Origin of the sequence: Streptomyces sp. NBC_01077, assembly GCF_045162855.1 — a bacterium.
Classification (GTDB): domain Bacteria; phylum Actinomycetota; class Actinomycetes; order Streptomycetales; family Streptomycetaceae; genus Streptomyces.
Genome location: NZ_CP108669.1, coordinates 634,387 through 692,057 on the forward strand (window position 1 = coordinate 634,387; position 57,671 = coordinate 692,057).

General features: G+C 67.5%; 43 protein-coding genes and 10 pseudogenes (1 of these 53 running past the window's edge). 20 read left to right on the top strand and 33 right to left on the bottom strand.

The window, feature by feature from the left end; translation table 11 throughout:
• Positions 1 to 155 precede the first annotated feature (155 nt).
• Entirely contained in the window at positions 156 to 3,089 is a 2,934-nt protein-coding gene (gene gcvP / locus OG462_RS02905) for an aminomethyl-transferring glycine dehydrogenase (RefSeq protein ID WP_406054130.1), read from the bottom strand.
• A gap of 1,126 nt (positions 3,090 to 4,215) precedes the next feature.
• Between gcvP and OG462_RS02910 the strand changes: the two are divergent.
• Positions 4,216 to 4,698 (top strand): annotated as a pseudogene (locus OG462_RS02910) (IS5/IS1182 family transposase); the annotation flags it as partial.
• Positions 4,699 to 5,943: 1,245 nt separating this feature from the next.
• Here OG462_RS02910 and OG462_RS02915 read toward each other — a convergent pair.
• Positions 5,944 to 7,281 (bottom strand): endonuclease domain-containing protein, encoded by a 1,338-nt coding sequence (locus OG462_RS02915; RefSeq protein WP_406054132.1) that lies wholly within the window; start codon positions 7,279 to 7,281, stop codon positions 5,944 to 5,946.
• 459 nt (positions 7,282 to 7,740) lie between these two features.
• On the opposite strand from OG462_RS02915, the gene OG462_RS02920 reads away from it, so the two are divergent.
• Entirely contained in the window at positions 7,741 to 8,220 is a 480-nt protein-coding gene (locus OG462_RS02920; protein WP_406054134.1) for a DUF6233 domain-containing protein, read from the top strand.
• Between the two features lie 265 nt (positions 8,221 to 8,485).
• Here OG462_RS02920 and OG462_RS02925 read toward each other — a convergent pair whose 3' ends face one another.
• The 3 genes and pseudogenes from OG462_RS02925 to OG462_RS02935 form a co-directional block, all read right to left on the bottom strand.
• Positions 8,486 to 8,620 carry a hypothetical protein gene (locus OG462_RS02925; protein ID WP_406054136.1) on the bottom strand — a complete coding sequence of 45 codons (135 nt, stop codon included), beginning with the start codon at positions 8,618 to 8,620 and terminating at the stop codon, positions 8,486 to 8,488.
• 118 nt (positions 8,621 to 8,738) lie between these two features.
• Positions 8,739 to 8,955: pseudogene (locus OG462_RS02930) on the bottom strand (M20 family peptidase); the annotation flags it as partial.
• A 246-nt stretch (positions 8,956 to 9,201) separates the two neighbouring features.
• On the bottom strand, positions 9,202 to 9,576 hold the full coding sequence (locus OG462_RS02935; RefSeq protein ID WP_406054138.1) for a hypothetical protein: 375 nt from the start codon (positions 9,574 to 9,576) through the stop codon (positions 9,202 to 9,204).
• Positions 9,577 to 10,727: 1,151 nt separating this feature from the next.
• Here OG462_RS02935 and OG462_RS02940 point away from each other — a divergent pair.
• Positions 10,728 to 11,498 (top strand): annotated as a pseudogene (locus OG462_RS02940) (transposase).
• A gap of 66 nt (positions 11,499 to 11,564) precedes the next feature.
• Here OG462_RS02940 and OG462_RS02945 read toward each other — a convergent pair.
• Positions 11,565 to 11,996 carry a VOC family protein gene (locus OG462_RS02945; RefSeq protein ID WP_406054140.1) on the bottom strand — a complete coding sequence of 144 codons (432 nt, stop codon included), beginning with the start codon at positions 11,994 to 11,996 and terminating at the stop codon, positions 11,565 to 11,567.
• 1,314 nt (positions 11,997 to 13,310) lie between these two features.
• Here OG462_RS02945 and OG462_RS02950 point away from each other — a divergent pair.
• The 4 genes from OG462_RS02950 (at position 13,311) to OG462_RS02965 (ending at position 15,742) form a co-directional block, all read left to right on the top strand.
• Positions 13,311 to 13,994 carry an HNH endonuclease family protein gene (locus tag OG462_RS02950; RefSeq protein ID WP_406054142.1) on the top strand — a complete coding sequence of 228 codons (684 nt, stop codon included), beginning with the start codon at positions 13,311 to 13,313 and terminating at the stop codon, positions 13,992 to 13,994.
• Between the two features lie 611 nt (positions 13,995 to 14,605).
• On the top strand, positions 14,606 to 14,815 hold the full coding sequence (locus OG462_RS02955) for a hypothetical protein (RefSeq protein WP_406054144.1): 210 nt from the start codon (positions 14,606 to 14,608) through the stop codon (positions 14,813 to 14,815).
• A 171-nt stretch (positions 14,816 to 14,986) separates the two neighbouring features.
• Positions 14,987 to 15,175, top strand: a complete 189-nt coding sequence (locus OG462_RS02960; protein ID WP_406066331.1) for a Ku protein — start codon at positions 14,987 to 14,989, stop codon at positions 15,173 to 15,175.
• A 375-nt stretch (positions 15,176 to 15,550) separates the two neighbouring features.
• On the top strand, positions 15,551 to 15,742 hold the full coding sequence (locus tag OG462_RS02965; protein ID WP_406054146.1) for a hypothetical protein: 192 nt from the start codon (positions 15,551 to 15,553) through the stop codon (positions 15,740 to 15,742).
• A gap of 19 nt (positions 15,743 to 15,761) precedes the next feature.
• On the opposite strand, the gene OG462_RS02970 is transcribed toward OG462_RS02965, so the two are convergent.
• Both OG462_RS02970 and OG462_RS02975 read right to left on the bottom strand, forming a co-directional pair.
• Positions 15,762 to 15,929, bottom strand: coding sequence for a DUF6233 domain-containing protein (locus OG462_RS02970; RefSeq protein WP_406054148.1), 168 nt, complete (start codon positions 15,927 to 15,929; stop codon positions 15,762 to 15,764).
• Positions 15,930 to 16,597: 668 nt separating this feature from the next.
• On the bottom strand, positions 16,598 to 16,840 hold the full coding sequence (locus OG462_RS02975) for a transposase (protein ID WP_406054150.1): 243 nt from the start codon (positions 16,838 to 16,840) through the stop codon (positions 16,598 to 16,600).
• A 79-nt stretch (positions 16,841 to 16,919) separates the two neighbouring features.
• On the opposite strand from OG462_RS02975, the gene OG462_RS02980 reads away from it, so the two are divergent.
• Positions 16,920 to 17,105, top strand: coding sequence for a hypothetical protein (locus OG462_RS02980; protein ID WP_406054152.1), 186 nt, complete (start codon positions 16,920 to 16,922; stop codon positions 17,103 to 17,105).
• Positions 17,106 to 17,216: 111 nt separating this feature from the next.
• On the opposite strand, the gene OG462_RS02985 is transcribed toward OG462_RS02980, so the two are convergent.
• Positions 17,217 to 18,362 (bottom strand): DUF5954 family protein, encoded by a 1,146-nt coding sequence (locus tag OG462_RS02985; protein ID WP_406054154.1) that lies wholly within the window; start codon positions 18,360 to 18,362, stop codon positions 17,217 to 17,219.
• A 352-nt stretch (positions 18,363 to 18,714) separates the two neighbouring features.
• Positions 18,715 to 19,053, bottom strand: a pseudogene (locus OG462_RS02990) (transposase); the annotation flags it as partial.
• A 384-nt stretch (positions 19,054 to 19,437) separates the two neighbouring features.
• Between OG462_RS02990 and OG462_RS02995 the strand changes: the two are divergent.
• A complete protein-coding gene (locus tag OG462_RS02995; RefSeq protein WP_406054156.1) occupies positions 19,438 to 20,067 on the top strand; it encodes a hypothetical protein in 630 nt (209 codons plus the stop codon).
• A gap of 912 nt (positions 20,068 to 20,979) precedes the next feature.
• Here OG462_RS02995 and istB read toward each other — a convergent pair.
• The 4 genes from istB to OG462_RS03015 form a co-directional block, all read right to left on the bottom strand.
• A complete protein-coding gene (gene istB / locus OG462_RS03000) occupies positions 20,980 to 21,666 on the bottom strand; it encodes an IS21-like element helper ATPase IstB (protein ID WP_406054158.1) in 687 nt (228 codons plus the stop codon).
• A complete protein-coding gene (istA, locus tag OG462_RS03005; protein ID WP_406066333.1) occupies positions 21,663 to 23,291 on the bottom strand; it encodes an IS21 family transposase in 1,629 nt (542 codons plus the stop codon). The genes istB and istA overlap by 4 nt, the downstream gene beginning before the upstream one ends.
• 135 nt (positions 23,292 to 23,426) lie before the next feature.
• Complete coding sequence (locus OG462_RS03010; RefSeq protein WP_406054160.1) at positions 23,427 to 23,732, bottom strand: DUF4157 domain-containing protein; 306 nt, start codon at positions 23,730 to 23,732, stop codon at positions 23,427 to 23,429.
• Positions 23,733 to 23,985: 253 nt separating this feature from the next.
• The gene (locus OG462_RS03015; protein ID WP_406054162.1) at positions 23,986 to 24,495 is read right to left on the bottom strand and encodes a MarR family winged helix-turn-helix transcriptional regulator; all 510 of its coding nucleotides are present in this window, start codon (positions 24,493 to 24,495) and stop codon (positions 23,986 to 23,988) included.
• An 11-nt stretch (positions 24,496 to 24,506) separates the two neighbouring features.
• On the opposite strand from OG462_RS03015, the pseudogene OG462_RS03020 reads away from it, so the two are divergent.
• Positions 24,507 to 25,329, top strand: a pseudogene (locus tag OG462_RS03020) (IS5 family transposase).
• Positions 25,296 to 25,936: pseudogene (locus OG462_RS03025) on the top strand (transposase family protein); the annotation flags it as partial. The pseudogenes OG462_RS03020 and OG462_RS03025, both read left to right, overlap by 34 nt.
• A 110-nt stretch (positions 25,937 to 26,046) precedes the next feature.
• Here OG462_RS03025 and OG462_RS03030 read toward each other — a convergent pair.
• Both OG462_RS03030 and OG462_RS03035 read right to left on the bottom strand, forming a co-directional pair.
• Complete coding sequence (locus tag OG462_RS03030; RefSeq protein ID WP_406066335.1) at positions 26,047 to 26,460, bottom strand: peptidase inhibitor family I36 protein; 414 nt, start codon at positions 26,458 to 26,460, stop codon at positions 26,047 to 26,049.
• 1,186 nt (positions 26,461 to 27,646) lie between these two features.
• On the bottom strand, positions 27,647 to 28,153 hold the full coding sequence (locus tag OG462_RS03035; protein ID WP_406054164.1) for a hypothetical protein: 507 nt from the start codon (positions 28,151 to 28,153) through the stop codon (positions 27,647 to 27,649).
• A gap of 1,308 nt (positions 28,154 to 29,461) precedes the next feature.
• Between OG462_RS03035 and OG462_RS03040 the strand changes: the two are divergent.
• Positions 29,462 to 30,990 (top strand): annotated as a pseudogene (locus OG462_RS03040) (ISL3 family transposase).
• A gap of 20 nt (positions 30,991 to 31,010) precedes the next feature.
• Here OG462_RS03040 and OG462_RS03045 read toward each other — a convergent pair.
• Together OG462_RS03045 and OG462_RS03050 are read right to left on the bottom strand one after the other, a co-directional pair.
• Positions 31,011 to 32,212, bottom strand: a protein-coding gene (locus OG462_RS03045) for an IS3 family transposase (RefSeq protein WP_406053589.1) whose coding sequence is annotated in 2 segments (ribosomal slippage) — positions 31,011 to 31,927 and positions 31,927 to 32,212 — 1,203 coding nt in all. Because the reading frame shifts where the segments join, the coding sequence is not laid out codon by codon here.
• A 139-nt stretch (positions 32,213 to 32,351) separates the two neighbouring features.
• A pseudogene (locus OG462_RS03050) lies at positions 32,352 to 32,863 on the bottom strand (integrase core domain-containing protein); the annotation flags it as partial.
• Positions 32,864 to 32,940: 77 nt separating this feature from the next.
• Here OG462_RS03050 and OG462_RS03055 point away from each other — a divergent pair.
• On the top strand, positions 32,941 to 35,634 hold the full coding sequence (locus OG462_RS03055) for a LuxR C-terminal-related transcriptional regulator (RefSeq protein WP_406054166.1): 2,694 nt from the start codon (positions 32,941 to 32,943) through the stop codon (positions 35,632 to 35,634).
• A gap of 61 nt (positions 35,635 to 35,695) precedes the next feature.
• Here OG462_RS03055 and OG462_RS03060 read toward each other — a convergent pair.
• The 7 genes from OG462_RS03060 to OG462_RS03090 all read right to left on the bottom strand — a co-directional run bounded on the left by OG462_RS03060 (position 35,696) and on the right by OG462_RS03090 (position 40,056).
• A protein-coding gene (locus OG462_RS03060) for an IS5 family transposase (protein ID WP_406054168.1) occupies positions 35,696 to 36,513 on the bottom strand; the annotation gives its coding sequence in 2 pieces (ribosomal slippage) (positions 35,696 to 36,165 and positions 36,165 to 36,513; 819 coding nt in all).
• A 61-nt stretch (positions 36,514 to 36,574) separates the two neighbouring features.
• A complete protein-coding gene (locus OG462_RS03065) occupies positions 36,575 to 37,519 on the bottom strand; it encodes a transposase (RefSeq protein ID WP_406054170.1) in 945 nt (314 codons plus the stop codon).
• Between the two features lie 175 nt (positions 37,520 to 37,694).
• Positions 37,695 to 38,897: a tyrosine-type recombinase/integrase gene (locus OG462_RS03070; RefSeq protein WP_406054172.1), complete on the bottom strand. Its 1,203-nt coding sequence runs from the start codon at positions 38,895 to 38,897 to the stop codon at positions 37,695 to 37,697.
• Positions 38,894 to 39,052 (bottom strand): DUF5999 family protein, encoded by a 159-nt coding sequence (locus tag OG462_RS03075; RefSeq protein ID WP_406054174.1) that lies wholly within the window; start codon positions 39,050 to 39,052, stop codon positions 38,894 to 38,896. The genes OG462_RS03070 and OG462_RS03075 overlap by 4 nt, the downstream gene beginning before the upstream one ends.
• A gap of 42 nt (positions 39,053 to 39,094) precedes the next feature.
• Positions 39,095 to 39,685 carry a class I SAM-dependent methyltransferase gene (locus tag OG462_RS03080; protein ID WP_406054176.1) on the bottom strand — a complete coding sequence of 197 codons (591 nt, stop codon included), beginning with the start codon at positions 39,683 to 39,685 and terminating at the stop codon, positions 39,095 to 39,097.
• Positions 39,682 to 39,876 carry a hypothetical protein gene (locus tag OG462_RS03085; RefSeq protein ID WP_406054178.1) on the bottom strand — a complete coding sequence of 65 codons (195 nt, stop codon included), beginning with the start codon at positions 39,874 to 39,876 and terminating at the stop codon, positions 39,682 to 39,684. The genes OG462_RS03080 and OG462_RS03085 overlap by 4 nt, the downstream gene beginning before the upstream one ends.
• Before the next feature lie 12 nt (positions 39,877 to 39,888).
• Entirely contained in the window at positions 39,889 to 40,056 is a 168-nt protein-coding gene (locus tag OG462_RS03090) for a hypothetical protein (protein WP_406054180.1), read from the bottom strand.
• Positions 40,057 to 40,186: 130 nt separating this feature from the next.
• Between OG462_RS03090 and OG462_RS03095 the strand changes: the two genes are divergently transcribed.
• Entirely contained in the window at positions 40,187 to 41,434 is a 1,248-nt protein-coding gene (locus OG462_RS03095; protein ID WP_406054182.1) for a helix-turn-helix transcriptional regulator, read from the top strand.
• A 58-nt stretch (positions 41,435 to 41,492) separates the two neighbouring features.
• On the opposite strand, the gene cutA is transcribed toward OG462_RS03095, so the two are convergent.
• The 6 genes from cutA to OG462_RS03125 form a co-directional block, all read right to left on the bottom strand.
• Positions 41,493 to 41,819, bottom strand: coding sequence for a divalent-cation tolerance protein CutA (gene cutA / locus OG462_RS03100; protein ID WP_406054184.1), 327 nt, complete (start codon positions 41,817 to 41,819; stop codon positions 41,493 to 41,495).
• Positions 41,820 to 42,035: 216 nt separating this feature from the next.
• Entirely contained in the window at positions 42,036 to 42,593 is a 558-nt protein-coding gene (tpg, locus tag OG462_RS03105) for a telomere-protecting terminal protein Tpg (RefSeq protein ID WP_406054186.1), read from the bottom strand.
• Between the two features lie 221 nt (positions 42,594 to 42,814).
• Entirely contained in the window at positions 42,815 to 44,956 is a 2,142-nt protein-coding gene (gene tap, locus OG462_RS03110) for a telomere-associated protein Tap (RefSeq protein ID WP_406054188.1), read from the bottom strand.
• Between the two features lie 355 nt (positions 44,957 to 45,311).
• Positions 45,312 to 48,332 carry an AAA family ATPase gene (locus tag OG462_RS03115; RefSeq protein WP_406054190.1) on the bottom strand — a complete coding sequence of 1,007 codons (3,021 nt, stop codon included), beginning with the start codon at positions 48,330 to 48,332 and terminating at the stop codon, positions 45,312 to 45,314.
• The gene (locus OG462_RS03120) at positions 48,332 to 49,483 is read right to left on the bottom strand and encodes an exonuclease SbcCD subunit D (RefSeq protein WP_406054192.1); all 1,152 of its coding nucleotides are present in this window, start codon (positions 49,481 to 49,483) and stop codon (positions 48,332 to 48,334) included. The genes OG462_RS03115 and OG462_RS03120 overlap by 1 nt, the downstream gene beginning before the upstream one ends.
• A 410-nt stretch (positions 49,484 to 49,893) precedes the next feature.
• Positions 49,894 to 50,394 (bottom strand): hypothetical protein, encoded by a 501-nt coding sequence (locus OG462_RS03125; protein ID WP_406054194.1) that lies wholly within the window; start codon positions 50,392 to 50,394, stop codon positions 49,894 to 49,896.
• A 232-nt stretch (positions 50,395 to 50,626) separates the two neighbouring features.
• On the opposite strand from OG462_RS03125, the gene OG462_RS03130 reads away from it, so the two are divergent.
• Positions 50,627 to 50,893, top strand: a complete 267-nt coding sequence (locus tag OG462_RS03130; RefSeq protein WP_406054196.1) for a hypothetical protein — start codon at positions 50,627 to 50,629, stop codon at positions 50,891 to 50,893.
• 18 nt (positions 50,894 to 50,911) lie between these two features.
• Positions 50,912 to 51,175: a hypothetical protein gene (locus OG462_RS03135; protein ID WP_406054198.1), complete on the top strand. Its 264-nt coding sequence runs from the start codon at positions 50,912 to 50,914 to the stop codon at positions 51,173 to 51,175.
• 74 nt (positions 51,176 to 51,249) lie between these two features.
• Here OG462_RS03135 and OG462_RS03140 read toward each other — a convergent pair.
• Both OG462_RS03140 and OG462_RS03145 read right to left on the bottom strand, forming a co-directional pair.
• Positions 51,250 to 52,157, bottom strand: a pseudogene (locus tag OG462_RS03140) (transposase family protein).
• A 43-nt stretch (positions 52,158 to 52,200) separates the two neighbouring features.
• Positions 52,201 to 52,569 (bottom strand): annotated as a pseudogene (locus tag OG462_RS03145) (IS5/IS1182 family transposase); the annotation flags it as partial.
• A 534-nt stretch (positions 52,570 to 53,103) separates the two neighbouring features.
• Between OG462_RS03145 and OG462_RS03150 the strand changes: the two are divergent.
• The 4 genes from OG462_RS03150 to OG462_RS03165 all read left to right on the top strand — a co-directional run.
• Positions 53,104 to 54,132 (top strand): ABC transporter permease, encoded by a 1,029-nt coding sequence (locus OG462_RS03150; RefSeq protein ID WP_406054200.1) that lies wholly within the window; start codon positions 53,104 to 53,106, stop codon positions 54,130 to 54,132.
• Between the two features lie 108 nt (positions 54,133 to 54,240).
• Complete coding sequence (locus tag OG462_RS03155) at positions 54,241 to 55,998, top strand: ABC transporter substrate-binding protein (RefSeq protein WP_406054202.1); 1,758 nt, start codon at positions 54,241 to 54,243, stop codon at positions 55,996 to 55,998.
• A gap of 114 nt (positions 55,999 to 56,112) precedes the next feature.
• Positions 56,113 to 57,111, top strand: coding sequence for an ABC transporter permease (locus OG462_RS03160; protein WP_406054204.1), 999 nt, complete (start codon positions 56,113 to 56,115; stop codon positions 57,109 to 57,111).
• Positions 57,108 to 57,671, top strand: the 5' portion of a protein-coding gene (locus tag OG462_RS03165) for an ABC transporter ATP-binding protein (RefSeq protein WP_406054206.1). The gene runs 540 nt beyond the window's last position; the window shows 564 of its 1,104 coding nt (coding positions 1–564); its start codon is at positions 57,108 to 57,110; its stop codon lies off the right edge, out of view. The genes OG462_RS03160 and OG462_RS03165 overlap by 4 nt, the downstream gene beginning before the upstream one ends.

Here is a 57,671-nt window from a genome sequence, read left to right on the forward strand (position 1 = left end):
CCAAACACATAGAGGCCCCGTCCATGCGGCCCCGGCCACCTGCCTCCCGGTATCCGGTCAACCCCCGGCAGGACGCGGCCGCCCACAGAGCGGCCCGTTCGGTCCCCCGGTGCCCCGGGGGGCGAAGACGACCGCCTCGGTACCGGCGGCCGGGATTACCTGGCATGGTTTGAGGCGCCGAGCAGGAGGGGTGCCTCCGGGGGAAGTCCCTGAGCAGCATGGATGTCGTAGTTCTGCACAGCCGGGCAGGAGCAGACAAGGTTGCGGTCCCCGTATGCGTCATCCAATCGGCGAGCGGCAGGCCAGTACTTGGCTGTGCGCAGGTATGGCAGAGGGAACACTGCCTCTTCGCGCGAGTACGGGTGCGGCCAGGGCCCGGTGAGTGATTCTGCGGTGTGCGGTGCGTTGTGCAGCGGGTTGTCGTGCTGCGGCCATTCGCCGCTGGCGACTTTGCCGATCTCTTCTCTGATCGCAATCATGGCCGTGCAGAAGCGGTCCAGTTCGTTGAGGTTCTCCGATTCTGTCGGTTCGATCATCAGTGTGCCCGGAACGGGGAACGAGACGGTGGGGGCATGGAAGGCGTAGTCGGCCAGTCGTTTGGCGACGTCCGTCACGCTGATGCCCGTGCTGCGAGTGATCGGGCGTATATCGATGATGCATTCGTGGGCGACCAGGCCGTGCGGGCCTGTGTAGAGGATGGGGTAGTGGGGGCCCAGGCGCCGGGCTATGTAGTTCGCGTTCAGGATGGCTGTCTGGGTGGCCTTCAGTATCCCGTCGGCTCCCATGAGCCTGATGTAGGCCCAGGAGACCGGCAGGATGCCGGCCGATCCCCACGGCGCGGCCGCGATCGGTCCCGTCCCGCCGGCGGGGCCGGCGTGCGGCTCTTCGGGGTGGTTGGGAAGGTAGGGGGCCAGGTGTGTCCGGACGCACAGGGGTCCGATGCCCGGGCCGCCGCCGCCGTGCGGGCTGCCGAAGGTCTTGTGGATGTTGACGTGGGAGACGTCCGCGCCGAACCTGCCTGGGCGGGCCAGGCCCGCAAGGGCGTTGAGGTTGGCGCCGTCGAGGTAGACCTGGGCGCCTGCGTCGTGGGCGAGGGCGCAGACCTGGGTGATGGACTCTTCGAAGAGCCCGTGCGTCGAGGGGTAGGTGACCATCAGCACCGCTGCTTCGTGCCGGTGCTGCTCGAGTTTGGCGGTGAGGTCGTCCAGGGCGATGTTGCCGTCGGCGTCGCAGGAAATCACGACGACGCGCATGCCTGCCATCGCTGCGCTGGCTGCGTTGGTCCCGTGAGCGCTTTCGGGCATCAGGCAGATGTCGCGGTGGGACTGGCCCTGGGATGCCAGGTACTTCCGGATGGCCAGCAGGCCGGCGAATTCGCCCTGTGCGCCGGAGTTGGGCTGCAGTGAGACTGCGTCGTAGCCGGTGATGTCGGCCAGCCATTGCTGCAGCTGCCGGATGAGCTCGCGGTAGCCTTCGGTCTGCCCGGCGGGGGCGAAGGGATGGATGTCGGCGAAGCCTGGCCAGGTCACAGGCATCATGGCCGCAGCCGGAGTCATTTTCATGGTGCAGGAACCGAGTGGGATCATGCCCCGGTCCAGTGCGTAGTCCCTGTCCGCGAGGGTCTTCAGGTACCGGAGCATGCCGGTTTCCGTGTGGTGTTCGTGAAATACCGGGTGGGAGAGAATGGCATCTTCTCGCAGCGGGCAAGGGGACCCGGCAGTGCGGACGTTGCCGTCGAGGGTGTCGATGTCGTGTCCGGCCACGCCGAATGCGGCCCATACCTGTTCAAGGTGCTCACGTCGGGTGGTCTCGTCGCAGGCAATGCCGACGCAGTCCTCGCCCGCCGCCCTGAGATTGATGCCCCGGCCGGCAGCGGTCTGCACCACGTGCCGGGCCCGGCCGGGAACCTTCGCCAGTACGGTGTCGAAGAACTGGCCGTGGACGAGTTCGATGCCCCCGGCGGCAAGCCCGGCAGCCAGCACCCTGGCGTAACGATGGACCCGGTGGGCGATTGCCCGCAGGCCGTCGGGACCGTGATAGACGGCGTACATTCCGGCGGTCACGGCGGAGAGCACTGCTGCGGTGCAGATGTTGCTCGTGGCCTTCTCGCGCCGGATGTGCTGTTCGCGTGTCTGCAGTGCAAGCCGGTAGGCCTGGCGGCCGTCCGCATCGACCGACACACCCACCAGACGGCCGGGGATCTGCCTGCGCAGATCGGCCTTCAGGGCGATATAGCCCGCGTGGGGCCCGCCGAAGCCGAGCGGGCATCCGAAACGCTGAGTGCTGCCGACGACCGCATCGGCCCCCATGGCACCGGGTGCGGCAAGGATGACCAGGCTCAGCGGATCTGCGGCCACCGCAACCCTGGCACCGCGGCGGTGTGCCTGTGTGATGGTGGATGCAAGGTCGCGCACCACACCGCTGGTGCCCGGGTACTGCAGCAGGACGCCGTAGAAGCTTTCCTCCGGCAAGCCCGATGCCACGTCACACACGAGCACTTCTATGCCCAGCGGTTCCGCCCTCGTCCGGACCACTTCGATCGTCTGGGGCAGGCAGTCCTCGTCGACGACGAAACGCGGGCTCTGGCTTTGCGCTGCCCGGTGCAGCACCATCATCGCCTCGGCAGCGGCGGTCCCCTCATCCAGAAGGGATGCGTTCGCCACGGGCAGTCCGGTCAGATCCGTGATCATCGTCTGAAAGTTCATCAGTGCTTCCAGGCGTCCCTGCGAGATCTCAGGCTGGTACGGCGTGTAGGCCGTATACCAGCTCGGATTCCCCAGCACATTCCGCGCGATCACAGGAGGCGTGAAGGTGCCGTAATACCCCTGCCCGATCATGTTGACCATGCGCTTGTTGCGGGCAGCCAGTCCGGCGAGCTCCTGCAGCACGGTCTGCTCATCCACCGCATCCGGCAAGCCCGGAGGCGCACTCTCGCGGATGGCATCCGGTACTGCTTCTCCGGAAAGGCAAGCCGGCGACGGATACCCAAGGTATGCGGCTACTCGGCCCGATTCCTCTTCCGTCATCCCTATATGGCGACTGGCGTAAAGGGAGGCGTTTTCCAGCATGGCCAAGGGGGTATCGATCATGACTCTGGCTCCAGGATACGGGTCCAAGAAGGTGAGCTTCAGTACCATTGGCGCCAATACGCCCGAATCGACACTGAGTAATCACTACTCGGATCCGGCCATCGAGGCGGCGGCCCGGCACCGGCTGCGGCAGCCTGCGCATCCGCACACCCAGGCCCGCTGCGGCCCCCGCACCGAGCAGCCCGCGGCGGCACAAGCCGGCTGGCGTGACGGGCCCGCGTGCCGCCACTCCGGAGCGCGCCCGCTGCCTCCGGCCGGGCTCGCCGCCGTGTCCGGCACGCCAGGGAAGAGCGCAGCGAACCCGGGAGGACCGGTCGGCGGCCCGCGCTGCCGCGTCCGGTCATCCGCCCGGAACACTGCCGGCCGCCCCCCGCAGGGCTGCGAGTACGCCAAGCAGAGAGGGCGAGGACGGCTCTCGCGACTGACGTGAGCCGGTTGGGGCTAATCCCTGTCTTACGGAGGGTTGCAACGACCGATTGAGTCCCGGTTTTGCGAGCCGTGATCGATGCGCCTAACTGCCCCGGCCAGGACCTCTTAGTCTGATCGGCTGCCGCGAGGGCGTCGATGACGAGCTCGGTACGCACGTGATCGGCGATCGCCCCATCCCGTCAAGGAGCTGACCAGCCACAAGACTCTCACCCAGGGCCATCCAAAGCGGACGTAAATGAGTATTTAATACCCTATCTGCCACGCGCTTTATGCTGTCCAATCCTCGAGGGGCGAAATATGCGTCGTGGACCGAGAGAAGGAAAAGGGTAGTACTACCTATAAGGTAGGGCCGAACAAGGAGCCGCGGCCGCTGAGTACCGTCACTCAAGCCTTGGGCGCCCTGTGTTTGAAATAAATATCCGCGAACAGTCAGGTAGGGAAAATGCAAAAGAGGATCGAATGGGTCGGGCGACTGGCGTCAGTAGCAGGCCTTGCAGCAGCGTTAGCCATAGGATCGGCGGGAATTAGTCAAGCTTATCCACAGCCCATATGTTCGAAGTGCAAGACGGAGGTCGTGAACCCTCCGCCGCCTTCCACCGCCTCTTAGGGCGTCCGCCAGTAGGCGGGTGAAGCGGTGCAGGCGCGGTCCCCGATCCTGGAGGTTTTTGTGCTTCACGATCATTCGGGGTGACCGTGCCTGCCGGTCCAAGCATGCCTGTTCAAGCTAGTCCGCGACCAGTTCCTGGCGCTGTCGCCCGAACGGGTGGACCGTGATCCGTTGGGCTGGCGCAGCCCTCTAAATTCCAGATGGGGTCGCTTTCGCCCGTCTGATGCAGGTGCTCGTGTTCGACTGCGGATACGGACGAGTAGCCGAGGACCCCTGCTCCGTCACCACGCTCCGCCGCCGCAGAGGCGAAGGGGCGCACTCGGTGTGATGAAACAACTCCGACTGCCGGTTCCGTCCGCCTACGATCGCATGATCGGCCTCAAACTGGACCATCTCATCACGGACGGATGTATCACCACGGCGCCCGCCGACGGCGAGAGCACGGGAAGAAGTCCTGTTGACCGCATTGAACAGGGGATCAAACACTCGCAGTTGACCGCAGCGCAGGGAATACCTCTGACCGCCGAGCCCGCGCCAGCGAACGTCCGCGATCACGCCCTGGGACAAAGCACAAGCTCGCCGGGCCCCCGGACCCATGCGGACGCTGCCTTCGTAGGCCGAATGTAGTAACCGGGACCGCTACGGCCCAGGGCGGCCGCGCTTTGCGTGTCCGCGCTCATCCGCACAGCAGCCGTGTACCAACCCCTCTCCTGCAAGCGCTGCGCGACCTCTCTGACGACCGTGGGCTTCCCCATGCCCGCTGCTCCCTCGCACAGCACGATCTGCCGACTGGGCGGGTCCATCGCGGTGAGCATCTCGACGAGATCGTCCGCATGCGGACGTGCAGCAAGGCAACGAAAGACGCAGGCTGAGCCTTGGCGTGGAAGACGAGACGCTCAACTGTCACCCGCAGGGCATCGACTGTGGTCGTGTCCCCGACCAGGAAACGTCGCCTGGCTTTTTCTTCTCCAGGTAGCCCCACACCAGCAGTCAGAACATGGTGGATCTGTTGGTCGAACAGGGCGCGCAGGATGGAGCCGACCGCTTCGGGGTCACCTTGCACCAACGCGGCATAGCTCAAGTTCACGGCCCGCTGTAGCCCTTCCTCCTGCTCATGCAGAACGTCGACCAGCCGCAGGTACCTCCACGCGGTTTCCTGGTCGGCATCCGCCTACGCCGCAACGGCCTTCGCAAGCAGCTCAGCGTGCGGAGCTGTCCGGCTCTCTTCGAAGTCTTTGAAAGATCAGCATCCCGTGCACGCGCACACAGGCCACGCAGATTGGGGGCGTCAGTCGCCACGATCAGACGGACCCTCTTGCCCGCGGCAAGGTGCGCCTTGACCTTCCGCAGCACCTCGACAAGCGCTCCTGGGGTCCACGGCTTCCCACTGGCCTTGACCTGATCACAGTACGGACCGTCCGGAAGCCGAAGCTCGAACTCAATGCCCTCGCCGGCTGCGTTCAATGGCTCCAGATGAATGCTTGATGCCTCGCCCCTGAGCAACCGCGCGACCTGCAGAGCCGTCCACCAGTGCTCGAACCTGTTGGGGAGCTTGTCCCCGGCCCCGCCAGCTGTGACCATCCAGCGCCCCGTAACCCGCCGTGAAATGCCGGGCCCAACCACCCGGAAGTCACCACGCTACCCGCCCCCCGCCGGCACCCGCCCAGCTCCGGCCTCGGTTCCGGGCGGCCTCCCGCATGACGGTGAGGCGGCGCTGTGACGGGTGAGGGCCTGGTCGGCGCTGTGGGTGCCGTTTCCGAGATCCTCAAGATCCATGGTCTTGGGTGTCAAGGACCTCGGGTGCGGGCCCCTTTTCGTTCAGAACAGCGCCAGGTCCTCACCGCTGGTATCCGCGATGACGGGACGGACCCGGTCGGGGAGGCCGTCCAGGCGGTCGGGACCGGCCGCGGCAGCCACGGCCGGGGCCGCCACGGCCAGCCAGGTACGAAACTGTAGGACGGCTTCGCGATAGGGAACCTGCGTCAGGACTCGGTGCTCGCCAGTGGGACAGAGGTCGACGGCGACGGTGAGCAGACAGGACCCGGGCGCGTTCTGGCTGCCCGTCCAGGACACGCGCAGCAGACCGCACGGTTTGCGCCCGCGGGGGGCGCGGTGGGCCGGGCGCATGGCACGGCAGGCTGTGTGGGCGGTCCATGCGGCGAGGTGCGGCAGGGGCAGCGTGGTGCGGGCTCGGCAGCCAGGGCATCGGTGCCAGTGAGGGAGCCAGTCGGCGGCGTGGGTGTCGAAGAGGCGTGTGTAGTGGCCGGCCACACGAATGTCGTTGCTGTACAGGTGGTCGGGCCGTTCCTGTGTGTTGCAGGAATGGCACACAGGGGCGCGGACATAGCCGTGTTCGTGGCAGTGATCAAGGACTGCGGCGGGCGCGGTGCGGCAGACAGCGCACGCCCACCCGGCCACCTTGCCGCAGACGCCGGGCTTCCTGCTGACTGCCGAGTACAACTGGCCCTTCAGCTCCCCGTTGTACACCTGCAGTACGGTGGCTGAGTCGTCCGTACTCGTCGTCTCGCGTCCGGCGGCGGCTTTGGCCTGCCGGTGGGTGGATGACAGCTCAACTGGGGTCTGGCTTGCCTGCCGCGTGGCGTGCAGCCACCGTCTTTCGGCATGTTCGGCTGCGTCCAGCACCCTGACCACAGCGCGCGGCAGCCACCACGTTCCTGCTGCCCGGCCGTGGGGCTGCTCTACGAGTACCCGACGCCAGTCGATCCCTGCCAGATGGCTCGGCCGGCTGCCTTCATCTCGTGCTGCCCGCCCGGTCTCGCCCGGCTCCTGCAGTTCCCGGCTGATGCGCCGACGCCAGGGCAGGAGCATTCCCTCGTCATGCTCCTGCCCTGGCATGCCGCCAAACGGACCGATGCGGACCAGGTCCTGGCGCTCCATCTGCACCGCGTTCAGTTCCGCTGCCGCCCGGCGCACCTCGGTCTGGGGAACACTCCACCGGCTGCCGTCTGCCGTCACCGTCGTCACCACACGACCGCCGAGCAGGACGTACCCCGCCCGGGCATCAGCAGGCGAGCATGTGAACGCCGCGACAGCTGTCGGCACCGCACTCCCGCTCGTCAGATCAACCCACAAAGAGTCCGCGGTGCTCAGGGAGATCAGGCCACCCCTACGGCCCGGTATGACATGCTCTGACATACCAACAGGCTAACGGCCGGCACCGACCAGGTGATAGACGGTGACCGGCACGCTGCGCGAACAGAGCGGCTGCGAACCCCCAACTGGGGCGCCGGCTACGACTATCAGCCCCTACCCCTCCCGGTGATACACGTCATGGCCTACGCCAGGAAGGGGCGGATCGTGCTTCCCGCTGATGCAGGTGCGGCTCCCCGGACACACCCGTGACTGTTTCGCGTCAGGACACTGCGCGGAAAGGCCATTGATATTGCCGGCTCAGCTGGGCCTGGTTCCTGAGGGGCGGTTCGCCGCTGCTCTTCCGTGGTCAGGGGGCGGGACATGAGACGCGACACGGATCGTCATCTCGCGGGTGACGCTGCATATCCCGCAGTACGGCACGCACCGATATGCGCCTTCGTTCGCCAAGGGGTCACTGCTGCGATGCCACCTGCGGCGGCAAAAGACAAGAAGGGAGGGCTCATGGAGTCAGGAGATGCTGGACACCGCACGCCACCGATCACTGTCATACTCCCCGACGGCCAGGAAGTCCGCGCACGGCTGCACGCCCGCCGCCGGCAGGAGAACGGCTGGCAGTACCAGGTCGGAATCCTGATATGGCGGAACAGCCCAAACGGCGCCGCCGAGCCTGCCGAGCACCGTGCCTGGGTGAGCCCCGCACACGCACGCCCCCTGCCAGACGTGTCCTACCAGCACGTCCCCACCAGGACAGACAACGCCCTGCCCCACCGGCGCCAGCCCGCCTGGACCATCCAGCACCTCCCCCACCGCCCCGGGCACCCAAGCGCCACCCTCATCCACGTCATCGGCTGCACACCCAGCGACCACACCCTCGACCGGGAACAGGCACTGGCCGCACTCAACCAACCCCGCGCAGCAGCATGCAGAGAATGCGCAGCAGCCACATCCCTCACCCCCGGAAACCAACAGACCGCGCCTTGAGCCCAGCAGCACCCGCCTTGTCCAGTCTGGGAATCGCCTTTGGGGTAGGCCTCGGCCAGCACTTCCGAATCCTCAGCAATCAGTCGAGAGTGATTGACCGGAACGCCGTCCTGCTGCGCACGGTGCACTACGTCCCCGGCCCCGCTCGGCCGAGCGAGTTCAACCAGCAGTTACCCCTCCGCAGCATCGGCTTCGCGGACAGCAAGGCTCACCCACAACTCCAGGCAGCGGATTGGGCTGCGGGGGCGACAAGGCGCTGAGCTGATCAGCCCTCGAAGTAGCTGTCCTTGTCGCTGTCGTTGAACGTCTGGCGCTGGAGGGTGGCCTCGGCGATGTCTTGGGCATTGGCCTCGGCCGCGAAGCGGACGGCGGGCACGGTGGTCTCGGTCTGCTCGGCCATGGCCGGCCTGCTTGGGTTCAGGGGTTGTTCCTGCGCGGTGCATGCACATGAGACCGGCTGCGGACTGCCCTCTGCAGAGCAAGGCCTGGTGACTTTCCGGGGCAAAGGCAGGGAGCGGTCAGCCGGCGTGCAGCAGACCGGCCACAGCCTGCTGGTGGATGGCGTAGACAGCCGGGAGTTCGCCAGGGAGGCGCGCTCGTCGATGCCGTGCAGGCCCTCGTAGGGGACGCCGAATCCGGCCGTGGCGGGGATGCCGTGACCGCGAGGAGGTTCCCGATGTTCGACGGGCCAGCGGTCTTAGCCCGTACATCGAGCCCCGCCGCCCGGGCTGCGGACTGCGGGTGCCGATTACAACGTGGCCGCCGGGACGGGCGAAGGGCGCAGCATCCTTGAGTGCCTGGATCGGCTGCCATGGCACCGGGCAGCACGTTCAGGACGGACATCGAGGTGACCAGGTCAAAGCCGGTCCTCTCGGGTCCGGGCCAGCCGAAACCGTCGTGTGGGCCGAATCCTTCAGCGTCCAGGTTTGTCGAGGGGTAATGCGCGACGTCATGCCTCGGCCGCAGCCGTGGTCCAGAACACTACTGGCGCCCAGAGGCTGGGTGAGGTGCCCGGTCAACGCCCGGGATGCCGGAGTGGGGGCCTGGCGGCCCGGTCTCGGCGGCGGTCTGGATCTGCGAGCGGAAGTCAGGGCCGTACCAGCGCTCGACGAAGCCGGTGATCACTCCACTCGGGATGACCAGCGGCAGGGTCCGCAGCCGCTCGACGCCGACGGCCTTGGCGGCGATCTCGCGCACCGGCAGGTTCGTCAGCAGGGCCAGGCCCTCGCGGTGCCCTTCGAGGAAGTCGTACCCGGGGGCAACCTGTCCGGCGGCGGCTTCGGCTGCGAGCCCGCCGCCGGGCAGGTCGGCCTGGCTGGAATCCAGGCGCTTCCAAGAAGTCCCGGGTCCGCACATGCACGGCCTTCAACTCGATCTCTCGCTCCATCAGCTGCGGGGCCACCCTCTCCCACGCCAGGCGCCGTCACACTGCCACCGGCGGAAGGGGGCCACAGACCCGGTTCCACTGTCCGCACTCGACCGGGATCTCCCGCCATGGAACGCCGCTCCGGACCCGAAACCGCAGGCGAAAGGGGCGTCCGGAGCCGGAAGGAGGCCCATCTGCCCGCGGACCGCGGGCGCCAGCGCCGCGGCTCCAGTCGGACGCGAGGGCTCGGGACCGGTGAGCCGTGGCGCCTCGAGACCGCCGTACACGATTGGTACGGAAGAATTCTCGAGCCGGGTATCCGTCTCATTTGCGGCAGGAGATGATTCTGCATGCACGGCCGTCTCCTGCCGCGGAACAGCTCCCTGGGCTCTGCAGAGATACAGCCAGTCCGCTACACCATTGTTCTGAATACAGCCCCAGACGGGCGTTCGCTGATTTCATGACCTTAAAGTGAAGCCAATGACTGAACCCGGATCATCAAGGGAATACCCGGAGGAGGCCGCAGGCCAATCACACGCTACCACAGCGAGGAGTCCGTCAAGCGGCAGCTCCCCGTTGTGTCGCAGAGGGAAAGTTCGCAACCGGTTTCACAGACAGTTACATTGCCGCCGCACTCGCCCGCGCCAGTGTGATTCTCGCTCTTGACCATCTGCAGCAGATTTAGAAATTCCATCTCAAACCCTTTCCGGCTCTTCAAGGTGAGGGAAATCTTGCACCTACGGCTATCCTTGGTCCTGAGCAATAGATACCTATCAGTATGGCCGGAATTCGGTGGGGTGACGACCGTCACCCCACCGCTGTGACCGCTGCCCCCCAGCGCAGGTCAGCCATCCTGGCGCCGTTGCCGCGCTGCTAGAGGTGTGGCCGTCTGAGAGGTCGTTCTTTTTTCGATATTTCATCCCGGGATGGGCTGTTCTGTAGCTTTCTTCGGTTCGTGCCGATCACGGCTTCGGAGCGGGTGGGCAGGGTTTCATGGTCGCGAGCCAGGTGGCGGTGGAGCATGGGCCAGCCGTAGGTCCGCGGCCGGCAACGGCCGGGGCAACGGGCAGGCGCGCCGGTGAAGGCCCTGCGCGAGCTGTTGCTGGCGCGTCCCGTAAGTCGCCCTGCAATGATCTTGATCGTGTCAGGTGTGATCACGGCGTCGGAACCGGCCTGGATAGCCCCGTTTACCGGCTGCGCCCGCGCGTCTTCGGCAAGTTGGTGACCGCGCTTCGCCGCGAGGGCGCCGGCTCCCCGGGCCAGGGGCGGCCGTGGGGTCTGCCGCTGGAGGTCCGGGTGCTGCTGCTGGTCGCTTACTGGCGCACGAACCTGACGATGCGCCAACTCGCCCCTTTGTTTGGCATCTCGAAGTCGGCGGCCGACCGCATCATCGACCAGCTCGGTCCGCTCATCGCATTCCAGCCTCGGCGCCGGTTCGCCAAGGACACCGTGCTGGTAGTCGACGGCACCCTGGAGCCTACCTACCCGGCTCCACAACATCGCTGAACAGTCGAAGAACTACCGGTACTCCACCAGCCACCAGGTCGTCATTGACGCGGATACCCGCCTGGTCGTTGTGGTCGTTGAGCCTTTGCCCGGCAATCGCAACGACTGCCGGGCATGGGAGGAGTCTGGCGCGAAGGCCGCCGTGGGCAGGAACCTCACGATGGCCGACGGCGGCTATCCGAGCACCGGCCTCCTCATGCCCCACCGCCGCACCCCGGGCGAAGAGTTGCCGGGCTGGAAGCGCGAGCACAATCGCTCGCACAAACAGGTCCGGGCCCGCGTCGAGCACGTCTTCGCCCGCATCAAGACCTGGAAGATCCTCCGCGACTGCCGTCTCAAGGGCGACGGGGTCCGACACGCCATGCTCGGCATCGCCCGACTGCACGACCTCGCTCTCACGGGATAGCTTCTGCCGCATACGAGACCTGAGAGGCCCCGGGAGACGGCCCCCACTCGCAGTCTCGGAGGAGAATCAGGCGAGGCAGAACTCGTTGCCCTCGACGTCCTGCATCGTGATGCACGACTCGTTGACACCATCGGCGCGCTGCGTCAGCACGTGTTTCGCGCCGAGCGCCATCAGCCGTGCACATTCGGACTCGAGTGTGGCCAGGCGCTCGTCACCCACGAGCCCTGTGCCGACCCGCACATCAAGATGCACCCGGTTCTTGACGACCTTGCCTTCGGGAACTCGCTGGAAGAGCACGCGCGGGCCCACACCCGAGGGATCAGCGCACGCGAAGTAGACCTCGTCCTCAGGCGGCAGCGAGTGGTGGTACTCCTCCCACGTGGCAAAGCCCTCCGGGACTGTCGGTACGACGTACCCCAGCACCTCGCACCAGAAGGCGGCGAGGCGCGCAGGTTCCGCGCAGTCGAAGGTCACTTGGAACTGCTTGATCGTTGACATCGGCGCACGATAACAGGGGCCCTGCTCATCTCCCCAGGCGGGTGGATCCACACGTTGCGGGAGGACGGCCCCTGCCATCCGCTGCTGTGTCGTGCGGTCACAGGGGTGAACCGAGGTCGGCGCCTCTCCCAAAGGGTGGGACCCAGGATCCGATCTCAGCCGACCACTCTCGTGCCAAAGATCAGTTACGGGACAGCCCTTGGGCGACATGCGGGGACCATCCCCGAGCGAGCACCAGAGGCTGCACCGATCCCGTCCCCGTACCGCAGAGGGCAACCGTGCAGGGAGCAGTGTTCACCCCTGGCACGGCGGATCGGCGGCAGGGCGTCATCACCCAGGCGCGGGGAGCAGCCCTCTGCCCCTCCCGTGGCGCGGGCGGGTTGGGGCCATCCCCGCAGGTGCGGGGAGCAGTGGGCCGGGCCGCGACCCGCGGTTCTCCCATCTCGTCCTTATCGTTGACGCGCTCGGCGTCCCCCTCGCGGAGCTGGTGCGGTAGCCCCGGCCGGGCGTGGGGGAACGGATCGGACCGGGGCGGCGTGCCCTGCCCGTCCGTGGTCCGCGCTGACCACGGACGGCCAGGAGCTCAGGCGCGCTGACTCAAGTGGTTGAAGTAGGTCGCACGGTCCACGCGGACGCCGCCGATGTGCGGGACGGAAGGCGCGGGTGCCGGGTGCGGTAGCAGTCGGGATGACCGCGGGGATGCCAGTAGGCGGCCGGCCGGGCGTGATCGCCGATATCCTCGGCCGGGCCTGTGATGGTCTTGTCGCAGTAGCCGCAGATCTTGCTCATCGCTTCGTCTCTTTGTGGCACTGGCAGTCGCACCGTTTCGCGTGCACCCTCGACGACCCCGTTGACGCGGCGCTCGTCGAGGGTGCACCACAATCAGCAGCTGGGCCGCGGTGTCGGGGCCGATGCCGTAGGCGGCCCCGCAGGCCCGGGTTGTGGGCGCTGGCCACACCGTCGAGTGCGGCCGTCAGTTCGTCGTGTTCGGCGGTCAGGGCCTGGACCCGCCTGGCCAGGCAAGACACCGGAGCCCCGGTGCGGTCGAGTTCTCGCAGGACCTGGATGGCCTTGGCGCGTGATCTCTGGGAATGAGCGCGCCCTCCCGGTGCAACGTGCGGCGGCTTCCCGGGCGGGCTTCACCCTCATCGTCCGCTCATACGGCTGCGGCCGCGCGCCGGGGAGCCGGGGGCGGCGGACCGGTATCGCGCCCGGGTGCGGGATCGATTCTGTGGTGAACGTGCTCCCCCACACGGCTGACGGAGACTCTCATCACGCAGCGGCACAAGGCGCTGGACCGATATCCCTGTGTTCGTGATCAAGAACATGGTCCGCGGCGCTGCCGCGCTCTCTCTTGCCCTGACCCCGCTCGCTCTTCCCTCGTCGGCCACCGCCGCCCCGGCCGCGCCTGCGGAAGCCGCGGTCCTGAACCTCGTTGATGCCATCGGGCAGATCCCGCTCGCCGGCGAATCCCGTACCGGGTACAACCGCGAGAGCTTCAGGCACTGGAACCGAGGCCTGGACCTGACCGACGGCTGCAACACCCGCAACGAGGTCCTCCTCGCCGAAGCCATCGAAGTGCCGAATGCGGCAGCCGGCTGCAAGCTGTCGGGCGGCCTGTGGATTTCGTATTACGACGGCCAGGAGGTCAACGACGCCGCCAAGCTCGACATCGACCACATGGTCCCGCTCGCCGAGGCCTGGGATTCGGGCGCCAGTTCGTGGACGGCCGGGCGGCGGGAGGCGTACGCGAACGACCAGGACGCCGCCACGTCCCTGGTCGCGGTCACCGCCAGGTCGAACCGGTCCAAGAGCGACCAGGACCCGGCCGAGTGGATGCCGCCGCTCCCCGACGCGCACTGCCGGTATGTCTCCGAGTGGGTCGCCACCAAGCTGCGCTGGGGCCTCGCCGCCGACCAGGCCGAGGCCGACGCGCTGCAGCTATACGCCGAAGGCCCCTGCGAGACCACCGTCGTCCACTACACCCCCGCCCCATAACCTCCCGGGGAACGTACTTGCGCCCCCACACCGGGGATCGCTGGTGTGGGGACGCACAGGGAGACCTACCAACGACCAGTCGGCCCGACCTCCCCACGGACAACGGTAGGGGCCCGCGGCTGCGTAGGCCCGGCCTTGTCCCTCGCAGGGGCGGTGTTGCCACGCGGATCAGCTACAGCCGCACGTCCCGGCTGACGACGCTGTTGACGCGGGGCTCAGCCCGCCTACGCGCCGGCGCAGGCGGTGGCGATGACCGTGAGAGTGCTGGTGGGGGTGCCAATCATGATGACCGCGGTGACATGACCGAAGGCGACGGTGCGGATGATGCCGTCGTCTTCCCCGCACGGCTCGGAGTGGCCGACCGGGTATTCCTGTGCGTCAACGAGGCAGACGGCGAGGTCCTGGCGGGCCTTGCCGGGCAGCTGCTTGTACGTGTCGAAGACGTCGGCGGGGAAGCTGACCCGGCCGGTTCACGCAGCGCCCCGGCCCGACCCGCGGTCGCTGCGGTGGCACCGCTCTGCGCCGTTCACCCGTTGGGCGTGATTGCCGCTGTGCCCCGGGGGAAGGGGTTCCGGCTGTCAGCAGGTCGATCCTGAAGCGGAGGCAGGAACGTGGCTTGGACGTGGCGCTTGGAGACGGCCGATGGAACGGAGACGTCACCGGCGGTAGAGCCGGAGGAGTTCACGACGCAGGGCGACGCCGAGTCGTGGATCGGTGAAGTGTGGAAGGAGCTCCTCGACGGCGGTGCCGAGAAGGTGACGCTGTTCCAGGACGACACCCAGATCTACGTGATGAGCCTGCGCGCGGCAGCCGGGGCATAGATCCTCGGGCTGGAAGCCGCTGGCCAGAGAGCAGCTGCGCGGGGCGCCGTCCTCACCGGGGTGGCGGCCCGCGCAGCTGCGCTCACTCCCGCCGGGATCTCCTCCGACGGCCTGTCCGCCGCGTCACTCATAGCCGCCACCGATCCCGTGAGCTGAGCTGACTCGCGCTTGGTGCAGAGAAAGTACCTGACCGCCGACGGACCGGTGGCTGCGAAGCCGTACGTGCTGCTCCGCAAGGCGCTCGAGCGCAACGGGAAGGTCGCCGCCGCCACGTTCGCCCTCCGCGGCCGCGAACGACTCGGCCTGCTCCGCCCCCTCGGCGACGCCCTGCTCCTGTCCGGCCTGCACTGGGGGAGATGAGATCCGCTCCTCCGAGGGGATCACCCCGCCCGAGACCGAGCTGACCGACCTGGACGTAACCGACCACTGCACGGAGGCGCTCCACGAGGTCATCGAGGCGAAGGCCGAGCACCGGGCCCCGAAGCCCGCCGAGGGCGAGGAGGAGCCGGCCGCGCCGGTCGTCGACCTCATGGCCGCGCTGGAGAAGTCCGTCGCCGACGCCCGCGAACACCGCGGCGAGACCGCCGACGGGGGCGAGTGACCGTGCACGAGATGCCCCGCGAAGCCGAAGAAGGCCCCCGCCAGGAAGACCGCGGCGAAGAGGACGACCCGCCGCAAGACTGCCTGACCCGTTCGGATCGTGTCCTTGGGGCGCCGCCAGAGGTTGATCGCCCTGTGGAGACTGAAGAGCCTGTGATCGGTGACTACCCAGACGCGGACGAGCCCCGCCTGCCCCTGCTGACCGCGGCAGAGGCCCGGGACGCGGTCGGGTACATGCGGCTGCTGGAGACGCTCGACCTCACATCCCGCGGGCAGGCCGCCGGCCAGCTCGCCGTGAACCTGGCCCGACGGCTCCCCACGGACTAGACACCCCGGCGCCGGAACGTCAGTCGAGGATGCCGGGTTCGGAGTCGGGCCGGCAGATTTCGCACGCCCGCCTCCCGCCGTCGGTCAGTGCCCGGCGAGCCTCCTCGCGGCTGATGGGTTTGCGGGGGCGTGCGGCAAGCTGGCAGCCGCCGATATGGACCGCTGTCCCGCGGCCGGCCGCCCTCACGCAGGAATGACACTATCTCCGGGCCTCTCCGCTCTCCGGGCCTCGCCCGGAGCCATAGCCCGCTGCTGTCGCCGCCACGACAAGCACGGCGACTGGCGCGCTGCCGCCCAGCGCAACCTCTTCAACCGCCCCGGACAGAGGTTCCACTGCCTCCATCGGCGCGAACTGTCCGATGAGAACACCGCATGCCCAATCGCCTTGGCCGCAGCAGCTTGACGGCCTGGAGCCGTCAGGTGTCTTCCCCGGCCTCGAGCGCGCACGCACCTGCCGGCGACACCAGTAAGTCATTCCGACAGGAATTCTAAGTACTCGGTACTCAAGTTTATCGACTCCGCCGTGATGAATGCTGGCAATACAGGCGATGTTGATCATTGCGATAGCTACGCATGGCAACCTGGAAATGACTAGAGAGAGACGGTAAGCGTGTCTACTATTTACCTGCAGATGCTCGGTGCAGATGGTAACGGCAGCTCTGCGCAATGCAACGGGGAAGTGACATGTTCCGGAACCGATACCGAAGATACTGGTTGCGGTGAACATTCAGGCTGCGCCAACTCGGGCGGTGACGCCGGGCCCGAGTACTTCGCCCATCACGGATTCATAAATTAATACAGACGAGCTGGTGCGTAACTGCGGTTGAATTGCACGGCCCTGAGCTGGTGGTTTTGTCAGGCAGTTATGGTGCGGTCGGAGACGAGGCCGGCGCTGGCCCGGCAGGTGCCGGGCAGGTCTCGCATCGGTGTGTCCAGCCGGTCATGCTTCCAGCGCTTGTGATCGGCGCGCGCGTGCTCAACGGTGATGCGCTTCGACGAGTGCCGGTGCCCGGCCTCTTCTCTGGCTGCCTGCACGCGCGGGAAGGCGATCTTGTTCGGCTTTCTGGGGGGCGTGATCGCCTGGCCGGGTGGTCGCATCTGAGGCCAGGGTATCCGCCGTCCAGGAGCACTTCCACGTCCGGGAAGTGCTGGAAGCAGACAGCGATGCCTTCATTGCGTGCACCGTCACACCGAACGCACCCTCATCGGCCCGTCACGCGAACCCTACGGGGCCGAACGCCGCAAGGTCGCTCACGTCCGCGACTACGTCGAACACCACGAAGCCGTTCGCAAGCGGATCACACCGGCTTGGGAACTCAAGCCCCTCCCGACAGACATCTCCGACCGCACCGCAGGGCTCTGACAGAGGCACAGGGATCCGGCACCCGCGGAGCCATCCGCATGGCGCTGGGACAACTCCTCGTCTGCCGCCGCCACATTCCCGGGCCTCCCGACCGCAGGCAGGTCAGCACGTTCACGAGGCGGCTTCGTCCGGCGCGCGATCGTCGAAGTGGACGCTGCCGTGCTCGTCGAGGCGCGGGTGGATGGCCTGGGGGGCGTGGGTGTTGATGTCGGAGGGGCGAGGGCTTTCCGGCCCGTCGGGGCCCCAGCGCAGCAGGCGGCGGACCCGGCCGATCCGGGAGCCGGTGCCATGGACTTCGACCTGGTTGAGCCGGCCGGTTCGGAGGCGGTCCGCGGCGTCGGCGAACACCGCCAGCTCGGCGACGGCTGGGTGGGTGTTCTCGGCAACGAGGGTGTGCGCGTCGATGTCTGGCTCGGCGTCGTCAGGGATCAGGCCGCGCGTGCGTGGTTCCATCCAGGTCAGGGCGAAGGCCAGGGTTCGACGTGCGTCGTGGGCGGTGGCCTGCAGGCCGCTGCCCGGTGTCCAGGGCTCGTTGCCGGACCGTTCGACGATCAGAAACGCCGCGGGCAAGAGCAGGAAGTCGGGGTGGCTCTCCAGCGCCTCTGCGGAGTCGTGCAGTACGGGGCCGGGGAACCGGGTGCCGGTGTAGGCCAGGGAGCGCAAGGACAGGCGCTCCGCCGCCTCAAGTGGGGTGAGAGGTGCGTCGGGGTCCAGGACGAGGCCTGCGTCGACCCGCGGGCTGCGGGCGCCGGCGCCAGGGCTCCAGTCGGGGGTCAAGGGCTCGGGGTCGGTGGGCCGTGGCGTCTCGATGCCGCCGTGCTCGTCCATGGCCGCGTACTCCTCGGCCCGCACCACACGGTAGCGGGCGCCGCGCAAAGTGAGCTCGTCGACGTACTCGTTCTCCAGCCGGGCGACCGCCCCCAGCAGTGCACACCGTTCAGCCGGGCTCTTCGCCTCGTCCTTCGCCCTGAACCAGAGCAGGGAGTTCAGCGCGTCGCGGACCTGCTGCGGACAACCGTGGGTGACTTCGACGATCACCCGCCAGCGTTGGCCGTCGCCCTTGCTCTGACTGGCGACACCGAACAGCGGGACTCGCACCGCAAGGGCGCTGTGGCGCGCAGCCGCTTCGCGGGCGTCGGCCTCCATCGCGGCCTCTACCGGCTCCACCGGAACCCTCACCACCACCGGCCACCCGCCAGGTCCCGCCCCCTCTTCCTCCGGCGGCCGCGGCCGCCGGTGCCAGTAGACGCTGTCCATGCACTCCAGGTTCGCCTTCGCGGGCGTGCGGCGCAGCTGTGGCTCTCCCTCCAAGAGGGCCGACCCGTGCAGCCGAGGGCCTACGCGCTTGCTGAATCAGCCTGGCATCCCCGTAGAAGCCCTCGAAACCAAGACGCCAGAGCGCCTGTGGCACTTTCGTTTCGATGGGTTCTGGCAGGAGAGGCCATCGAAAGGGGGCGTGGGGAACAAGGCGTGATCCTGGCGGAGGCCAGCGTCACCCCTCGGCGTGAAGCTTTCCCGGCCCTCGTGAAGCTGGGAGTCGTCCGAGCCCCGCTGCATCACGTCATGGCGAGTGCCGCCGGGGGCTGAGCCGAGCCGACAGCTGCCGGCTCGCGGCGTCCGGCCGCAGCCACGGACTGGCGTCGACGGCCAGCACCACACGGCCGTCCGCGGCCTTCGGCAACGGCAGCCCGGCGAGAGACCGTCGCAGCCGCGACGCATCAAGACGGCCCCGGTTGAGAGCGCCGTAGAGGGCCCCGTGCCCACGACGGTGCTCGGGAGCGAGCGCGAGATCAACCAAAGTCCGGACCGGGCCGTCACTGCACAGCAGCGCGTCCGTCAGCTCGAACAAGGTGTCCGCCCGCCCGGTCATCGACGCGTACAGCTCCGCCCGGAAGCGTGACAGCAACGCGAACGCCTCACACTCCGGCTCCCCACCCGGCACACTCATCCGTACGGCCTCCGGCTGCTTCACGTGCGCTCCTTGGTCGGATGCACAGAATCAGGCGGATGCCGCCCTCACGGCCGGCGAATCCCCAGGTGAACGCCCAAGTACGATCCGCCGTTCGAGGCCGCGAGTTAAACGACAAGTTTCAGATCTTGTTCGGATTCCGCGCCCGCGATCAGCAACCCAAGGGTGGGCTCGAGCGAGTTGCAGGCGGTGCATGTTGCTTCCGCGTCGTCCCGGTACCGTTACTTAAATGCCGGGAGGGCTTTTGCCTGGCGTGCAGCGGTTCGGCGCATCAGCCTCTGTATGCCGCCGAGGAGACGTACGCTGCACAGCGGGCGATCTGTTGCCCTTTCCACCCGCCCCCTCATCACGTAGGAGCCTTTCGTGACCTCCTTGAGCGCCGCCGTTCACGGCATCGATGCGACAACTTCCGCACTGCAGAAAGAACTTCCCCTGCTGGAGCAGCTTCAGCAGGACCTCGAAAAGGAACTGGCCGCAGTCTCCGAGCGCGTGCTCTCGGTCCGTACAGCGCTGACGGCCTTGCTGGCCCTGGCCGAGACGCCCGCACCACGCGCCGTGCAGGAGGCGGAGCCGGCTCCAGCGGAGAGCGAAGCCGCAGTCGAGACTTCCGAGGTGGTGGCAGCGACGCAGGATTCTGGTGCGGTCCCCGCGCCGCGAAAGGCCGCCAAGTCGCGCTCCGCCGGTGGGCGGAAGACCGCGTCCAGCACGAGCGGGGATGAGGGGCGTCCCTCGACGAAGGAGCATCGCGCCACGGCTGCGGCGCAGGAGGCAGTATCTGCGGCTCAAGAATCCGGCGGCCTCACCGAGCAGGTGGCAGCCGTCCTCTCGCAGTCGCCGAGCAGCCCGATGCGTGCGCGTGACGTCGCGCAGGCGCTCGGCCGCGATTCCTCTACGAGTGCCGTCAACACCGTCCGCAGCACACTCGACCGGCTCGTCGCCACCTCGCGGGCTTCCCGCGCCGGCCGTGGCCTCTACCAGGCTCCCGCCAGCTGACTCCGGGACGGCTGGACGCGGGAAGCCCGCGGAGCGGCCATCCGAGCCGGCCGCCGGTCCGCCCTGCGGGCTCCCTTCGGCTGCCCCACAGCAGCCCACCACCACCCAGCACATACAGCGCCGGAACGACGGGGAGACGGACCAGAGAACCGGAACCACCAGGACACCGGCCCCGATTCGACAGCTCATTCGAGCCCGACTGAAACTCGTAACGCTGCCAGCACGAGGCGACCGGACTTCCCACCGTGTTCATGCTGGTCAGCCCTACTTCCATCGATACACCGCGCGATGCGCCGGCCCGGTCGTTTGGCCTGCTTCCGCATGTTCACCTCCCTCCGGAAAACTCCAATTGGCAGGCACGCCCCATCCTCAGACCGGGACGCCCCACGTTTACCTCACACCAGGGTGCGGGTTGCGGAACATGGAGCGCACGATGGCGATCCCTGGCGAATAGTCGCCAGCCGTACGACAGGGGGCTACTGTCAACTCAGCCGAGAACGTGGGGCGTAGATGTGACGAGACTCCCCGACATCCGACTTGCAGACCTGCTCGGCCTGGCCGGCGGTCGACGGGAGAGCTCGGGCGCTGGTAGCGCTGTTCGCTGAGCTCTTTCATTCTGGCCACTGATCGGGTGACGGCGGCTGGGCGCGCAACGCACGAGGCCCCCGCGCCGGTGAGGGAGGTTTTCGAAGTTTCAACCCATCGGCGCAGGAGCCTCGTTGGTTCCCTATCATGCCGAACTCGACCTCCCGCATGCTCTGGTCCCGCGGGCGCCGAGAGCAAGATTTCAGGGCGAGCATCTTCGGAACATCCCCACGCGGTCGGGGAGTATCAGCCGGGCTCGGCGAGGGGCGGGGTCGCGGGAACACCCCCGCGCGGGTGGAGAGCAGTCCCGGGATGGGATGGCTTTATTCACGGGTTGCGGGTCTGGCTCAAGGTCTTGGTCCAGCCGCCGAACGACTCGTTCGAGGCGATCGCGACGCTGTTCTTCTCCTCCCGCTCGGTCAAAACCTGGAACAGCAGTTCGGCGCCGTGGCGGTCCAGCTCCATATAGCCCAGCTCGTCGATGCAGAGAAGATCGACGCGGCCGTAGCGCGCGATGGTCTTGTTGAGCTGCTTCTCATCAGCGGCCTCGACCAGCTCGTTCACCAGCTTCGTGGCGAGGGTGTAGCGGACGCGGTAGCCCTTCATCGCGGCCTCGGTGCCCAGGGCAATGAGCATGTGGGACTTGCCGGTGCCGGAATCCCCGATCAGACAGAGCGGCTGACTCTTCTTGATCCACTCGCAGCTGGCAAGAGTGTGGATCGTGGCCGCGTCGATGTTCGGGTTGGCGTCGAAGTCGAAGGCCCGCAGGGACTTCTCCCGCGGGAAGCCGGCCGCCTTGATCCGCCGTTCCGAGCGGCGCCGTGCCCGGTCGTCGCATTCGGCCATCAGCAGCTCGGCGAGGAAGCCGCGGTAGGTCATCTGGTCCTTCATCGCCCGGTCGGCGATCTCGTTAAACTCATTTCTGATCGATGGCAGCCGCAGCATGCGACAGGCGGTGTCAATGGCGGCGTCGGCGGCCTGCTCGGTCAAGCCTCGCTGGCGGGGCAGGGTCACTGCGCTCCCTCTCGGTGGTCTGCGCCGCTGATGCGACGATGTCGGAGCAACTGGTCATAGGGGGTCACCGATGGCAGCGGCCGGGTGTCCGGAGGGAGATGAGACAGCTTCCACTCGTGCAGAGACGTCACGTTCGCCGACGAGTTGGCGGGCGATGGCCGGCTTGCCGGGTCGGTTTCGGTCTCGGCTTGGGCGGCCTTGCGGGCCTCCAGCGCGACGGCATCAGCGGTCATCGCCCCCGCCGGCAGGGCCGCAGCCAGTCCTGCGACGACGTACTCGTGCGGCAGGTGCCGACCAAGGAGCAGGACCTCGATCAACGCGCGGGTGCCGTCCCGCTCGCCGTGGATCTTCTGAGCCTGAGCCCACCAAGCGTCGTGGACCGGGGTGAATTTGCCTGCCGAGCGGGCCTGTTCGAGGGCGGTGGAACCGGGAAACGCGCCGGGCTTGCGGACCAGGACCTCCAGGTAGTGATCCAGCTCCAGGCGGACGGCGCCCTTGGCGATGAGTCTCTCGTGCCTGGCCACTTCCACGTTCTGGTCATAAACCACCAGGTGAGAAGCATGCAGGACGACGCGCACCCGCTTGCCGATCAGCCGGATCGGCACCGAGTAGCGGTTGGTGCGGACGGGAATCTGGCCATAGCGGTCCACCCTCGGCGTGAACAGCCGGCCCGTCTCGAATGGCTCCTCGGGCAGGGGCATCAACAGCGGCTGTTCGAGCGCGAAGCACTCGGCGACAGTCTTGGACCGGGCACCGATGCGGCGTGCGTCGTCCTGCCGGTCCCACTGCTCGACCATTTCGTTCAGCTCGGCGAGCGAGGACACTTCGGGGACGGGAACGAAGTGGTTGCGGCGGAAGTAGCCGATCTGGCCTTCGACACCGCCCTTCTCGTGGGCGCCGTCGATACCGGGCTGGCAGTAGAAGCTCTCGATACCGAAATGCGACCTGAACGCAATCCACCGGTCAGCCTCGACCCTTGCCCGGCTCAGCCCAAGCACCCTTGCGACGGCGGCCTTGAGGTTGTCGTAGCGCACCTTGCTCCGCGGGACGCCGCCCAGTGTCCGAAGCGCGTGGACGTGACCTTCGAAGAATGCTTCCTGACCGCAGGAGGCGAACACCCGGTGGACGGCCTTGCCCGAATACGACAGCCGGAAGGAGAACAAATAGCAGGTCACCAGCTCGCCTGCCAGCCGCACCGTCACGTCACCGAAGTCGACTTCCGCCTCGTGACCGGGCTGGTGGGTCTGCGGGACGAACGCCTCCAGCGGTGCCTTGCCGGACGCGACCAGAATCTCCGGCTTCCGGCCGGCGACGTAGTAGCGGACCATCCCGTAGGAGACGTCCGCCCCATGTTCCTCGACCAGCCGGTGGAAGATCCGCGTGACGGTATGACGCTGCTTGCGTGGCGCATCCAGGTCCGTCCGGAGGATCTCGTCGATCACCGGCTTGTACGGATCCAGCCCGCTCGCCCGGGGCGGCAGCTTCTTGCGCGGCTCCGGCCAGGCCGAGTCCAGTGCCTTCCGCACCGTCCGCCACGTCACGCCGTGCTTGCGCTCAAGCTCCCGCATCGACATGCCGCCGCGGTGGTCACGCCGGATCGCCGCGTACAGCTCGACCCTCGACATCCGCGGCATGACCAGCACCTTTCACCAGGAGCATCCCGATGCTGCCCTGGCAAGAACCCCGGCGCCTCCCAAACTCGTCAACACCACCCATCCGTGTATCGAGGCGCCTCCCGAACTCATCGACAAGCGACGTCGCTACTGCTCGACAAAGCCAGCGGCCGACGCCCGGGCCGCCGAGTTGTCGTGGATACGCACTCCGGAGAAATCCGCACCGAACTTCGCCTCCATATCGGTACGAGTCGAGTCGTCCAGGGGCCGGCCGGCGGTGGCCAGCACGTCATGGACTGCGGAGCGTTGCACCGGCTCGCCGTGGACAGCGGATCGCTGCACCGGCTCCGGTGCCTCGACCCCCGGCCCGGCTTGATGGCTGCAGCCGGGGCCGTGCTGCTGGTGGGCGGGCTGGGCCCAGGGGTGACCGATCTGGCTGAGCAGCTGGACCATGGCCGCGTTTCCAGCGGTGCGCTGGATGTTCAGAGCGTCGGACGGAGGCAGGGGTGCTCGGGCCGCCACCTGCCGTTCGGCACCGGAGGTTTTGGGGCTGTGTTCCTGAGACATACGAGGGAGCGCCTTTCATGGAAGTGGGCTGAAGCCATCCATGACAGAAGTCCCGGTACGCGCAGAAGGACAGAAAGGGCGGAGGGCAGGGCAGCCTTCGCTGCCCGGAGCACCTTGCCGGGCCGTCCCGACACGAGCGTCAGGAACTGCGGTCCAGCATCCGGGTCAGGACCTCGCGCTGTAGGGGCAGCACCTCGGCATGAGGCGCCAGCCCCTTCTCCGTGAGTTTCACCTGGACTCCGCGCCGGTCCTCGGCACACATCCCCCGCAGAACCAGGCCGTCCTTCTCCAGGCGCGCCACCGTCCGGGACAGCGCGCTCTTGCTGAGATGGACCCGCCCGGCGAGCTCCTGCACACGCCAGGAGGCCGGGCCGTCCTCGGCCGCGCCCTCGGCGAGGACGTCGAGGACCTCGAAGTCGCTGGCGCCGAACCCGTGCGGATGGAGGGCCCGGCGCAGAACGTCGAGTGGGATGTCGACCTCGACGCCAAGACCGGCGGAATCCTGAAGGACGCGCGGGACAACGAACCCGGCGGAGCTCCGGCTAGACGCCCACGCCCAGGGGCGGCCCCCGCGATGGGGCCGCCCTTTCCATCTCCGGAGCGGGCCTGGCCGACTGGTCGCGTTCGTGCAGAGAGGGTCGGGTTCCATCAGGGCCATGCATGGCCGGAGAGCTCGGTCGTGACGTTGCCATCCTGGTCAATGCGGGTGACGGAGCAGTGGTCGATGTAGCCACGCGGACCGGTGTCCCATGGCGGGATCTGCCGTGTGAGTACGGACCCTGGCAGACCGTTTACGGACTGTTCCGCAGGTGGCAGCGGCAGGGTGTGTGGTCCCGGCTGCTGACGTTGTTGCCGGGCCCACCAGCACGCGGCCGGTGCCCGCCGCAACGGCGCCGGGCAGAAGGAACCGCCCGGCGGGTTCAGCCAAGAGCCGGACGACCACGGGCTGGGCAGGTCCCGGGGCGGGTTCACCACGAAGATCCACCTGGCATGCGAACAGGGACAGAAGCCGTTGGCGCTGCTGGTCACGGCTGGCCAACGGGGCGACAGCCCGCAGTTCGAGCCGGTCCTCGAAGCCATCCGAGTGCCCAAGCCCGGCCGTGGGCGCCCCAGACGCAAACCCCTGCGAGTGCGGGGAGACAAGGCATACTCCTCGCGCGCCAACCGTGCCTACCTGCGCAGACGCGGGAGCCGGTGCACGATCCCCGAGCCGGCCGACCAGATCCGCAACCGCAAGCGCCGCGGCCGCGATGGTGGCCGCCCGCCGGCCTTCGACTGGCAGGATTACAAGGCGCGTCACGCGGTCGAGTGCGGAATTAGCCGGCTCAAGCAGCATCGGTCGGTGGCGACTCGTTTCGACAAGCTGGCCGTCCGCTTCGAGGCCACTGTCCAGATCGCCGCGATCCATCCCGCCGGGCCGTGCCATCCTGACCACCGGCATTCACACACCGCCGTCGTATCGGCGCCCGATGGCGGCGCCTGAGCGCGGGGCGGCAGGCCCTGCTCGCTCTCGCCCATCTCCGCAACGGTCATCCGTACGCCCAGATCGCGGCCGGGTTCGGGATCGGCACCACCACCGCCTACCGCTGCATCGCCGAGGCCGTCGATGTCCTGGCCGCCCTCGCCCCGGCCCTCGCCGAAGCGGTCCGGGCGGCGTCGCCGAAGCTGCACGATGCGGCCGGTCGGCAGCAGCGTCCCGTCCAGCAGGACGAACGCGGGTCGTCGCCGATCCTTTCGGCCGGCTGCTGTGGGCGTCTCCCGCTCTGCCCGGGGCTGTCCATGACGTCAGCGCGGCCCGCGAGCACGGTGTCATCGACGCTCTCGCAGGGGTCGGCATTGTCTGCCGGGCCGACAAGGGATACCGAGGAGCCGGGGGTACGGTCCGTGTTCCCTGCCGCGGCCGGCGGGAGACGCTGTCCGCAGGCCAGCAGGCCGTCAACCGGTCCCACGCGAAGATCCGGGCCCTGGCCGGGCAAGCCGTCGCCACCCTCAAGTCCTGGCGTCTCCTCCGCAAGCTCCGCTGCTCGACCACCCGCATCACGAACGTTGTCCAGGCTGTCCTCACCCTGCATCTGGCCAGCTCAGAGTGAAGATGGAAAAGGCTCAACGTGACAATGCCCCGTCACGCCTTCGGTGAGGAATCGAGGCCAAGCATTGGAAATTACCTCGTCGGGAAAACCTCACCATTCTGGAGGAAGCCCTACGCGTGGGAGCTGATCACGTTATCGGCCCATCCCAAAGAGTGGTAGGCGGGGCAAATTCCACTCACACACCCCGAACCTACAGCGCGGTGCTGAACCGAAGGGCCGCCGAGGCCGGTGTTAGCATACATTCGCACTTCGTAGACCGTATTGTTCGCACTACTGCTGGCGTTATTGTTGACCGAGGTGGCCGTATTGACGAAATAGTAATTATTGTAGTTATTGTAAGGGCCGGACCCCTCTAGGAAATCCATTACACCGCCAGAGTAGTAAGTGTTCCTGTATAGACAGAACTCGTCTGCAGTGCAATTTCCATTTTCCCATCCGTCCGACGAGATTGCACTACTGTTCGTCGCGGTTGCCCCAAGAATGGCAGACACTGCAAGAAGGGTGGCAGCGACTTGTTTAATCATGAACAGCACTTCCCTTGTATTTCGCGAAGATAATATTCTCTTGGTGTGCCCGGTCAACCTGTCGTGCGGATCTTCCGGATGCCCCACACTGAGCTTCTTCAGACTGCCCACCGATCCGGTGGCGAGCTGAGGGTCTTTGCGTAGGTCAGACCCCTGATCCAACTTGACTGAAGCCCAGACCGAGGAGACTCGCTGAACATATAGCTCGGAATTTCAGTGGTCAACGAGTACTCTCTACTCGATCAATCGCGAGTAGATACTGCAAGTAACTCTCTACGCCTACTCTGCTGTGTCTTGCTGCTCAGTTTCTCCGAGAATTGGCGAGAAGGGTACTAGCACGCTGTTTTGGGTGTGATACCTTGAGGACAGGAGGCCTATTCACGGGGCTTCACCAGCCTTTCCTGTAGAAGGCGAGGGCGGTGACGGCCTTGGCGAAGCGGGTGAGGGGGGCGCGTGGCGAAGATCGTTCGAGTCCTTCAGGTGAGCGATGACCCGTTCGACCGCGGCCCGGAGGCGTTGCCAGAGCGGTTGGCCACTTTGTCTCCTGTAGATCGTTCCTCACCCGGCGGCTTGCGCCGTGGGGTCAGCATTCCAGAGCCGACGTAGCCCAGATCGCCGATGCCCCCCGTTCGGCGAAGGCCTCGGGGAAAGAGGACCCGCGCCAGGCGTGCATGTCGCGGCGGAAGCCCGGGGCCTCCGAGGACGAGGGCCACGGAGAGGACCAAAAGGAACAGGCGCATGGGAGGTTCAACGACCAGAGCCGCTTGGAGTCCTTGAGGGCGTCCCACGATTTCTTGCCAGGTATCCCGTCGGCCGCGGTGTCGCTGTGGCCGAGCTTCTGCTGCCTGCAGCACCTGAAGCCCCCGCCTGTGCAGCTCGACTAAAGCCTGTCCCGTATAAGGGCGTGAGCTGGGAGTTTGCCTGACAGTACGGTCGTTTGGTGGAGTCGAACAGGATGAGCGAGTGCGTGTCACATGAAGGCGGGGTGCGCCCTGACTGCCCGGCCGGGCGCAGTCTTGAGCAAGTAGTCGCCTCGTGCCATCTGTACGGCTCAGAGGCTCCGTCCGGCCCGCTGGACGTGTGGCTGATCGACAGCGAAGCGGTCGCCACGCGCATCACGACCGGTTCGGACTGGTGCCTGGTCTTGGAGACGTCAGCCCCCTTCGCGGGGTACGACATGGCGGAGTCAGGTCGCGTCGAGGTGGCGCCGATCAGCGGCGAGGCCCCGTTCCCGGCTCACCTCGGCGAGACGGTACTGGGAGTCAGCGAGATAAGTGTCCCGGACAGTGGGCGCATCGCGTGGGGGATCACCTTTGACTCCGGTCGTGTCCGATGTGAGACCTGGTCCGGAGACCTCCGCCTGTCCAGCACGTGACGGGCAGGCTGGGAAAGTCCAGCCGTCGACGAGATCGAGAATGGTTCCCAGTGCGCGGATGTGGAAGTACTCGCGCCCCCGAAGGGGTTTCTCGCCGACGTCCCGCATGGCGGTGATGCAGGTATTTTCCAGCTTGCGTGCCTCGGGATAGCCCTCGATCAGGCGAACGATCTGGTCAAGCCCGTCCCGTTCGTGGTGTGACAGGCGTAGACGCGGGTTGCCGGAAGTGATGCCGAACTTCACGACCTCGTTGACGTCATCGGTGACGACGTAGAAGACGTCCCAGGTCTTGCCTGCACAGATGCGACAATGCCGCATCCCGCGCGCACGTTACTCGGGGTGGGCGTTCCAGCGTGCCCCTTGGCACACCGCACCTGATGCGGCGCATCCTTGCCGAGCCACTTGGGCTCAAGGACCGTTCCTCTCAGCTCGGCAACCCTTGCGCGGAAGGCAGCCTCGGCCGTCTTCGGGTCCCTCCCGGCGCAGACCCGGCAGATCCCCTGCCCCCGTTGGACGGCGGACGGCCATGGCGCACTGACGTGGCCCTGGGCGCATCGGACTCGATGCGGCGTGGTCGCTCCCAGCCAATGCGACTCGAGGACGACGCCTCCCAGCTCCGCGACCCGGGCCCTGAACTTCGCTTCGCCGATCTTTGGGTCCCTCCCGGTGCAGGTTTGGCAGATGGCTGCGCCGCGTCGCACCAGCGCGGGCCTGGGGTGGCATTCATGCCCGTCGGGGCAGCAAACCCGGTGCGGTTCGTTTGCGCCGAGGTACACCGGTTCCAGGAGTGTCGCGCCCATCATCGCGAGCGCGTCCCTGAAGGCGCCTTCTGCTACCTCCTTGTTTGTTTCTGGCGCACGTGGAGCAGATCCCTTCGCCCTGCTGTACGTGGGCCGGCTGCGGTGCGCATTCGTGCCCGTTGGCACAACGGGCACGGTGAGGCTCGTGGTTGCCAAGCCAGCTTTCCTCAAGCACGATCCCGCCCAGTTCCGCAACCCGAGCCCGGAATGCTGTCTCAGCTTCCAGGGAACGCGCCCGGTGGGCGCACGTGCGGCAGATGCCCTTTCCGGCAAGAACATTGGTCGGATAGGTCGAACTCTCGTGTCCCGCCCCGCACCTCACCCGGTGAGGCTTCCGTGTGCCGAGCCACTCGGTTTCGAGGACCTCGCCACCCAGACCGGCCACGCGCGCTCGGAACAGCGCGTCGGCTCGCATGGAGCTCGCCCTCGACGCGCTCACGATCCACTCACCCACACGAAGGCTGAAGGTGGCTCACGCTAGAGGGCGAGGTTGTCGCCCGCCTATCGGCACCGTAGTGCATGCCTGCCGAAGTGACTGCGAGCGTCACGCCGCTGGTCATGTCTCCCCACATACATCTCCCCATGACGGGCGATCATCGCAGGGGCCACTGACAACCGAGTTTCAGGCCACCGTCTTGGCCGCCCCGTTCACGAGCAGGCCGAGAAGCATGACGGCGGTGTCGTCTGTCGTGCGGATCACCGGGTAGACCACGTCGGGCTCGGCAATGGCCGTGCCGATGTGGATGCCGCAGGGTCTGTCCAGTTAACGGCTCTGTCTCACATCCGGTGGTAACGGAGAGTGGCCAAGGTCGTGGGTGTCTGTGTGATGGATGTCAACGAGCTTGTGCAGATGGTGTTTTCAGGCATATCTCCGCTGGTCATTGAAGACGTGGCCGCTGAGGGCGGGCGGGTTGTGGTGAGGGCGCGGACTCCGAAGGAGCCGGCGCCCTGCCCGGCGTGCGGGGCGTCATCGGGACAGGTGCACGGCTACCACTGGCGCAAGGTGGCCGATGTACCGCTCGACGGCCGGAGGGTGGCGCTCCGTGTAGGAGTGCGACGGCTGGTCTGTCCCACATACGGCTGCCGCCACACCTTCCGGGAGCAAGTCCCGGGAGTGCTGGAGCGATATCAGCGGCGCACTACCCGTCTGACCAGGCAGGTCAAGGCCGTGGTGAAGGAGTTAGCGGGCCGGGCGGGCGTGCGTCTGCTGGCAGCGCTTGCCATGGACCTCTCCCGTCACACAGCCCTCCGTGCCCTGCTGGGGATTCCTCTGCCGACCAGCCGGATTCCCCGAGCGGTCGGCGTCGATGATTTCGCTCTTCGCCGGCGGCACCGCTATGCCACCGTGGTGATCGACGCCGAGACCCATGACCGGATCGATGTCCTGCCCGACCGCACGGCCGGCACGCTGGAAGCATGGCTGCGTGCGCATCCGGGCGTCGAGGTCGTGTGCCGTGACGGATCGACGACCTACGCGGAAGCCATCCGCCGGGCCCTGCCCAACGCCGTGCAGGTCAGTGACCGCTGGCATGTCTGGCACAACCTGTGCGAAGCCGCCCTGAGCGAGGTGAAGGCACACAGCACCTGCTGGGCCACCGTGCTCGACGCACCTTGTATGACGGCCCCCGCGCGCAGACCACACTCGAGCGCTGGAACCAAGTCCACGACCTGCTCAACCAGGGTGTGGGCCTCCTTGAATGCGGCCGCCGCCTGCAACTGGCCCTGAACACCGTCAAACGCTATGCCCGGGCCGACCGACCCGAGCGGATGCTCCGAGTCCCGAAATACCGCTCCAGCCTCGTCGATCCATACCGCGAGCACTTACGCAGACGCCGGGCCGAAGACCCCGGCGTCCCCGTCCAGCACCTCTTCGAAGAGATCAAAGCCCTCGGCTTCACCGGCTGCCTCAACCTCCTGCACAAGTACATCAACCAAGGCCGCGCGGACGCCGACCGCAGCCACATCTCCCCGCGCAGGCTCTCCCGGATGCTCCTGACCAGGCCCGACAACCTCAAGACCGGACATCGGGATCTCCTGGACCAGCTGACCGCTGCGTGCTCTGAGATGACCCACCTGGCCACTGCCGTCCGGACCTTCACCCCATTGCTGAAGCCTCGGCCCGAGAACGCCGACGCGCTCGAACTCTGGATCGCCCAGGTCCGTTCTGCCGACCTGCCGCACATGCACGCTTTCACCCGCGGCCTGGAACGCGACCGCGAGGCCGTGATCGCCGCGGTCACACTTCCGTACAGCAACGGCCCCACCGAAGGCGTCAACACCAAGACCAAGCGGATGGCCCGCCAGATGCACGGACGGGCAGGCTTCACCCTACTCCGCCACCGAATCGGGCCTTGACCCCGAATACTGGACACGGGTTATGCGGCTTGGGCCAGCGTAGTTGATGGTGTTGTGGCTGCTGTTTCGTAGGCGATGGGGCTGCGGTGTCCAAGGCGGGAGTGACGGCGCCGGGTGTTGTAGCGGTGGAGCCACCGGAATGCGTCGAGGCGGGCTTCGCGCTCGCTGGGCCAGGACTTTCTGCCTTGGAGTGTTTCCCGTTTGAAGGCTGCGTTGAAGGACTCGGCGAGTGCGTTGTCCGCGCTGGACCCGATCGTGCCCATGCTCTGGATCACCCCTGCTGACCTGCAGGCTTCGGCGAATGCCCGACTCACGTATTGCGCGCCGTGGTCGGTGTGCATGATCGCACCGGCGAGGCTGCCGCGGGTTCGCTGGGCGGCGGCCAGGGCGTCGGTGACGAGCTCGGTTCGCATGTGCTCCGCGAGTGCCCAGCCGGCCAGACGCCGTGAGGCGAGGTCGATGACGGTGGCCAGATACAAGAACTTCCCGCCTTCCAAAGGGAGATACGTGATGTCACCGACGTACTTACTGTTCACCGTGTCGGCCGTGAAGTCCCGTTTGATCATGTCGGGGGTCTTCGCGGCCGCCTCGTCCGGGATCGTGGTGCGGTGTCTGCGACGCAGCCGCACTCCTTGCAGATTGATGCTTCGCATCACGCGGGCGATCCGCTTGTGGTTGACATGTTCGCCGTCCGCGCGGAGCTCGGCGGTGATCCTGGGAACGCCGTAGGTGCCATCCGATTCGAGGTGCACGGCCCGTATCCGGGCTGCGAGGCGGGCGTCGGCCGCCTGGCGGGCGGCCCGGTCGGGGGCTGTCGCGCGCCAGTGGTAGAAGCTGGAGCGGGCGATACAGAGGATGGTGCACAGCCGCTTCACGCCGAAGCGGCGCTGATGGTCGGCGACGAACTGGAAGCGGTTCACCAGCGCGTCTCCCCGGCGAAATACTTCGCCGCCTTCCGCAGGATCTCGCGTTCCTCCTCCAGCTCACGGACCTTCTTGCGCAAAGCGGCGTTCTCCGCCTCCAGGGGCACCGGTGGCCGGGCCGGTTCCTCCGCCCGGTGACCGCGGGGACGGCTCGCGCCGCCCGCCCGGATCCAGTTGCGCAGCGTCTCGGGGTTGATCCCCAGATCAGCGGCGATCTGCCTGATCGTCGCTCCGGGCCGCGACTGGTACAGCGCGACAGCGTCCGCCTTGAACTCCGGCGGATAGTTCTTCATGACCACGAGATGTCCGTCCTCAGATCCACAGGATCCAGTCTCTCGTGTGTCCAAGATCAGGGGTCAAGGCCCATCCTCCTCGGATAACACCACTCTCCGCTACCACCGGATGTGAGACAGAGCCGTTTTTCTTACAGTCCCAGGCGTATTGACCCGCAGCGTTGTTGACGCGGCTGATGGGCGGGTGTCCGTCGAGTGCGGTGTGGCAGCGGTGGTGGTTGTAGGTGTGGAGGAGGTCTGCCAGGGCTCGGTGCGTTCGGTGTTGCTGGTGTAGTGCCGTAGGTAGGCCCATTCGTCGAGGAGGGTGCGGTTGAAGCGTTCGACCTTGCCGTTGGTCTGGGGCCGGTGGGCACGGGTGAGTTTGCCGGTCGCGCCGAGGTCGGTCAGGACGTTTTTCCGGGCCAGGCCCTTGCGGTAGGCCCAGGCGTTGTCGGTCAGGACCCGTTCGATGCGGGGGATGCCTTGGTGGTGGAAGAAAGCGGTCGCGCGGGCCAGGAAGCCTGCGAGGCGGGAGTGGTCGTCGACGGCGGAGTGGACGTAGTCGAATCCCATGTTGTTGCGGGTGGCCCGTCCGGCCTGACGGCCCAGGGCCTTGTGACCGCCGCCGTCGGGGATCCGGCCGAGTTTCTTCACGTCCACTTCGCCAGGATGCCACCTGGCTGAGTAATCTTGCTTAAGAGAAGTTCAGCCGCCGAGATCGTCCTCGACTGCCTGGACCACTCCAGGAGGCTGTCATGGGCACGCAACGACAGCAGTGGTCAACGTGGCCGCTGGCCGGCCGGGAGGGCCAGCTGCAGGAGATCACGGCGGCGTGGGCGGATCGACACTGCCGCGGCGTGGTGATCTGCGGTCCGGCCGGGGTAGGCAAGTCCAGGCTGGCTGAAGAGTGCCTGGCTCGGGCTGTCCGCGACGGGTGGAAGGGGCGACGGGCCACCGCGACGGCAGCGGCCGCCGCGGTGCCGCTGGGCGCAATCGCCCACCTGATCCCGCCCGGGGTGGATCTGTCCGACCCCGTCAAGGCTTTCGCGACGGTGGCTACCGCGCTGGCCGGCCCAGGCCGTAATCGCCGCCGGGCCCTGTGGGTCGACGACCTGCACCTGCTGGACGCCACTTCCGCCGTGCTGCTGCGCCAGCTGATCGACGCCGGGGTGGTGCGGCTGATCGCCACCGTCCGGACCGGCGAACCGCTCGGTGAGACCATCGACGCCTTGATCGGCGGGGACGCGGTGTATCGCGTGGACCTGACTCCGTTCGACCGGCAGCAGACCGAGACCGTTCTGCGCGCGGCCCTGCAGGGCCCGCTCGGCCGTCGCGCTCTGCATGACCTGCACACCGCCTCCGGCGGCAACGTGCTCTACCTCCATGAACTGGCCCAGGGCGCCCTACAGTCCGGGGCACTGGTCAGTGACGGGGAGATCTGGGAAATGGCCGAAGATCGGCCGACCGGTACCCCGAAACTGGCCGAGCTGATCAGGACCCGGCTAGCCGCCGCTGACTCGGCCGCCCGCCCTGTCCTGGAGCTGCTGGCCTTCACCGAAGCACTGCCGCTGGCCGACGCCGAGCATGCCGCCCAGCCGGAGGCGCTGGAAGCGCTGGAACAGACCGAGCTCATCCGGATCGTCATCGACCGCCGCCGCACCACGCTGCGACTCGCTCACCCTTTGTACGGCGAGGAACTGCGCAACAGCATTCCTGTTCTTCGCCGCCAGAAGCTTCTGCTGGACCAGGTTGGCCGTACCCAGGCTTACGGAGCGCGCCGCCGTGACGACGCTCTGCGCATCGCCACCTGGCAGCTGGCCGCCACCGGCACCGGCGACCCGGCACTACTCCTTCGAGCGGCCACCCTCGCCCGCCACGCACGCGACTATCCCCAGGCCCTGGCTCTTCTGCGGGCTATACCTGAAGAGCACTACACAACCGCGACCCGCCTTATCCTTGCCGAGGTGCTGTTCCAGCTGGGTTACTGGGACCGGGCTGAGACTCTTCTCTGCGAGGTTGGCCGAAGCGCTACCGATGAGCGAGAAAGAATCGCCACAATACTTGGCCGAACCAGGAACATGGTGTGGGGAAACTTTCCCCCTGGGCAAGCGTTGGCTGTCATCCAAGATGCCGAAGCCAACGCTGGCAATGCCACCGGGCGCCACATTCTGCGGTCGGCCGAAGGTTTTATCCGTATCATGGCCAGCCAGCCAAGGGAAGGCCTTACCCTGCTGGAGGATCTGGAGGCCGACATCAGCATGGCCCCGGATGACGGCGCCTGGCTACGAGGCGCCTTCAGCAAGACAACCGCGCTGGCGATGCTGGGCCACACGCACGAAGCCATAGCCTGGGCAGAGCGCGCCTATGCCGCCAACATGCACGTGGACGAAGGCGCCCTGGTATCCCACGCCGCCGTCCAACGGATTCCCCTCATACTCGCACTCAGTGACAATGGAAGCCTCGCCGAGGCCACCCGCATCGGCGAATACGCCGACACCGCCACGTCCCGGATCAGTCCGCTCGCGGCGATCTGGCTGGCTCTCTTGACGGCCCGCGCCCAGTGGCTGGCAGGACATCCCGCCAGTGCTCGCTACTGGTACGCCAACGCGGCGGCCCGCGCCCGTGCCATTGACCACAAGATGGCGCTACGACCATCGTTCAGCGGGCTCGCGGCCTGTGCGGCGGTGCTCGGAGATCAACACGCGGCTGAGGCCGCACTCAAGGAGCGTGACCACTCGCCACGGTTGGCCATGGGCTTTCAGCCGCCCGGGGAGGAGGACCTGGGACAGGCCTGGGTGTACGCAACGCGCGGCCACCATGCGCAAGCTCGGTCCGTCCTTATCCAGGCGGCCAAGGCCGCCCAAGCAACCGACTGCGTCACCAGCGAGGCACTACTCCTGACCGATGCGGCCCGCCTCGGCGCCGCCGCCGACGTCCAGGACCGCCTCTCCGAACTCGCCGCGCAGTGCGACGGCACACTGGCCCCGTCCCGGGCCCACCTCGCGGCCGCGCTGGCCGCAAACAACCCCGAACGCCTAGAGACCGCTGCTGCCGAACTGGAAACGATCGGCGCGGACCTACTGGCCGCCGAAGCCGCCACCCAAGCAGCCGCAGCCTGGCAACGAGCCGCCCAGGCCCGCAAAGCCGCCGCTGCCACCCAGCGCGCCCAAGCCTTGGCAGCGCGCTGCCAGGGCGCCCGCACCCCCCTGCTCACCACCGCCCACACCGCCGCCGCGCTCACCAATCGGGAGAAGGAGATCGCCCTGCTCGCCGCCGGCGGCACCGCCAGCAAGGACATCGCCGCGATCCTGCACCTGTCGGTGCGCACCGTCGACAACCACCTCCAGCACGCTTACGCCAAACTCGGCGTCACCACTCGCCGCGAACTCGCCGACACGCTCGGCACACCGACCACTCACCCCAGGGATCCGACCGTAGCCGGCCGGTAGTCGCCCTGGTATCGGGTGGCTGCCCGCGCGCCTCCACGGCAAGCGCCTCTTAGCCCGTGTCCTATGTGGTGAGGCGGACGAGTCGCTTGTAGCAGCAGATGGCTGCGGCGAGGCCGAGAAAGGCCAGGTAGTTGCGGGGGTGGCGTTCGTAGCGGTGGTTGAGCCGGCGGTAGCCGGTCAGCCAGGACATGGTCCGCTCGATCACCCACCGGCGCCGCCCGAGTCGTTCCGACGACTCGATTCCCTTGCGGGCGATGCGGACGCCGATGCGTTTGCCGCGGAGCCATTTCCGCAGTTCAGGTACGTCGTAGGCCTTGTCGGCGTGCAGGCGCTGGGGCTTGAAGTTCCGGCCGCGGTAGGGGTCGTGTCTCGTTTGGTGACCGAGCACCATGGGCTTCAGAGCCTGGCTGTCGTGGGTGTTGGCGGCCGAGACGCCGACGATGAGGGGCAGTCCGTTCGCGTCCGACAGGACGTGCATCTTGGAGCCCGGCTTGCCCCGGTCCACGGGGCTCGGACCTGTGAGTTCGCCCCTTTTTTAGCCCGTACGTGGGCGGAGTCGAGGACTGCTCGGGACAGGTCGAGCAGGCCGGCGTCGTCGAGACGGTGCAGGATCTCCTCGTGCAGTCGGCCCCAGACTCCGGCGCGCGACCAGATCAGGAATCTGCGGTGGGCGGTCGACTTCGATATCCCGAAGCATGGTGGCAGTGCCCGCCAGGCGCAGCCGCTGACCAGGACGTAGATGATCGCGGCGAACAGCGTCTCATCAGGCGTGTCCTGCGTACCACCACCCTGCGGCCGAACCTTCGACGGCGGGATCAGCGGCTCCGCGATCTCCCACAGCCCGTCCGGAACAATCCAACTCCACGTACCCCGCCCCATGACGGTCTCAACGACCGCCTCACCACATAGGACACGGTCTTAGAGGGTGTTCGGTACTGCTTTAGGCTGCCGCGGGGGGTTTCGGGCGGAGATATTGCCCGGTTTTGTTCGGGCTGGCGGTCAACCGGTTGGCCATGGAGTTCACCATGGACCAGTGGATCATTGACCGGGACCGGGTCGGCAAGGCTTCGTAGTCGCGGTGCAGGCGGCGGTACCGGCTCATGATCCCGAAAGTCTGCTCCACACGCCATCGGACTTTCTGGACCACGAAGCCCTTCTGCTCCGCATCACGTGAGACGACTTCCACATCGATGCCAAGGTCCGAGGCGTGCGCGATCATTTTTGCCTTGTATCCGGCGTCCACCCAGGCTTTCGTCACGGTGGGCAACTTTGTGGCGAGTTCGTCGGCGGCGAGTTTGCCGCCGTTGGTGTCCTGCACGCCGGCGGCGGTGACGATCAGGACCAGGAGGAGCCCGAGGGTGTCAGTGGCGATGTGCCGCTTACGGCCCTTGACCCTCTTGCCTCCGTCGTATCCCTGCGTGGCCTCCGGTGCGTTCGGTGATGCCTTCACCGTCTGGGCGTCGATCACTGCGGCTGTGGGCAGGATCCGGCGGCCCTTCGCGCGCAGGCCGTGCATGTGGTTGAAGTCGTAGCCGTCGACCGCGGCGAAGAACTTCTCCAGGTAGGGGTCCGGTTGAAGCTCACGGAACCGCTCGGGGAAGTCCGTGAACGTGTTCGCGCGGAAACCTGAGATCGACGGCCGGATGACTCGCAGGCAGAAGGCGAGTTTGATCCCCGCGGTCAGGTCGCCGCTGTCGACGTGATCCCCCGGCGCGGCCAGGCCCCGGACGGGGTCAGCGCCCTCGCTGTCGAACCCGCTGGCCTCCCATCGCTCCTGCCAGGTCGAGCCTTCCATCTCCTCCAGGACCGCGAAAATCCGTTGGACGGCTCGCTGCCGGCGCCCGGGATTCGGCCGTCCCCTCGTCTCCCGCTCGACGATCCGCACGATCTCGCTCGCTGGTGCTCTGGAGAGGTCACCGAAGGGACCGGGCGGCGTGCTCGGCAGAGGCGCCGGCACCGCCTTGAGCTCGGCGCCGGCGAAGCGTGTGATGGGTGCCGGGACGAACGGCTCGTCGCGGTAGTCGATGCGGCGGTTCCGGGCGGTGAAGGTCTGCTGCGTGTCAGCCACCGAACACCACCTTGAAGTCCTCCGGGTCGTAGCCGGGCGCGATGCTCGGCCGGACCCGGGGCCGGTGGTAGTGCGCCTGGAGGGCGTCGAAGAGGTCCTCGACCTGGGCATGCAGATACCGGCCGGTGGTGGCCAGATCGGCGTGACGCAGGATGGCCCGGACCTCGGCCAACGTCAGGTGGGGGTCGTTGGCCATCCGTTCCGCCGCCGTGTGTCGCAGATCGTGCAGGCTCCAGTTCGTCTTGAGCCTGTCGTTGGCGCGCTGGACGACGCGACGCATCGCCCAGTAGGTCAGCGGCTTCTCCGGGCCGCGACGGGTGCGGAAGACCGGCGCATGAGCGGCCGGCATGCCGACGGCGTCGAGGTAGGCGGCCAGCACCACCAAGGACTGGGGGCTGACCGGGACGGGCTCGCGCAGCTTCGTGCCCTTGGAGACGACGTAGACGATCTGGCCGGGCCAGTCGATATCGCCGGGCGTCACGCCCAGAAGTTCCGAGGCACAGGCGCCGCTGGCGACGTACAGAAGCACCGCGGCGCGGTCACGATCGTGGTTCATGGCCGCGAAGAACTCGTCCCACATCGCGTCGGGCATCGCCCGGGGCTCGGTGACCGGGACGCGCTGGCGAAGGCGTGCGCGACGGAAGACCGGTGCAGCCTCCATCGGACTGCGGTGGGCCAGAGCACGGCGCCGTGCCTCCGAGACCGGCACCGGGTTCATCAGCGGCCCGCGGCCCGAGTAGCGGTGGAAGTCGTAGAAGCTGCTGACCACGGTCAGTGCGTGGTTGGTCGTGGTGGGCGCGTACCCGGCCCTGAGGTACCGCTTGCCGGTACGCGGGTTGACCGAACCCGGCTGCGGCGACGCCGCGCTGGAGCGACGGCGCTGCGGATTCACCGCGGTACGAAGCCATCCGACCATCACTGCCACCTCTCCTTCCGTTGCCTTGTCCCAGGGCACTTCCAGCAGCCACAGAAACCGGAACCAACGCAGCAGGTCATAGGCGTAACTGCGGCCGGTTGATGGACTGTTGTGGTTCAGAGCGAGGTCCCGCAGGTACGGCACCACGGGCTTGACCGGCTCCCCGTCCGGGCCAAGCACGGCGTACGGCGGGTGCTGGGTCTCCAGCTGAACGACGGAGCCGACACGGGGCAGGTTGACCCGCCCCTCCATCAGCTGATTGCGCAGATGCGACGTCACACGGAGCTCCTCGGGCAGTCGGACATCGCAGTGCCCAACGACCTCAAGAAGGTGCAGTTAACACACCATCCCTGCTCCGGGTGGTGGGCGATCAGAAGAGCAGCTTCACGGTCGGCGGAGTCGGCGGTGGGACAGGCCGTTTGATGCATGCACACCGTGGCCTCCTCGGCGGTTGATCGAATGGGGTAGGTGAGGGATCAGATGTAGGGACCGCGAAGGAGCATGACGGTGATCTCGCCGTGGGGATCGAGGTCATACCGCTCCCACTCGCGCCATCCCCGGGCGAGCTCGCGGACCTCTTCCTCGGGCATCCCGATGCCCCGGCCGTCCCGGATCCGCTGGGTGACCGCGGTGGTGACGTGCAAGATGCCGTCCTTGTGCAGCCACCGGCGGGCATCGGCGACGAACCGGGGTTCCAGGAAGTTGAGGACGTGCCTGCACGTGATGATGCCGACCGTGCCGGGCTGCAGGGGGCGTGGGATAGGGTCGGCGTCGAAGTCGTGGACCTCGTAGGTGACCGCGCCGTGCTGCGCGTGAAGCTGTCGGGCGCGTTCGATCGCCACGGAGCTGTAGTCGTAGGCGGTTACGGCCAGCCCCAGGCGGGACATCTGGCAGGCCCACTCACCAAGGCCCGTGCCGACGTCGACGGCGATCTGACCAGGGGCCGCGTCGGTGCGGTCCTGAAAGCGGAACGTCTCCCCGGGGTCGATCGGGAGGAAAGACGCGTCAGAGGCCGAGTACACGGCGTCCCAGAACGCCGACTTTCGGTACTTGAGTGGCACGGTCATGGCGCGACCCCCGTCTGCTCGGGGTCGCCGGACGGAAGGGTCTGGCACACATAGACGCGAGCGAGGTCGAAGCGACGGTCGTGATCGTCGCCGGCCTTCGCTTTGAAGAGGTTCATCGGCAGCGGACTGGTGGGCGAGGGAACGATCGCCGCCAGCGCCTGGCCGGGAACACGGGTGTCGAGCGGGCTCAATGGATGGACCTCTCAGGAGGCGTTGCTGAGCAGGAGGAGAGGGACGAGGGCGCCGACGATGAGGACGAGCAGGATCTGAGCGGCGATCTGTCGCCAGCCGATCCCGCGGGCCTCAAGCCGTCGGAAGGGAAGCGCGGTCGTGGATGTAATGCCTTTCACCGCCGTGCGGATCGTGGTCATGGATCCATCGCACCGCTTGAACAAGTCCCGGACCAGGGGAAATTGGAGGGGGAAAACTTTGTCAAGAGGGGAAATTTCAGCGGGAGATGAGGTCATGATTGGCTTACGTCCCCGGACAGAGGTCACACTAATGCCAGTCGATTCGTTCGCCTTATTACTCCGGCGGCTCCGTAAGGAGGCTGGTCGGTCACAGGAACAGCAGGCCGACGCGATCAACGCTGTCTCCGGCCGGATCACCGTGACGCGCCGCGAGATCAGTCGCTACGAGAAGTCCGAGAACATCCCTACGAACCACACGCTCGAGCACATTGCGGTGGCTTGCAGCGTCCCCTTCGAGACGCTGCAACGGGAAGCCAAGGCCGCTCGGGCTAGGCGAAGTCAGGCGCGCCGTCGCACAGAACAGGATTTGGAGGCCATGAAACGTCGCACAGTGCTGGAGGCCGCCGTCGTTGGGGTGAGCACGGCCACTGCCGAGCCCTGGGGGCGACTGGCCGCCGCTCTCCGGCGGGGAAGCAGGATCGACGACTCCACTGCGAGCGCGTTGATCGACCGAGCCTCCGACCTGCATGTCCAGGAGCTCAACCTGAGCCCCCGCCACCTACAGGACAAGGTCGAGTCGCATCTCGACGCGATCACTGCGGCCCTCCCGCGTGCCGGTCGGCACGAACGTGCCCTCACCATCGCCGCCGGAGAGACTGCAGCTCTCGCCGGCTGGGTGGCGTGGGATCTGGGCGAGAACGCGAAGGCAAACGCCTACTACAAGGTGACGTCGGAGTGCGCGGCATCCGCCGGCCACCCGCCACTGCGTGCACTGGCCCTTACGTACGCCAGCTACGGGGCCCACGCACCCCTGGACAAGCTGAGGTACTTACTCCAAGCGGCCCAAGACGTACGGGGCCGCGGTAACGCCGCTGCCGCCGCATGGATGCACGGGAGGTACGCCGAGGAGGCCGCGCAGGTCGGTGACGACACCAGGGCCCTTCAAGCGTTGGAACGGGCCCAGTTCGCCTATGACTTCGCGGACCACACCAGCGAGCAAGCATGGGTCCGCTTCGTGACCCCCTACCGGATGGATTCGCTGGCTCTCTCGGTGTACGGCCAACTGCGCCGGTCGGAGCTGATCACCACAGCCGACGACGCACTCGCACGACTGGGGGACGACCTACCGGACGGCGGAGTGGTCGTGCTCGGCGACCTCGCCCTGGCGCTGCTGCGTGGAGGCGACGTTGATCAAGGTATCGATGTGTCCCGACAGTTCACAGCTGCCGCTCAAGCCAAGACCACCACGATGGGCAAGGAGCGTGCTCGCGCCATCGCCGCATCGCTCCCGGGCAACGAGGAGGATCTAGCCCACCACGTGCGGCAGCTCGCAGCCTGAGCCCTTGGGCATCCTGCACGCGGACATGCTCACACCTCTCATCTCAACGCTCCGCCCGTCAGACCTCGGTTGTCTCCTCGACCACCCAGGACAGGTACGCCACCGACCCGCCACTCACAGGGAGGGTGATCCACTCGGGAACCTCGTACGAGTGCTTCTCGGCTACCCAGGCTTCCAGCTCGGGGAGCCGGTCTGTCGTCGTCTTGTACGAGATACGCCACTCCTGAGCGGTCTCGATGGTGCCCTTCCATCGGTAGACCGCGGTGAAGGCGGGGTCGATGTGCGCGCAGGCAGCCACCCGGGCCTCGACGGCCCCCAGGGCGAGGCCCTTCGCCTTCTCCTCGTCGTCGATGGTCGTCTGCGCGATCACAATCTCGGTCGCCATGCGACTCTTCCTCCTTGGACGGTTTACCTCGACCCTACCCATACGATCAGCGCATCAGATCGGCGTCTGACCGAGGCTTCGCCACACGCCGCCGCATCAGAGCGCGGCCCGAATCAGCAGCGGCACCGGAGATGACTGATGGGACACGCGGTGGTGCCTGGGTACCGTCTGGGCGGCCTTCTCCAGGTCCTGGAACACGCGCCTCTGCAGGCTGGCTCAGTACTCGATGTCGAGGTAGTCGATGTCGGTGAGTCTGACCTCGGAGAGTCCTGCGGCGCGGGCGCCGTTGTCCTGGAAGTAGGCCTCCTTGAATCCCTCGGCCATGATCGCGCGCTTGTGTTGGTCGCTGAGGCCTTGTTCCTGGGCCTGGAAGAGGCGCTGGGCGTAGGTGGCGGGGAGGTTGATGGTAAGGCGGCGGAGGCGGCCGTCGTCGGTGGTGCCGATGGGGGCGGTGTAGCCGAAGCGGGCGCGGGTGGAGACCTTGATGCCGGTGGTGGCGGCCTGCTTGCGCCGGCGTCGGCGGACGCCTGGCTGCCAGCGGGTCTTCACGGCCGCCTCGATCTGGGCGGCGATGTTCTTGGGCGGGTTTTTTCGGGCGCCGCGGCGGTAGCGGTTGACGGAGTCGGGGGTGACGCCGATCTCCACGGCGACGGCCTTGGCGGTGCCGAGCTGTCGGATCAAGTAGTTGATCCGGCCCTGGAGGGTCTTGGGGGGCTCTTTTGTGAACTGTTCCTGGTCGGCGCGCTTCAAGGCGTCGTCGATCTCTCCGGTCATCTGATTGAGCTCCCGTCGGAGGGCTGGGGCGGGCGTGTCCGGGCCCAGGGCTGGTGAGCGGGGTCCAGGTCGCGCGCCTTGCCTGGGCCGTGGGGCCTCTGGTGCCGGTGGGACGCGCGCTGTGGTGGGTGCTGGGGGAGAGGTTGATAGTGGGCGGGTGCGTGGGAGGTTGTGGCCTTGACCGACGTTCGGGGTGACCCGGTGCCATGGCGGCCGTAGGGTTATTCGCCTTCGTCCATGACGGCGTCGTGGCCGTCGCCCTTGATGTGGCGGGCGGGGTTGTAGCCCTGTTCCATCAGGTCGACCGCCCATGTCATCGGCTGTGCGCCTTCCAGCTTCGCCCGGCCCGGTGTGGGGCCGAGGCGGAAGGCGCCGGGGATCGGCTTGCCCGACTCGGCGTAGGGGAGGAAGTCGAGCGGGCTGGTGCTCGTGGCGGGGTAGACGACGCAGTCGGAGAGGACCGCGAGCGGGTACATGCCGGTGAGCTTGGCCATGTTGGCGAGCTTGCGGTGCATGTTGACTCGGGTCTTGGAGATGATCGCGTTGCGGATCCAGGGGGCCCAGGTGGGGCGTTTCATGGCCGGCCACTCCTCGCCGTCCTTGTAGCCCGTGCCCTGGGGTCCCTCGAAGAGCTTGCCGATGCCGCCCTTCACCGTTGCTTTGATCGCGGTGAGGACGGCGGCCATCGCCGGGTCGACCTGCTTGTGGACCTCCATCGCTGCGAGGAACTCCGGATCGGTGAGGTCGGGGGTGACGCCGAGGTCGGCCAGGGTCTCGGCGTAGGCGGTCTTGAGCCGGTCGTGCCACGGGTCGAGGTAGGCGCCGGTCTCGCGGCGCAGGTACGCCTCCAGGACGTCGACGTTGTAGCCGAGTTCCTGGGCGTAGGCGACGGTGTGGGTCTGGTACCAGGCCGGGCCTGTGGGGCGCTGGCCGGTCAGTGTGAACGGGCTGGGCAGGCGGGGGTCGAGGTCAATGTGGGAGAGGTCGACGAGCCAGGAGCCGGTGACCTTGGGGTAGAACTTCGGGCGCACGAAGTGGTCGGGTTCGCAGAGACCGACCATCAGGCGGGCGGTGGAGGCGAGGAAGGCGGTGTTGAGGTCGAGGCCAACCGCGTACGGGAGTGCTGCCTCGTCGCCGGTGAGGAGGTCGATGTCGCGGATCCACTGGTAGGCCTCTTCGTTGACGAAGCCGCCCGTCCAGCCAGAGCTGACGACGACGGGGTGTTCGGGGCGGGCTTCCGGCGGTGCCGGTGGCAGCGGGTCGGTTCCGAGGCTTCCGGCGTGGTGGCCACGGGTCCAGTTGCCGGTCTCCTCGTCGCGCACCGGGCGGGTCGGGGGGCGTAGTGCGGTCATCAGTTCCAGGCCGGAGACGGCTGTAGAGCCGCGGGGGGTGATGACGCGCTGTGCATAGATGCCGAGGACGCGGGCGATGTCGGCCGGGTGCATCTCTGCTTCGTTGACGCCGGGCCAGGAGCGGGAGTCCAGGGCGTCCCAGGGCAGGAGCGCGAGCTGGACGCACTGGCGGTCGCGTCCCTGGGCTTTGCGGTAGATCCGGGCCCAGGGGCCGAACCCGCGCTGGGTGAGCTGCCACTTGGCTTTCGTCACCTGCTTGACGACCGGATGGTCCTCGGGCAGGCGCAGACCTCGGCGGTCCTCCAGGCGCTCGGGCAGGCCGAACTTGGCGGCCGCGGTCGCGGTCAGGACGATGAGGGGGTCGGAGTCCATCCCGTAGCGGTGGAGCTTCGGTGCCCCGAGACCGGACTGCGTGAGGGTCCACTCGACCAGTTCCACGATCGTGGTCGCCGGACAGTCCAGCACGATCCCGCCGATGCCGTACGCGGTGCCGTCGCCGTCCAGGACTGCGAGCGGTCCGCTTGGGAAGCGGGGGTCGAACACGGCCGGGGCCGCCTTGTCCACCGTCGGCAGCCGCGATGGCGCGAAGCGTGTGGCCGGACGCCCGGACTCGATCGGATGCTCGGGTGCGCTCGCCGCGGCGGGAGCCGGTAGCGGTGTGACAGGTTCCGCTCGCGCGGCAGGGGTGGCGGGTCTGGTGAACGCGGCCGGTGCCTGCGGCTGTGGTGCGGGGGCGGGGGCTGCGGTCGGTGTGCCGTGTGTGGGGTGCTTTGCCGCCCAGCCGCTCAGAATCCGCTGGTATGCCTCCAGGCGCGGTGAGCGCGGTTCGCTCCTGCCGTTCTCCCAGTTCTTGATTGTCTGCGTCGTGGTCTTCAGCGCGGCTGCGAGTCGGGCCTGCGTGATCCCGGCGGCCTCACGCAGACGGGCACGCTCTGCCGGGGACGGAAGCTGCGGCACCTCCGCAAGCAACTCGTCAGCGGCGGCGAGCAGTTCTTCCTCACTAAGGCCCATGCCACAGACACTAGCAGCATTTAACCCCTTCTTTAACCTGCACCTTTAACCCTATCGGATGGCTCTTGAGGGGTAAGGGGAACAGCCCGGAACAACGGGCTCTCTTGCCTACGGCCGGCAGCCAGGGAGCAAGAGCAGAGAGGAATCTTCATACCCCGGCGGGGGCACAACAGCCGGATGTGAGGCCGTCTTGCGCTTGCGGGCAGCGTTTTCCTCCCCTTCCCCCCTCCCCTTCCCCCTCCCCTCCTTCCTGGAGAAAGCCCCGGTGGCAACCGCACGGGGAGCGGGAGCAAACCGTGGCGCTGAGGGTGTACCGCGCGGCTGCGCCCGCAGGCGTGCGGTACACCCTCGGGTGCTACAGGTCGGCGCCGGTCAGAGGGCGCAGGGTAGAGCCGTCGCGGTGCTTCCTCACGTTGAGCTGGCTGGGGATGCGGCGGCTGAGTTCGGGGACGTGGCTGACGATCCCGACGGTGCGGTTGCCTGCCCGGAGCTGGTCGAGCACATCCATGACGTCCTGAAGGTTCTGTTCGTCGAGGGTGCCGAAGCCTTCGTCGATGAAGAGGGTTCCCAGGGGGCGTCCGCTGGCTTCCTGGGTGACGACGTCGGCCAGGCCGAGGGCGAGCGCGAGGGAGGCGGTGAAGGTCTCGCCTCCGGACAGGGTGGAGGTCTCGCGTTCGGTGCCGGTCCAGGTGTCGAGGACCCGCAGGCCGAGCCCGCCCTTCAGACGGCCGCGGCGGCCGGCTTCCTTTTCGTCGCTGTGGACGAGGAGGTAGCGCTCCGAGGTCATGTTCTGCAGGCGGGTGTTGGCGGCGGCAGCGATTTCCTCGAGGCGTGCGGCCAGGACGTAGGCCTCGAGTTCCATGCTGAGGGTGTTGGCGGCGGAGTTGGCCGAGGTGATGGAGGCCAGGCAGTCGGCGAGGCGGTGGCTGTGCTGGAGGGGTTCGAGGCCGGCGAGGCGGGTCTCGATGTCGGCGGCCAGTTCCGTCAGTGCCGTGACGCGCTCTGCGGCCTGGCGAGTGGCGCCTGCGGTGTCCTTGAGGCGGGCTTCAGCCTGCTGGAGGGCATGGGCTGCGGCAGTGGGGTCGGCCGCGGGCTGGAGGCTTGCTTCGACCAGGCCGGGGTCGGTGAGGATGCTGGTGACGATGGCGTCCTCCTTGCCCCACTGTTCGAACTCGTCGGCCCACTGCTGGAGCAGGACGGGGGTTCGCAGTGCGTCGGCCGCTTCGTCGCGGCTGGTGAAGCCGGCGCTGCGGGCCGCCTGGTCTGCTGCGGTGAGTGCGTCGTGGTGGCGGGCTTCGGCGTCTGTTGTGGTCTGTGCGGTGGCCATCGCGTGGTCGAGGTGCCCGGCTGTGCGGGTGAGGTCGGCCAGGCGGGCGGGGAGGCTGGTGTGGCCGGCGCGGGCGTCGTCGAGGGTGCGGGTGAGCTCTGCCTGCTGCTGGGCCAGGGTTCGGCTGCGGGTCTGGCACTCGGTCAGCAGGTCTCTTGCTTCCTGGTGCAGTCGGGTGCGGGTGTCGTGTTCGCTGCGGAGGCGGGCGAGGTCCTCTCGTGCGGCGGGGAGACTGGCGGCGGTGTCGCAGGCTTCCTTGTGAGCGGTGTGGGCGTTTTGCAGGGTGGTGGCGAGTTCGGCGGCGGGGGTGGTGCCGGCGGAGCCGATGGCCATGGCGTGTTGTTCGGCCAGCTCTGCGTGCTCGTGGTCGGCTTTGGTGAGGGCTTGTTCGGCCTGCTCGTGCAGGGTTCGGGCTTTGTTCTCGTCCTCTCGTGTGGGCTGGTCGGCCCGGGGGCGGGCGGGGGCTGGGTGTTCGGTCGAGCCGCAGACGGTGCAGGGCGTTCCGGGGCTGAGTTGGGCGGCGAGTTCTCCGGCCATGCCGTCGAGGCGGCGTTCTCGCAGGTCGAGCCATTCCTGCTTTGCCTGGAGTGCTTCTGTGGCGCGGGCCGTCTTTTCATCCGCGGCGGCTGTCAGGTGTGTGGCCAGGCTGTCGCGCAGGAGGGCGGCCTCATGTCGGGCGGTGGCGTCGCGGGCGGTCTGCTCGAGGTGGGCGATGCTGTCCGTCGCCCTGTTCATGGCGTCGACGGCGCTGGTGTGCCGGCTCTCTTCTGCGGGCCATGCGGCGAGCCACTTCTCGGCGTCGTCGAGGTCTGCGCGTGCCTGCTGTTCCTTGGTGGCGAGGTCTTCGAGCTGGATGCCGAGCTGGGTGTGGAGCTGTTCGTCGGGAAGCAGGCCTTCGATTCGGCCTCGTTCGGCGTGCTGGCGCTCGAGATGCGCGCTCAGTCGGCGCGGGTCTTCCTGCTGGTACTCGGGGGCGAGCAGGGCCCGGGCCTGGTGTTCGCCGGTGCGGGCTTCCTCCAGTGCGGCAGCGGCGCGGTCCAGTCCGTCGAGCAGGGGGCGCATCGCCTGGGCGCTTCGTCCGCGGTCGAGTTCTTCGCGCAGCTGGGAATGGCCGACGGCTTCTTCGTCGAGTGCGGTGCGGCGGGTGCGGGCGTCGAGGTGCCTGGCCTGCCGTTCTGCGAGGTCGGCCGCCTTTTCGTGGTTGCTCTTGGCCTCGCCGTGTTCGTCGTCGCTGCGCACGGCGTCGGCCTGCGCTGCGGCGTGCGCTTTGTGGGAGAGGGCGAGGAGCTGCTGGGTCCAGGTGAGGACTGCGGCGGGGTCGTCGGGGGCGGGGCGAGTGGGAGTCTCGCCGTCCTGCGGGCGAAGGGTGCGCGTCTCCTGGTCGATCCGTTCGCCCAGCTGCCGGATTTCGGTGAGGGCCTCCTCGAGTTCCTTCCGTGCTTCTTTGCTGCGGGTGGTCAGCCAGGTCTGCAGTTCCTGGAAGCGGCCGGTGCCGAAGAGGCGGCGCAGCAGGCCGGCTCGGTCCTTGGCATCGGAGCGGAGGAACTTCGCGAAGTCGCCCTGGGGCAGGAGGACGACCTGGCAGAACTGTTCCTTGTTCAGGCCCAGAGCTGCCTCGATCTCTCTGGCCGCGTCCTGATGGTTCGCGCAGACAGGGTCCCACTGGTCCTGGCCATCGGCGGTTTTGGTGTGCTGGTGAAGCTGGACGGTGGCTTCGTCGGTGGCGAAGCCGGTCTTGGCGCGGGTGCTGGGGCGCTCCTGCTTGGGGGTCCGGGTGATCTTCAGGCGGCGGCCGGCGGAGCTGAAGTCGAGGGTGACGGCGGTGCGGGTGGTGGTGGGGGCGTGGTCGCTGCGCAGGCGGTGGGTGGGGCGGATCCCGGGGACGGTGCCGTAGAGGGCGAAGCAGACGGCGTCGAGGACGCTGGTCTTTCCGGCTCCGGTGTCGCCGCGTAGGAGGAACAGGCCGTTGCCGGCCAGGGCGTCGAAGTCGACGGTCTCGGTGCGGGCGAAGGGGCCGAAGGCCTGGACGGTGAGGTGGTGCAGGTGCATCAGTGGGCCTCTCGTGCCGCGGCTTGGATGCGGACGTTTTCCAGTCCTTCGCGCAGCAGGTCCTGCTCTTGGAGGGTGGCGGGGATGTTGGTCACGTGGTGGACGAAGCCGAGGGTGATGTCGTGGTCGCTGCGGCCGTTGACGCGGGCGCTGTAGGACTCGTCGCTGGTGTGGTGCTCGGCGGTGAAGCTGAGCCTGAGGGTGTGGGGGAAGCGTTCCTTGAGGCGTTCCATGGCCATGTGCGGGCGGTCGGGGTCGGTGAGGGTGATGTGGAGCCAGGAACCTTCGTGCGGGGTGTGCTCGGGGTCGGTGAGCAGGGCGTCCAGGGTTCCGGTGAGCCGGCCAAGGGCGCGGGGCACGGGGCAAAAGATCCGCTGTGCGCTCAGGCGGGCCTGTGCGTCCAGGTCGATGAGCCACATCGCCTTGGGGTGGTCGGCCTCGGAGAAGGAGTAAGCCAGGGGCGATCCGCTGTAACGGACGCGTTCGGTGATCTTCTGGCAGCGGTGCAGGTGGCCCAGGGCGACGTAGTCGGCGCCGTCGAACACCGAGGCGCTGACCGAGGGCACACCGCCGGCCGTGATGTCGCGTTCGCTGTCACTGGGTGCAGCGCCGGTGACGAAGGCGTGGGCGAGGACAACCGACCGGGTGCCGGGGCGGGTGGCGAGGTCGGCGCGCACCTGGTCCATCGCCGCGCCGAGGACGGCCTGGTGGCTGGGCTTGTCCGCGTCGAAATGGGCCTGGACCAGGCCGGGTTCGAGGTAGGGCAGTCCGTAGAACGCCACCGGTCCGTGCTCGTCGTGCAGGACGGCCGGGCGGGCGCAGTCGTCCACTGCGGTGCGAAGGTGGATTCCGGCGCGTTCGATCAGGCGCGCGTTGACCCCGAGCCGGCGCGGGGAGTCGTGGTTGCCGCTGATCATCACCAGCGGCACGCGCATGTCGGCGAGTTCTTCCAGGACTTGGTCGAACAGGCCGATCGCATCGAGCGGCGGGATGGCCCGGTCGAACACGTCGCCCGCGACTGCCACGACGTCGACGTGGTGTTCCCGGACGGTGTCCACAAGGAACCGGAGGAACGCGTGCTGCTCGTCGATGAGCGGCACACGGTGAAGTTGGCGGCCCAGGTGCCAGTCGGATGTGTGCAGAATCCTCATGCGCACACACCGTAACCACAAAGGCCAACACTGTAGGTGGATTTCATGATGAATGATCCTTTGGAGTGACCTCCCGGCGGCGACTCACGAAGACCTGAGCCGCCGCCGGGAAGAGAAGGACAGAAGAAGAGAAGGGGGTGACTCGGTCCGGCGTAGCCCGCGCGTACGGTCCCGTCCCGCTGTCGGCGCCGGCGTGGACCGCTCCCCCACAGGACCGGTGCCGCGGACCCGGTCCGCTTTCAGCGGGCGGTCCGGGTGCGTGCCGCCTTGCTGCGGGGCAGGGCCGGTGGTCTCTGGTGCGTGCGCGCGAGGGGCGCCGGGCCTCGGAGCAGAGTCCTTGGGGCGCCCCAGCAAGGCGACGGTCAGACGTACCGGATGCCGCGGCCAGGCGGGATGGAGCGGGGCATCGTCTAGAGCAGCGGGAGGGTGTCGGCGACCGGGCGGGAGGCGGTGCGAGGGCCGGGAACTGTCAGGGCCGGGTGGCCGAGCAGCAGGGTGAGCGTCCGTGTCGGAGGCGGGAAGCCACCGGTCAGGTTGGTGAGAAAGCCTGTCGCCTTGATCCGTCGGGTGGGCGCGGTCGTGGCGTCTTCGAGCACGCCGCTGGCAGCGAGCTTGCCCGCGACCTCTCCGATGCGTTCCTCCACGTCACGCCAGGCGGCCGCGGCGTCGGCCTCAACCCGGCCGGCGGCGAGCGTGACGGCCCGGCTCAGCAGGTAGCTGACGGGGGGAACGTCGCTGTCGGGGAACGTGTCAGTGGCCACGGCCTTCCGGGCCGCCTGATTCCTGGCCGCACGGAAGGCGGGCAGCGTCGCGAGCGCGGCGGCCATCCGCTCGGCTTCCGCCTGGGTGTCGACCTGCTCCGCCGCGTGCACCTGCTCTTGGCGGTCTCGCCGTGCCTGCTGCAGCAGCAAGGTGAAGTCGTCCCACTGGTCATCGAGCTCCTCCCGCCAGGGGGCAGCGGATCCGGGAGGTCGTCGGCCTGGGCCTGCCCGACCTCGTCCCCGGCCTGGTCATCGAGCACCGGCCGGCGCGGACGGTGACGGAGGCCGAGCACGTCCAGGTCCTCGCGCTGATGGGCAAAACGAGGCGCCGATCCACTCCGACTCCGAGTACTGCCGCCGTACCGGGCACCCGCAGGTCTTGGTGTGCGGGATGCTCACCCTCAACATCGTGCTAGGCATGACGGTCCGCTCCACCAGCGGCATGACCACCGGCAACCTCGCCCTGGACGAGGTCAGCTGGAAGACGCCCGTCCACGTCGGCGACACCCTGTCCGCGCGCAGCACCGTCCTGTCCGCCCGCCGCTCGGGCAGCCGCCCCGACCAGGGCGGAGACCTGGTCGTCACCGGCACCCGCACCTTCTTGGTCCCCGCCGACCCGGACGTCGTCCGCGACGCCACCGACTACTAGAGAAAGGGGAGCCGAACCGTGGACGTGGAGTTCACCGAGGCCGACGACGCCCGGTGGGAGGAGTACGACGCTCTGGCCCGCCGCGCCTACGGCCAGCCGGTGCCCGACATCACGTGCCTGGGCCCGCACGCGGACCGGCGGGTAGCGGTGCGCGGCGGCCGGGTCGTCGCCGGGGGCATGGGCATGCTCGTGCCGCAGTGGTTCGGCGGCCGGCCGGTGCCCGCCGGAGATACAGGGCGCAGCTCCAGGCGGTGCGGCGGTTCGCGCCGACCGAGCCCTTGACACCACCGAGCCCCCCTCTAACGAGCTGGTGCGTGATAGCGGTGGAGATGGGCGGTCCTGAGCTGGTGGTTTTGTCAGGCGGTGGTGTTGCGGTCGGAGACGAGGCCGGCGATGGCCCGGTAGGTGTCGGGCAGGGCATCTCGCCGGTGTGTCCAGCGGGTCAGCTGCTTCCAGCGTTTGTGGTCGGCGAGCGCGTGCTCGACGGTGATGCGCTTCGATGAGTGTCGGTGCCGGGCCTCTTCTCTGGCTGCATGTACGTGCGGCAAAGCGATCTTGTTCGGTTTTCTGGGCGGTGTGATCGCCTGGCCAGGATGGTCGCGCCGGAGCCCGAGGTAGCCGTCGTCCAGAAGCACTTCCACGTCCGGGAAGTGCTGGAAACAGACACCGATGCCTTCGTTGCGTGCGGCGGTCACATCGTGCATCCGGCCTGGTCGCAGGGCATCGGTCCAGAGCGTGCGGCCTTGGTGGTCGGCGACGACGGTGGCCTTCATGGTGTTCTGTTTCTTCTTACCGGAGACGAACGCGCGGCGTCCGCCGCGGCCGGCCAAGGGTCGGCGGACCTGGACTTCGGTGGCGTCCAGCCGCAGCTCGATGCCCTCGGCCTGGGCATAAGCGAAGACGTCCGCCAGGGTCCGCAGGCCAGGACGGTCGGGACTGCGCATCCGCGTTCGGCCAGGAGCCTGCGTATCTCTCCGATCGCACGGGTGACAGTGGAGCGGTCGACGCCGAACAACAAGGCGAGGACAGAGTGCGGGAGATCGTGCCGCAGGTGGATCAGCGTGACGACCAGCCGGTCGACGAACACCAGGCGATGCCGGGCGCCGGCCCCCGCCTCACGTTTCCTGGCCCCGCCACGTGCCTCGTGACGACGACCCTCCACAACAGCCTGCCACGGGACGGCCAACTCCTCGACCAAGCAAGCCAGATGCTGCCGGGAGATCCCTGTGAACACCTGATGCGCGAGGATGTGTCGGTTGACCATGATCACCACAGGCTGGACCATCCCACCCTCGCGCGATTGCCCCTCAACCGCTATCACGCACCAGCTCGTAACTGATCCTTTCAAAATGAGGTTCGGATCGTCTCAAGCAGATGCTGCTGCAGGCGAGTTGGAGCAGGCTGGGGTGGAAACCGGTGCGTATCTCGCAGGGGTCCGTAGTCGTTTGAACCGGTGAAGCCAGGCAAAGGTCCGCTCGACGGCCCAGCGGGTCTTACCCGGGCCGGAACCGTGAGCTGTGCCTCTGCGGGTGGTCTTCGGCGTGATGCCGCGGGCCCGCAGGAGGCGTCGGCTTGTCGTAGTCGCAGCCGCGGTCGGCGGACAGCCGGCCCGGTCGTTGCCTCGGCCGTCCGCGAGCCCCGCGGATGCGGGGTATCGCGTTCAGCAGGGGCAGAACTCAAGGAACATGCGGGCCTTAGCGGACCCGCCTGGCTGCACCAGATGCAAGAGCCCCGGACCTACCACGAGACACGCGCCGAATTCCACGTCACCAGTTCGTCATCTGCATGAGATGACTGCGGACTCAAATTCCGAAATGATCAATAAGGAAGCAGTTGAGCATCTACTACTCAGGATCCGCCACAGCCGGATGGGTAGGTTCGTTTCGTTTCGTTTCTACATCACTGAAAGGGGTGTGACATTGTGGCGTACGTACTCAAGGGCAGGATCAGGGCTGTGGTGGCGAGCACAGGCGTCGTCGGAATTGCTGCCGCAGCAGCCGTGCTATTTTCCGGATTACCGGCAGACGACTAGCCACTCTGGTCTACCGAGCAGGCTCAGGGGTGGCCCAGTCAGGGTGGTAGCGCCTTCACCCGAGTGCCCATACCTCAAATCCAGTTCGCAGCCTTCTGTACATACCCATGTTCCACCGAGCCGCTACCCGCGACGGGCAAGAGCCGGCTACCGGCGGCCGAGAGGGGTCCTCACCACGATGACGGCACCACTGCACGAGACGAGTGCAAGCGAGGCGACCGCCACCGTCGACGGCGCGCCCGACGCATCTGCCGTTCCGGACACCCGCGGCGCCGCCGCTAGGGCGATCGAGGGACGCTCGCCCTGGAAGATCGCCTGGACCCGTCTCAAGCGCGACAAGCTCGCCCTCGCGGGCGCCTTCGTCGTTGTCTTGCTCGTCCTGGTCGCGATCCTCGCCCCGGTCATCGTCGGCCTCCTGGGCCACCCGCCGGACGAGTTCCACGAGGACCAGATCGACCCGCTCTTCGGCATCCCGATCGGCTCCTGGGGCGGTACCAGCTCCAGCTTCCTTTTCGGCGTCGAACCCGTCAACGGCCGCGACGTCTTCAGCCGCATCGTCTACGGCGCCCGGATCTCCCTGCTCGTCGCTTTCCTGGCGGCGGTCTTCGCGGTCGTCGTCGGCACCGTCCTCGGCATCATCGCGGGCTACTTTGGCGGCTGGATCGACGCGGCCCTCAGCCGGGTCATGGACGTCATGCTCGCGTTCCCGCAGCTACTCTTCACGATCGCTCTGGTTTCGGTGCTGCCGAACCAGTTCCTCGGTCTCGACGGATCGGGCGTTCGCATCGCCGCTCTGGTGCTGGTGATCGGCTTCTTCGGCTGGCCGTACGTGGGCCGCATCGTCCGCGGCCAGACCCTCTCGCTGCGCAACCGCGAGTACGTCGAGGCCGCCCAGAGTCTCGGCGCCGGCCGCCTCTACATCCTGCGCCGCGAGCTGCTGCCCAATCTGATCGCCCCGATCACGGTCTACGCGACCCTCATGATTCCCACCAATATCCTCACCGAAGCGGCGCTCAGCTTCCTCGGCGCGGGTGTAAAGCCTCCCACCGCTTCCTGGGGACAGATGCTGTCGACGGCCATCACCACCTACGAGTCGGACCCCCTGTTCATGGTGATCCCCGGCCTCGCGATCTTCATCACCGTTCTGGCGTTCAACCTCTTCGGCGACGGCGTGCGGGACGCGCTCGACCCGAAGGGCTCGCGCTGACCGTTCGCCGACGACACGCAAGACCCGCCCCTGCCGCTGGCGACAGGAGGCCCATCCCAATCGGTGGTCCGCCCTGGCGGCTGCCACTACTCCGGAGGTTACTGGACCATGCTGAAGAGCTCTCAGCGCAGAATCGCCGCGGGCGCCCTGCTCGCCGCGGCCACCATGGTTGCCGCCACCGCCTGTGGCGGCGACGACAGCAGCGGCCAGGGCAAGGCGGGTGCGGCCGGCTTCAACGCCGCCGTGAACAAGGTCGCCGCCGCTTCCGACAAGAAGGGCGGCGAGCTGAAGTTCATCGGCTCGCAGGAGGCCGACTCGTGGGACCCGCAGCGCGGTTACTACGGCTTCGTGTGGGACTTCCAGCGCTACTACACGCGCCAGCTGGTCACCTTCAAGGCCGAGCCGGGAGCCGCCTCCACCGAGCTGGTCCCGGACCTCGCCACCGACGCAGGCAAGGTCTCGGCCGACGGCCTCACCTACACCTTCACGCTGAAGGACGGAATCGCCTGGGAGGACGGCAAGCCGATCACCTCCAAGGACATCAAGTACGGCATCGAGCGCATCTGGGCCCAGGACGTCATCTCGGGCGGCCCGATCTACCTGCCGCAGGTCCTCGACCCCAAGGGCGAGTACAAGGGCCCGTACAAGGACACCTCCCCGGACAAGCTCGGCCTGAAGGCAATCGAAACCCCGGACGACAAGACCATCGTCTTCAAGCTGCCGGTCGCCAACGGTGACTTCCTCCAGATGCTGGCCATGCCCGCGGCCTCTCCTGTCCGCCAGGACAAGGACACCAAGGCCAAGTACGGCCTGAACGTGTTCTCCTCCGGTCCGTACAAGTGGGAGTCGTACACGCCGAACAAGTCCATGAAGCTGGTCCGCAACGACAAGTGGGACCAGAAGACGGACAACATCCGGAAGGCACTCCCGGACACCATCAGCGTCACGTTCACCACGAACGCCGACGACATGGACAACCGTCTGGTCGAGGGCGAGTACGACCTCGACATCAACGCGACGGGCATCGGCGCCGCCGCCCGCCAGAAGGTGCTCCAGCAGCACAAGGACAACGTCGACAACCCGCAGACCGGCTTCATCCGCTACGCGGTCTTCCCGCAGACGGTCATCCCCAACATCGAGTGCCGTAAGGCCATCATCTACGCGGCCGACTCCAAGTCCCTCCAGACCGCCCGTGGCGGCCCGCAGGCCGGTGGCGACATTGCCTCCAACATGCTGCCGCCGGCGATCAAGGGTGCCGACCCGAAGGCCGACCCGTACGGCAAGCTCGCCGGCTCCGCCAACATCGCCAAGGCCAAGGAGGCCCTGGCGAAATGCGGCAAGCCGAACGGCTTCAAGACCACGATCGCGGTCCGCAACAACAAGAAGATCGAGATCGCGACCGCCGAGTCCCTCCAGCAGTCGCTGAAGGCCGCCGGCATCGACGCCCAGATCGACCAGTTCGACGGTGCCCAGACCTCGGGCATCATCGGTTCGCCTAAGGTCGTCAAGGAGAAGGGCTACGGCATCATCGTCATGGGCTGGGGCGCCGACTTCCCGACCGGGCAGGGTTTCCTCCAGCCGCTCGTCGACGGCCGCTTCATCCTGCAGAGCGGTAACAACAACTTCTCCGAGCTGAACGACCCGGCCGTCAACGGCCTGTTCGACCAGGCGCTGAAGGAGACCGACCCCGACAAGGCCGGCGAGCTCTACAAGCAGATCAACACGAAGGTCTCGGAGGCCGCGGTCTATATGCCCTTCACTCACGAGAAGAACATCATCTGGCGCAGCTCCCGGCTGACCAACGTCTACACCGCGGACGCCTACAACGGCCGCTACGACTACGCGTCGCTCGGCGTCGTCAAATAATCCGACCCGCTCCACCGGCGCACCCACCCGCCGCCAGGTCCGAAGGGCAGGTGATGGCCGAGGTCGGCGGCCGGGATCCCTGATCGGGGACCCGGCCGCCGACCGGCCGAACGCATGCTTGCATACATAGTCCGAAGGCTCTTCTCAGTCGTCGTGATGCTGCTCGTCGTCACCCTGGTGACGCTCAGCATCTTCTTCCTCATCCCCAAGATGACCGGCAGCGACCCTGCCGCGATGTTCGTCGGCAAGCAGGCGGATCCGGCTTCCATCGAGGCCATCCGGCAGAAGCTGGGCCTGGACGAGCCGATCCTGGTGCAGTTCTGGCACTTCATCTCCGGCCTCTTCGTCGGCCGGGACTACACCGGCGGCGGTGACACCATCCACTGTGCCGCGCCCTGCTTCGGCTACTCGTTCCGCACCGAGCAGGATGTCTGGACGATGCTCGTCGACGCCTTCCCGGTCACCCTCTCCATGGTCGTCGGTGCCGCCGTGCTGTGGCTGGTGCTCGGCGTCTCCACGGGTGCGGTCTCCGCGCTCAAGCGGGGCACGGCCATCGACCGCGCGGCGATGATCACCGCGCTGGCCGGCGTCTCGCTCCCCATCTTCTTCACCGCCATGCTGGCGATGCTCGTCTTCCGTACCCAGCTCCATTGGGTCGACGCCTCGTACGTGCCGATCACCGAGTCCTTCGGCGGCTGGTTCGGCGGCCTGCTCCTGCCCTGGGTCACCCTCGCCTTCCTGTACGCGGCGATGTACGCACGGCTCACCCGCGCCACCATGCTGGAGGTCCTGGGCGAGGATTACATCCGCACCGCCCGGGCCAAGGGCCTGCCGGAGGCCGTCGTGCTCGGCAAGCACGCCATGCGCTCCACCATGACCCCCATCCTGACCATCTTCGGCATGGACCTCGGCGCCCTCATCGGCGGCGCGATCCTGACCGAGACCGCGTTCAGCCTCCACGGCCTCGGCGGTCTCGCCATCAAGGGCGTGAGCGAGCGTGACCTGCCGCTGATCCTGGCCGTCACCCTCATCACCGCCGCCTGCGTGGTCATCGCGAACCTCGTGGTGGACCTTCTGTACGCAGTGATCGACCCCCGAGTGAGGCTCGCATGACGGACAAGCTGACGAAGACCGGCGCGGCGGTGGGAGAACCCGTCGCCACCGGGTCCGCTCCCTCCGGCGCCTTCCTCGACGTGCGCGACCTGAAGATCCACTTCCCGACCGACGACGGTCTGGTCAAGTCGGTCGACGGTCTCAGCTTCCAGCTGGAGAAGGGCAAGACCCTCGGCATCGTGGGCGAGTCCGGATCCGGCAAATCGGTCACCTCGCTCGGCATCATGGGCCTGCACACCGTCGGCCAGTACGGCCGGCAGAAGGCCCGCATCTCCGGCGAAATCTGGCTCAACGGACGCGAGCTCCTCTCGGCCGACCCGGACGAGGTCCGCCGGATGCGCGGCCGCGAGATGGCGATGATCTTCCAGGACCCGCTGTCCGCGATGCACCCGTACTACACGATCGGCCACCAGATCGTGGAGGCGTACCGCGTCCACAACAAGGTGGCCAAGAAGACGGCGCGGCGGCGGGCCGTGGAACTCCTCGACCGGGTCGGCATCCCCGAGCCCGCCAAGCGGTTCGACAATTACCCGCACGAGTTCTCCGGCGGCATGCGCCAG

What these genes read in the sequence shown, in the direction of transcription:
- gcvP (WP_406054130.1), bottom strand. Translation starts at nt 3,089, where the DNA reads ATGATCGATACCCCCTTGGCCATGCTGGAAAACGCCTCCCTTTACGCC.
- OG462_RS02915 (WP_406054132.1), bottom strand. Translation starts at nt 7,281, where the DNA reads ATGTCAGAGCATGTCATACCGGGCCGTAGGGGTGGCCTGATCTCCCTG.
- OG462_RS02920 (WP_406054134.1), top strand. Translation starts at nt 7,741, where the DNA reads ATGGAGTCAGGAGATGCTGGACACCGCACGCCACCGATCACTGTCATA.
- OG462_RS02925 (WP_406054136.1), bottom strand. Translation starts at nt 8,620, where the DNA reads ATGGCCGAGCAGACCGAGACCACCGTGCCCGCCGTCCGCTTCGCGGCC.
- OG462_RS02935 (WP_406054138.1), bottom strand. Translation starts at nt 9,576, where the DNA reads ATGTGCGGACCCGGGACTTCTTGGAAGCGCCTGGATTCCAGCCAGGCC.
- OG462_RS02945 (WP_406054140.1), bottom strand. Translation starts at nt 11,996, where the DNA reads ATGTCAACGATCAAGCAGTTCCAAGTGACCTTCGACTGCGCGGAACCT.
- OG462_RS02975 (WP_406054150.1), bottom strand. Translation starts at nt 16,840, where the DNA reads ATGCGACCACCCGGCCAGGCGATCACGCCCCCCAGAAAGCCGAACAAG.
- OG462_RS02985 (WP_406054154.1), bottom strand. Translation starts at nt 18,362, where the DNA reads ATGGACAGCGTCTACTGGCACCGGCGGCCGCGGCCGCCGGAGGAAGAG.
- istA (WP_406066333.1), bottom strand. Translation starts at nt 23,291, where the DNA reads ATGTCGAGGGTCGAGCTGTACGCGGCGATCCGGCGTGACCACCGCGGC.
- OG462_RS03010 (WP_406054160.1), bottom strand. Translation starts at nt 23,732, where the DNA reads ATGGTCCAGCTGCTCAGCCAGATCGGTCACCCCTGGGCCCAGCCCGCC.
- OG462_RS03015 (WP_406054162.1), bottom strand. Translation starts at nt 24,495, where the DNA reads ATGGAACCCGACCCTCTCTGCACGAACGCGACCAGTCGGCCAGGCCCG.
- OG462_RS03030 (WP_406066335.1), bottom strand. Translation starts at nt 26,460, where the DNA reads ATGATTAAACAAGTCGCTGCCACCCTTCTTGCAGTGTCTGCCATTCTT.
- OG462_RS03035 (WP_406054164.1), bottom strand. Translation starts at nt 28,153, where the DNA reads ATGCGGCATTGTCGCATCTGTGCAGGCAAGACCTGGGACGTCTTCTAC.
- OG462_RS03055 (WP_406054166.1), top strand. Translation starts at nt 32,941, where the DNA reads ATGGGCACGCAACGACAGCAGTGGTCAACGTGGCCGCTGGCCGGCCGG.
- OG462_RS03080 (WP_406054176.1), bottom strand. Translation starts at nt 39,685, where the DNA reads ATGACCGTGCCACTCAAGTACCGAAAGTCGGCGTTCTGGGACGCCGTG.
- OG462_RS03090 (WP_406054180.1), bottom strand. Translation starts at nt 40,056, where the DNA reads ATGACCACGATCCGCACGGCGGTGAAAGGCATTACATCCACGACCGCG.
- OG462_RS03095 (WP_406054182.1), top strand. Translation starts at nt 40,187, where the DNA reads ATGCCAGTCGATTCGTTCGCCTTATTACTCCGGCGGCTCCGTAAGGAG.
- cutA (WP_406054184.1), bottom strand. Translation starts at nt 41,819, where the DNA reads ATGGCGACCGAGATTGTGATCGCGCAGACGACCATCGACGACGAGGAG.
- tpg (WP_406054186.1), bottom strand. Translation starts at nt 42,593, where the DNA reads ATGACCGGAGAGATCGACGACGCCTTGAAGCGCGCCGACCAGGAACAG.
- tap (WP_406054188.1), bottom strand. Translation starts at nt 44,956, where the DNA reads ATGGGCCTTAGTGAGGAAGAACTGCTCGCCGCCGCTGACGAGTTGCTT.
- OG462_RS03115 (WP_406054190.1), bottom strand. Translation starts at nt 48,332, where the DNA reads ATGCACCTGCACCACCTCACCGTCCAGGCCTTCGGCCCCTTCGCCCGC.
- OG462_RS03120 (WP_406054192.1), bottom strand. Translation starts at nt 49,483, where the DNA reads ATGAGGATTCTGCACACATCCGACTGGCACCTGGGCCGCCAACTTCAC.
- OG462_RS03150 (WP_406054200.1), top strand. Translation starts at nt 53,104, where the DNA reads ATGACGGCACCACTGCACGAGACGAGTGCAAGCGAGGCGACCGCCACC.
- OG462_RS03155 (WP_406054202.1), top strand. Translation starts at nt 54,241, where the DNA reads ATGCTGAAGAGCTCTCAGCGCAGAATCGCCGCGGGCGCCCTGCTCGCC.
- OG462_RS03160 (WP_406054204.1), top strand. Translation starts at nt 56,113, where the DNA reads ATGCTTGCATACATAGTCCGAAGGCTCTTCTCAGTCGTCGTGATGCTG.